The following is a 57,671-nucleotide window of genomic DNA, read 5'->3' on the forward strand; positions in this document are numbered from 1 at the left end:
TGGTCCGACGTGGGTTCGCCGACGATGCAGTAATCAATCAGCTCGCCGCGTGCTTCCAGCGTATCCACTACCTTGACCGAACCATCGGTGGCCACGCCTTCTTCATCCGAGGTCAGCAGCAGCGCGATGCTGCCGCTGTGCTGCGGGTGATCGGCGACAAAGGCTTCGATGGCGGTGATGAAGGCAGCCAGCGAGGCTTTCATGTCGGCCGCACCCCGGCCGTACAACAGGCCATTGCGCTGGCGCGGCTCGAACGGCGGGCTGTCCCACTGTTCGGTCGGGCCGCTCGGCACTACGTCGGTATGGCCGGCAAAGCACAGCAGCGGGCCGCTATTGCCACGGCGCGCCCACAGATTGTCCACATCGCCAAAGCGCATGTTTTCAATGACAAAACCCAGCGCCTGCAGACGCTCGGCCAGCAGCGGCTGGCAGCCGGCATCACGCGGGGTCACCGAGTCGCGGCGGATCAGTTCGCAGGTGAGGTCTAGTGTTTTGCTCATGCGCCGAACTCCGCGGCCCATTGCGCTTCGTTAAAGCCCACGCTGACGGTGCCGGCGCGCTCCAGTACCGGACGCTTGATGATGGAGGGCTGTGCTTGCAGGATGGCGATGGCACCGGCTGCGCTGGCCGCCTGTGCTTTCAGTTCTTCGCTCAGGCCGCGCCAGGTAGTGCCCTGGCGGTTGATCAGCTTGTCCAGGCCGATGGCGTCTATCCAGCCTTGCAGCTGCGCGGCGCTGACGCCCTGTTTCTTGAAGTCGTGAAACACGTAGTCGATCTGGTGTTCGGTCAGCCACTGGCGGGCTTTCTTGACCGTATTGCAATTGGGGATGCCGTAGAGGGTGATCATGTGTGTGTGCTTGTTTTATAAATCCAGGGTGAATCCGTCAAAGCTGGTGGCCGTGTTGTCGCTGTCCTGCCGCTCCTGCTGTTGCTTGCTGGCGGTTTGCGCTTCGGTCTGCTTGTTCTGCGCATGGTTGATCAGCCAGTACAGATTGGTGGGCGAGTCGGCATTTTTCAAGGCGTCGTCCAGCAGGATGCGGTCTTGCTGATAAAGCCGGAACAAGGACTGCTCGAAAGTCTGCGCGCCTTCGCTCATGCTGTTTTCGATGGCTTCCTTGATCTGGTCCACGTCGCCGTTGCGGATCAGCTCGGCGATGTGCGGGGTATTGATCAGGATTTCCAGCGCCGGGATCTGCTTGCCGTCCTTGGTGGGAATCAAGCGCTGCGAAATCACCGCGCGCAAGGAGACCGACAGGTCCATCAGCAAGGCATTGCGACTTTCCGTCGGGAACATGCTGATGACACGGTTCAGCATGTGATAGCTGTTGTTGGCGTGCAGGGTGCTCAGGCACAGGTGACCGGACTGCGCGTAATTGATGGCGTGGGTCATGGTTTCCGCATCGCGGACCTCGCCGATCATCAGTACGTCCGGCGCTTCGCGCATGGCGTTCTTCAGGGCGTTCTGATAGGAGAAGGTGTCCACGCCAATTTCACGCTGGTTGACGATGGATTTTTGATGGCGGTAAACGAATTCGATCGGGTCTTCCACGGTCAGGATGTGGCCGGACTGCGTCTGGTTGCGATGCTCCAGCAAGGAGGCCACGGTCGAGCTTTTACCGCTGCCGGTGGCACCCACCACGATGATCAGGCCACGCTTTTGCAGGACCAGTTCCTGCAGCTTGTCTGGCAGGTTCAGCTCGGCCAGCGACGGAATCCTGGGGCGGATGAAGCGCACCACCATGGCCACCGTGCCGCGTTGCTTGAAGATGTTGACGCGATAGTTGCCCAGGGTGTCGACCAGACGGCCGAAGTTCATTTCCAGTTCGCGCTCGAAGGTGGCGATTTCCACCTCGTTCATCAGGCTGTAGGCCAGCTGGCGCACGATGTCGGCGGACAGCGGCTTGTCGTTGATGGGCAGGGTCACGCCGTCGATCTTGATCTGTGGCGGTGCATCAGCGGTGAAAAAGATGTCGCTGGCCTGTTTGTCGGCCATCAGCTTGAAGAACGGCAGCATCAGCATGGTTGGTATTCCCGATAGACAAGAGATGTGTTGTGGCGGACGGCACACTGTCCTTGTTATAGCCGTATTGTGCCTGCAGTCGGCGACGAGCGACAGCAAGAAAAAAGCCCGCCGGGGCGGGCTTGGCTGGCTCAGGCCTGTTTGCCGACCTCCTGGTCGCGCAGTGCGCGGCGCAGGATCTTGCCGACATTGGTCTTGGGTAGTTCGCTGCGGAACTCCACCATCTTGGGTACCTTGTAGCCGGTCAGGTTTTCCCGGCAATGGTGGATGACATCTTTTTCCGTCAGGGTCGGGTCTTTTTTCACCACGAATACCTTGACCACCTCGCCGGACTTGTCGTCCGGTATGCCAATGCAGGCCACTTCCAGCACGCCGGGGTGGCTGGCGATGATGTCTTCCACTTCATTGGGGTAAACATTGAAGCCGGATACCAGAATCATGTCCTTCTTGCGGTCCACCAGCTTGACGAAGCCTTCCGGTGTCACCATGGCCATGTCGCCGGTGGCCAGGAAGCCGCGCTCGTCGATGACCTTGGCCGTTTCGTCCGGTCGGTTCCAGTAGCCCTTCATCACTTGCGGGCCCTGGATGCACAGCTCACCCTGCTCACCTTGCGGCAGCGCCTGGCCATCCGCACCACGGATTTCAATATCGGTGGAGGGAACGGGCAGGCCGATGGTGCCGTTGTAGGCCTTGATGTCCAGCGGGTTGATGCAGGCAGCGGGGCTGGTTTCGGTCAGGCCATAGGCTTCGGCCAGAGTGACGCCGGTGACCTGTTTCCATTTGTCGGCCACGGCCTTTTGCACCGCCATGCCCCCACCCAGTGCCAAGCGCCAGCTGGAGAAATCGACAGTCAGGAAATCCGGATTATTCAGCAGCGCGTTGAACAGGGTATTCACCCCGGTCATGGCGGTGACGCGGTATTTCTTGATCTCCTTGATAAAGCCGGGGATGTCGCGCGGATTGGTGATCAGGATATTCAGCGCGCCCAATTCGGTGAACACCATCAGGTTGGCCGTCAGCGAAAAGATATGGTACAGCGGCAGGGCGGTGATGATGACTTCCTGCCCCTCGCGCGCCGCCGGCTTCACCCAGCTGCCGGCCTGCAGCATATTGGCAATGATGTTGCGGTGGACCAGCATGGCACCCTTGGAGATGCCGGTGGTGCCGCCGGTGTATTGCAGGAAGGCGATGTCTTCATGGCCGATCTGTACCGGCTTGAAGCTATGCGATGCACCCGCTGCCAGGGCGTCGTTGAAGCCGATGTGGCCGGGCAGTTGCCATGCCGGCACCATCTTCTTGATCTTGCGCACCACGAAGTTCACCAGCAGCCGCTTGGGGAAGCCCAGCATGTCGCCAATCGACGCAATGATGACGTTCTTGACCTTGGTGCGGCCGATCACGTCTTGCAGCACATTGGCGAAGTTCTCCAGGATGACGATGGTTTCGGCACCGGAGTCGTTGAGCTGGTGTTCCAGTTCGCGCGGGGTGTACAGCGGATTGACATTGACCACGGTGCCGCCGGCGCGCAGCGTGCCGAACACGGCCACCGGATACTGCAGCAGATTGGGCATCATCACGGCCACGCGGTCGCCTTTTTGCAGCTTCAGCGTGTTTTGCAGGAAGGACGCAAACTGCACGGTCAGCGTTTGCAGCTCGCCATAGCTCAGCACCTTGTCCATATTGGCCATGGCTGGCCGGTCGCGGAACTTCGTTACGCTGCGATCAAACACCTCAACAATCGACTGGAACTGGTTGATGTCGATCTCGTGTGGTACCCCCGGCTGGTAATTCTTTAGCCAAACCTTTTCCATATCTTAGGGTTTCTCCATCGTGCTGATTCGAGAGTGCCGCGCCGGCAGTTGTCGTGCAGGCGAGCGTCTTCTATATATTTGTTTCTGAATTTTCGACCGGGCATTGCGCCCGTTCTTATATACCCGCACTTCGTCGGGTTGCGGCTAATTTACAGTATGTAAAAAACTCGCGCAAAGCGCAGGACCTGCGCGCTGTGGCGGCGGGTAGGGGCTTGACAGGCTTCGGTTTTCTTTTTCGCGGGAATGGGTTACAATCGCGATGTTTAGGGATGGGCGTTTCGCCCATTTTTTATTTGTGGAAAGAAGCAATGGATGTTCGTTTGCTGCTGGAAAACACCCTGCCAGGTCTAGGCTATGAGCTGGTCGATTTCGAAATGACCCAGGGTGGCGGTTATCGCGTGTTTATGGACAAGCCCGGTGGTATCACGGTGGAAGACTGTGTGCTGGTAAGCAACCACCTTACCCGTCTGTTTACGGTTGAAAACGTTAATTACGAACGGCTCGAGGTTTCCTCCCCGGGGCTGGATCGTCCTCTCAAGAAAGAGGCCGACTTCGTGCGCTTTGCCGGACAGCTTGCCAAGATCAAGACGCGCATGCCGGTCGAGCAGCAAAAGAAGTTTGCCGGTCGTCTTGCTGGGGTTGAAGATGGCGCCGTCAAACTGGAAGTGGACGGCGGCCGCATCGTGGCAATTGCCCTGACCAATATCGACAAAGCCAGGCTAGAGCCTGAGTTTTGAGCGGAGGCGGGCTCTGACGCCACGCATAAGGACAAAAATTCGGAGGAATGCATGAGTCGCGAGATTTTGTTGCTGGTTGATGCCCTGGCAAGCGAGAAGAACGTCAGCAAGGACGTGGTCTTTTCCGCCCTTGAAATGGCGCTTGCTTCGGCAACCAAAAAGAAGTTTACCGATGACGAAATGGATGTGCGTGTCGAAATCGACCGCCATACCGGGCAGTACCAGACTTTCCGCCGCTGGACGGTGGTGCAGAACGAGCTGATCGAAAACGAAAGCCGTGAACTCACCATCACCGACGCGCGTGATGATGATCCGCGCATCGAAGTGGGTGCCGTGATCGAACAGCCGATGGAAGCGGTCGAATTCGGCCGCATCGGTGCGCAGACTGCCAAGCAGGTCATCCTGCAACGCATCCGCGATGCCGAGCGTGAACAGCTGCTGAACGAGTTCCTGCAGCGTCGCGAACATCTGGTCAGTGGCACCATCAAGCGTATCGAACGTGGCAATGCCATCATCGAATGCGGCAAGCTGGAAGCCGTACTGCCTCGCGATCAGATGATTCCGAAGGAAAACCTGCGCGTGGGTGACCGCGTCAAGGCCTTCCTGCTGCGCATCGACCGCATGGGTCGTGGTCCGCAGCTGGTGTTGTCGCGTACTTCCAGCCAGTTCATCATCAAGCTGTTCGAACTGGAAGTGCCGGAAATCGAAGAAGGCCTGCTGGAGATCAAGGAAGCCGTCCGCGATGCCGGTCTGCGTGCCAAGATCGCCGTCAAGGCCAACGATGCCCGCATCGATCCGCAAGGTACCTGCATCGGCATGCGCGGCTCCCGCGTTCAGGCCGTGACCCAGGAACTGGCTGGCGAGCGTATCGATATCGTGTTGTGGGCACCGGAGCCGGCACAGTTCGTGATCAACGCGCTGTCCCCGGCCGAAGTCAACCGCATCATGATCGACGAAGACAACCACAGCATGGATGTGGTGGTCGAGGAAGACCAGCTGGCGCTGGCCATCGGTCGCAGTGGCCAGAACGTGAAGCTTGCTGCCGAGCTGACCGGCTGGTACCTGAACATCATGACGGTTACCGAAGCGGAAGAGAAACACCAGGCGGAAGACGCGCAATTGCGTGATCTGTTCGTCAAGTGCCTGAGCGTGGATGAAGCAACTGCCACTGTTCTGGTGCAAGAGGGTTTCGCCACCCTGGAAGAGGTGGCATATGTGCCGATCGCCGAGATGCTGGAGATCGACGGTTTTGACGAGGAGTTGGTGAATGAGCTGCGTAGCCGTGCACGTGACGCCATCCTCACCCAGGCCATTGCGTCCGAAGAGAAAGTCGAAGGTGTGTCCGAAGACCTGAAGGATATCGAGGGTCTGGATGCCGAACTGGTTCGCAAGTTGGCCGAAAACGGCGTGTCCACGCGAGATGATCTGGCCGATCTGGCCGTCGACGATCTGGTGGACATGACCGGCATTGAAGCTGAAGCTGCACGTGCAATCATCATGAAAGCGCGCGAACACTGGTTCAACCAGTAAGGCTTCTTCGGGAAGTATTTACGGAATTTGGGAAGACGCATGGTATTGACGAATGTAAAACAGTTTGCCGGTGAGCTGAACCTCACGCCTGAACGATTGCTGGAACAGCTTCGTGCAGCGGGTGTGGCCAAGCGCGCGCCGGATGATACGCTCTCTGAGCAGGATAAATCCCAGCTTCTTGACTACCTGAAGCGTTCGCATGGCGCCCGTGATGAGTCGCGTATTACGCTGACCCGCAAGTCCACCAGTGAAATCAAGACCGCAGACGGTAGTACGGTAAAAGTGGAGACGCGCAAGAAGCGTGTCGTGGTTCGCCCGGAAGATGGTCCGGCAGTTGCTCCGGCGGAAGTTGCGCCGGTTGCCGCTGCGGTAGCCAAGGCCGCCGAACCTGTTTCTGCCCCCGCTCCGGCGGCAGAGACCAAGCCGGCTGAAGTCAAGCCGGAAGCAAAGCCGGAACCGCAAGTAAAGGTTGAACCCAAGGTGGAATCCAAGCCCGCCGCACCGGTAGCTCCGGTTGCGGAAGCCCCGGCCAAGGAAGCTGCACCTGCTGCCAAGCCGGCTCCGGCTCCGGTACGCACCGTGGCCTCCATTCTGTCGCCGGAAGAAGTAGCCTCCCGTGAAGCGGAAGAAAAGCGTCAGGCTGCTTTCCGTGCCCGTCAGCAAGAGCTGATGCGCGAAAAGATCGAACGTGAAGAGCGCCGTCAGGCTGCTCGTCTGGCTGCCCAGCAACCGGCACCGGCACCGGCTCCCAAGCCGGTTGAAGCACCGAAGCCGGTTGAAGCGCGCAGCGACGAGCGCCGTGATGAGCGTGGCCCGCGTCCGGCTGGTGCCGACAACCGTGGTCCGCGTCCGGCTGGCGACAACCGTGGCCCGCGCCCGGCTGGCGACAACCGTGGTCCGCGTCCGGCTGGTGACAACCGTGGCCCGCGCCCGGCTGGTGTCGACAATCGTGGTCCGCGTCCGGCTGGTGCTGACAACCGTGGCCCGCGTCCGGCTGCAGCGCCGGGTGCCCCGGTCGTTCCTGCTACGGTAGCCGGTCGTCCGGATGCCAAGAAGGGCGGCGCCAAGAAGGGTAACGAGCGCTGGGAAGAAGGCAAGAAGGGCCGTGGTCTGAAGACCAAGGGCGGCGATGCCGGCAGCGACTGGAAATCCCGCGGTGGCAAGGGCAAGCACAAGCAGAACAATCAGCATGCTTTCCAGGCCCCGACCGAACCCATCATTCATGAAGTGCTGGTGCCGGAAACCATCTCCGTAGCCGATCTGGCTCACCGCATGGCCGTCAAGGCCGTCGAGGTGATCAAGGTCCTGATGAAGATGGGCATGATGGTGACCATCAACCAGGTGCTGGACCAGGAAACCGCCATGATCGTGGTGGAAGAAATGGGCCACAAGCCGCGTGCGGCACAGGCGGATGATCCGGAAGCCTACCTGGAAAAGCCGGAAGGCGAAGAAGTGGAAGTGGCTGTATTGCCGCGTCCGCCGGTAGTAACTGTCATGGGTCACGTCGACCACGGCAAAACCTCGCTGCTGGACTACATTCGTCGCGCCAAAGTGGCTGCGGGCGAAGCCGGTGGCATTACCCAGCACATCGGTGCTTACCACGTGGAAACCCCGCGCGGCATGATCACCTTCCTGGATACCCCGGGTCACGAAGCGTTTACCGCCATGCGTGCTCGTGGTGCCAAGGCGACCGACATCGTGGTGCTGGTCGTGGCTGCCGACGACGGCGTGATGCCGCAGACCATTGAAGCCATTCACCATGCCAAGGCTGCCAAGGTGCCGATGGTGGTGGCGGTCAACAAGATCGACAAGATGGGTGCCAATGTAGAACGCATCCGTCAGGAATTGGTTTCGCACGAAGTGGTGCCGGAAGACTGGGGTGGCGATACCCAGTTCATCGAAGTCTCTGCCAAGCAGGGCACCAATATCGATGCGCTGCTGGAAGCCATCCTGCTGCAGGCTGAAGTACTGGAGCTGAATGCACCGATCGAAGCCCCGGCCAAGGGCATCATCGTGGAAGCCCGTCTGGACAAGGGTCGTGGCCCGGTTGCCACGCTGCTGGTTCAGTCCGGTACCCTGAAGAAGGGCGATGTGGTCCTGGCTGGTACGGCATTTGGTCGCGTTCGCGCCATGATGGACGAAAACGGCAAGGCCATCGACACCGCTGGCCCGGCCATCCCGGTAGAAATTCTGGGTCTGTCCGACGTGCCGCAAGCCGGTGAAGATGCCATGGTGCTGACCGACGAACGCAAGGCGCGTGAAATCGCCCTGTTCCGTGCGGGCAAGTTCCGTGACGTACGTCTGGCCAAGCAGCAGGCCGCCAAGCTGGAAAACATGTTTGCCCAGATGGCCGATGGCGGTGGTGAGGTGCAAACCTTGTCCATCATCATCAAGGCCGATGTGCAGGGTTCCTACGAAGCCCTGGCCGGCAGCCTGCAGAAACTGTCCACCGACGAAGTGCGTGTCAGCATCCTGCACTCCGGCGTGGGTGGTATCTCGGAATCGGACATCAACCTGGCGATTGCCTCCAAGGCCATCGTGATCGGCTTCAACACCCGCTCTGACGCCGCTGCGCGCAAGCTGGCCGAAAACGAAGGCGTGGACATCCGTTACTACAGCATCATCTACGATGCAGTAGACGAGGTGAAAGCAGCCCTGTCCGGCATGCTGGCTCCGGAGAAGAAGGAACAAATCCTGGGTACTGTCGAGATCCGTCAGGTGATCCCGGTGTCGAAGGTAGGCAATATCGCGGGTTGTATGGTGACCGACGGCCTGATCAAGCGCAGCGCTTCGATCCGTCTGATCCGCAACCACGTGGTGGTGCATACCGGCGAACTGGACTCGCTGAAGCGCTTCAAGGACGACGTGAAGGAAGTGAAGCAGGGTTACGAATGTGGCCTGATGCTGAAGAACTTCAACGACATCCAGGAAGGCGACCAACTGGAAGCTTTCGAAATCGTGGAAGTGGCTCGCTCGCTGTAAGCGGCAGCTCCCCGGCGGGCGCGCTTCGGGCTCAGGCTCGAAGGCGCTCGCCTTTTGCATTCAAGGCGGCTGACACAAGGCCGGGTATCTGCCCGGCTGGCTGTTGGCCGCTTTTATACCGACAGGATGGAAATCATGGCCAAAGCCAGAAAAGGTTTCTCCCGCTCCGACCGTATTGCTGAGCAGATTCAGCGCGAGTTGGCCGAACTGGTCCGTACCGGTCTGAAAGACCCGCGCGTGGGCTGGATCACCATTACCGCCGTGCAGGTGACGCGTGACTACTCTCACGCCAAGGTGTTCTACACCGTGATGGATGAAAAAACCCGCGAAGTCAGCCAGGAAGCACTGGATCACTCCGCCGGTTTCTTGCGCTCCGAGCTGGGTCGCAGCATCAAGATGTTCACCACGCCGCAATTGCATTTTGTCTATGACGAATCGGTATCGCGCGGCATGCACATGACCAGCCTGATCAATCAGGTGGCGCGTGAAGATGCCGAGAAATTTAGTGCAGGTGAAGGCGAGAGCGCAACAGCTGCACAAGAGCAGGAAGGTAGCGAGGAATGAGCAAGCCGCGCAGCAACCGCCGCCAGATTGATGGCGTGCTGCTGATCGACAAGCCTTACGATATCTCCAGCAATAATGCGCTGCAAAAGGCGCGCTGGTTGCTCAATGCGGCCAAGGCCGGCCATACCGGCGTGCTGGACCCGCTGGCCACTGGCCTGTTGCCGATGTGCCTGGGGGAGGCGACCAAGTTTTCCTCCTATCTGCTGGATGCGGACAAGGGTTACCGCGCCACGGTGCGCTTTGGTGCGGCCACCACGACCGGTGACATCGAAGGCGATGTCATTCGTGAATGTCCGATTGCCTTTGATGAGGCAGGCCTGCTGCAGGTGATGCAGCAGTTTGTCGGCGAGATCAGCCAGGTGCCGCCGATGTATTCGGCGCTCAAGCACCAGGGCAAACCGCTGTATGAATATGCCCGCGAAGGCATTGAAATCCATCGCGAGCCGCGCCGCATCACCATCCACTCGCTCAAGCTGATCAGCTTTGACGGTGTCGAGGCGGTGATCGATGTTTTGTGCAGCAAGGGCACCTATATACGTACCCTGGCAGAAGACATTGCGCTGGCACTGGGTTGCGCTGCCCACCTGACCGGTTTGCGCCGCACCACCACCGGTGGCTTTCAGCTGTCCGAGGCGCATACCCTGGCGGCAGTCGAGGCACTGGACATGGCCGGGCGCGAGGCTTTGCTGCTGCCTGCTGATGTGTTGGTGCAACATTTTCCCGCCACCACGCTGGATGAAGCCATGGTCGGGCGTTTTATTCATGGACAGGCCGTGCGTTTTGCCAGCAACTGTGAGAAAATGACGCGCTTCCGGGTTTACAGCGATGTAAATGCGGAATTTCTTGGTCTGGCCGAGGTGCGTGATGATGACATGCTGCACCCGATCAGACTGCTGGCTGTCAAACAGGCAGCCTGCTAGCGAAGTGCGGATGGGTTGGGCAACCGGCTCGCTGCACTTGTCGGATCGCAAGATCCTTACCTGATTTGGAGTTACCCAAAATGGCAATGACCGCCACCCAAAAAGCAGAAATCGTTAAAAACTTCCAACACAAGGAAGGCGATACCGGTTCGTCCGAAGTGCAAATCGCACTGCTGACCGCTCGTATCAACGATCTGACCCCGCACTTCAAGGCCAACACCAAGGATCACCACAGCCGTCGTGGTCTGTTGAAAATGGTTAGCCGTCGTCGTCGTCTGCTTGACTACCTCAAGCGCACTGATGCTGACAGCTACCGCGCCGTGATTGCCCGTCTGGGTCTGCGCAAGTAATTGGTTCAGGTTTGAAAAAGTCGCAGCAAGTCTGCGACTTTTTCACGCTGGCCTTCAAGCACGCTGTATTACTGTGACAACGGGGGGAGCCTCTAGAAATTTTGATCGCGGTCGGTCTGAATTTTTAGGGGTTCCCGTTGTGTTTTCAGCTTGAAAAAACATATTTTGACTAAGGGATGCCCTGTGTTCAATAAAATTACCAAATCGTTTCAGTATGGTAACCAGACCGTTACCCTGGAAACCGGCGAAGTAGCGCGTCAGGCTTCCGGCTCCGTTATTGTATCCGTTGATGAAACCGTGGTGCTGGTAGCCGTTGTTGGCGGCAAAAATATCAAGCCGGGCCAGGACTTCTTCCCGCTGACCGTTGACTACCTGGAGCGTACCTACGCTGCCGGCAAGATCCCGGGTGGCTTCTTCAAGCGCGAAGGTAAGCAGTCCGAGAAGGAAGTGCTGACCAGCCGCCTGATCGACCGTCCGATCCGCCCGCTGTTCCCGGAAGGCTTCTATCACGACGTGCAGATCGTGGCCACCGTGCTGTCGCTGAACCCGGAAGTGGATTCCGACATTCCGGCCATGATTGGTGCTTCCGCTGCGCTGGCCATCTCCGGCCTGCCGTTTGCTGGCCCGATCGGTGCCGCCCGCGTGGGTTACGCCAACGGTGAGTACATTCTCAACCCGACCAAGACCGAACTGGCGACTTCCGCCATGGATCTGGTGGTTGCCGGTACCGAACGTGCCGTGCTGATGGTGGAATCCGAAGCCAAGGAACTGTCCGAAGCCGTGATGCTGGGTGCTGTAGTGTTCGGTCACGAACAAATGCAGTCCGCCATCAAGGCCATCAACGAACTGGCTGACGAAGTGAACCCGGTGATGTTTGACTGGGCCGCTCCGGTACAGAACGAAGAGCTGATCGCCCAGGTGCGCGGCATTGCCGGTGCCAAGCTGGCCGAAGCCTTCCGCCTGCGTCAGAAGCAAGCCCGTACCGTGGCCATCAACGAAGCCTGGGGCGACGTCAAGGCTGCGCTGATCAATGAAGAAACCGACACCCTGAAGGCTAACGAGATCAAGGGTATCTTCAAGGGTCTGGAAGCGGAAATCGTACGTGGCCAGATTCTGGCCGGCGAACCGCGCATCGACGGTCGCGACACCCGCACCGTGCGTCCGATCAGCATTCGCAGCAATGTCCTGCCGCGTACCCATGGTTCCGCCCTGTTTACCCGTGGCGAAACCCAGGGTCTGGTGGTGACCACGCTGGGCACCAAGCAAGATGAGCAAATCATCGACGCGTTGGCCGGTGAGTACACCGAACGCTTCATGCTGCATTACAACTTCCCGCCGTACTCCACCGGTGAAGCCGGCCGCATGGGCCCGCCGAAGCGTCGTGAAATCGGCCACGGTCGTCTGGCCAAGCGCGCGCTGATCGCCGTGCTGCCGCCGGAAACCGAATTCGGTTACTCCATGCGCGTGGTATCGGAAATCACCGAGTCCAACGGTTCGTCCTCCATGGCTTCGGTTTGCGGTGGCTGCCTGTCGCTGCTGTCCGCCGGTGTGCCGCTTAAGGCGCACGTGGCTGGTATTGCCATGGGTCTGATCCTGGAAGGCAACCGCTTTGCCGTGCTGACCGATATCCTGGGTGATGAAGATCACCTGGGCGACATGGACTTCAAGGTGGCCGGTACTGCCGAAGGCATCACCGCGCTGCAGATGGACATCAAGATCCAGGGCATCACCAAGGAAATCATGCAGGTTGCCCTGGCTCAGGCCAAGGAAGGCCGTGAGCATATCCTGGGTCTGATGAAGGAAGCCGTGGATGGCCCGCAAGAGTTGTCCGCCCACGCTCCGCGTCTGTACGTGATGAAGATCAACCCGGAGAAAATCCGTGAAGTGATCGGTAAGGGTGGCGAAACCATCCGCTCCATCACCAAGGACACCGGTACCGAGATCAACATCGATGAAGATGGCACCATCACCATCGCCTCCATCTCCGGCGAAGGTGCCGAAGCTGCCAAGAAGCGCATCGAGGAAATCACCGTTGAAGTCGAAGTAGGCAAGATCTACGAAGGCACCGTGGTGAAGATTCTCGACAACAACGTTGGCGCCATCGTTTCCATCCTGCCGGGCAAGGATGGTCTGGTTCACATTTCGCAGATCGCCAACGAGCGCATCAAGAATGTGTCCGACTACCTGAAGGAAGGTCAGATCGTTAAGGTCAAGGCCATCGAAATGGATGATCGCGGTCGTATCCGCCTGTCCATCAAGGCCCTGCTGGAAGATGAATCCAAGGTCGCGCGCGAAACCGCCGACTCCTTTGGTCTGAAAACCCAGCAGTAATTCCGCTTTGCCGGAAACAAGAAAGCCCGCAGCAATGCGGGCTTTTTTACGCCTGTAGCGTACCGGCATGATGGTTTTGCTGCTTGTGTAGCGGAGGTCATGGCGGGGGAGTGCTGGCCGGCAAGCTGTTGTTGCATGTCGCCATTGCAGCAGTGTGGGTCAGATAAATTGACTTATCGGACCGGAATGCCGGGTCGCTAGCGGTGGAATGTGCTGCAAGTGATTGAAAAAAATGTGGATTGTGCTGATTTGTCTGCTTTGAGATAGGTCAAGTAATTTTATAAGCTGATGTCGCAAACCGGATATGGGTTGGCTTGGTGATTCGATTAGAATCATTTCAAGCGTATTAAATCATAACAATGCCGTTTTCTGCCCAGGACCACAGGCAGGAGCGGAGGACTCTGCAGGAAGGGAACTGTAAAGATGAGCAATTCGATCACCCGCGCTGATTTCGACCAGGTCATGGTACCCAACTACGGCCCGGCGGCTTTTATTCCGGTCAAGGGCCTGGGCTCCCGCGTCTGGGATCAGGATGGTCGCGAATTCATTGATCTGGCCGGTGGTATCGCCGTGAATTCGCTGGGCCATTGCCACCCGCAACTGGTGGCTGCGCTGACCGAACAGGCCGGCAAGCTGTGGCATGTGTCCAATGTGTTCACCAACGAGCCGGTGCTGAAACTGGCACAGGCACTGACTGCCGCCACCTTTGCCGACCGTGCCTTCTTCTGTAACTCTGGTGCCGAAGCCAACGAAGCCTGCTTCAAGCTGGCGCGCAAGTACGCCGCCGACCATTTCGGCCCGGAAAAGAATGAAATCATTTCCTGCAAGAACTCCTTCCACGGCCGTACCCTGTTCACGGTAAGCGTGGGTGGCCAGCCCAAGTACACCGAGGGCTTTGCCCCGGTGCCGGCCGGCATCAGCCACTTCGAATTCAATAATATTGATTCGCTCAAGGCAGCCATCAACGACAAGACCTGCGCCGTGGTCATTGAACCGGTGCAGGGCGAGGGTGGCGTATTGCCGGCCGACAAGGCTTTCCTGCAAGCCGCGCGCGAACTGTGCGACCAGCACAATGCCCTGCTGATTTTTGATGAAGTGCAAACCGGCGTCGGCCGCAGTGGCTCGCTGTATGCCTATCAGGAATACGGTGTGACCCCGGACATCCTGTCCAGCGCCAAGTCGCTGGGCGGCGGTTTCCCGGTGGGCGCCATGCTGACTACCGATAAAATTGCCAAGAGCTTCTCCGTGGGCACCCACGGTACGACTTATGGCGGCAACCCGCTGGCCGCTGCCGTTGCGCTCAAGGTCATCGAAATCGTCAACACCCCGCAAGTGCTGGACGGCGTACGCGCCAAGAGCCAGCGTCTGCGTGATGGCCTGAATGCCATCAATGCCAAGTATCAGGTGTTCAAGGAAGTACGTGGCATGGGCCTGCTGCTCGGCTGCGTGCTGACTGATGAATATGCCGGCCGCGCCAAGGACTTTGTCAACGCCGCCAGCAAGCATCAACTGCTGCTGCTGGTTGCTGGTTTGAATGTTGTGCGTCTGGCACCGTCGTTGGTGGTGGAAGAGCGCGATATCGATGAAGCCCTGCAGCGCTTTGATGCTGCTGTGGCTGAACTCGTCGCCGCCAAGTAAGCCCGTTTTCCCCAGCAAGAGACACCGCAGCCCGGGTTTTCCGGGGCTGCGGGTACGGCTGCGCCTGTGCTACGGCGTAGCGGCTTTCCCCCAGAGGGAGGTTCCCATGTTTATCGTGCGCCCCGTCCGCACTGCCGATCTGCCGGCCATCGAACGCCTGGCCGTTGCCAGTGGTATCGGTGTGACCAGCTTGCCCAATAACCGCGACAAGCTGTTCGAACGCATCCAGAAGTCTGCGTCGTCCTTCGAGTTTGAAGCCACCGCCGAAACCGGCAGCGAATATTATATGTTCGTGCTGGAGTCGGCCGGCGAAGTGGTCGGCACCGCCTCCATCAGCGCCTGTGCCGGCTTTGACGAGCCCTTTTACAGCTACCGCAGCGAAACCTTCGTCCATGCCTCGCGCACCTTGAAGGTGAACAACCGCGTGCATGTGCTGAACATCTGCCACGACCTCACCGGCATGGTGCAGCTATGTGGCTTTTATGCCGATGCTGCACTGGAGCCCATTGCGGCCGAATTGCTGTCGCGGGCCCGCCTGCTGTTTGTTGCCACGGCACGGGCGCGCTTTGGCCGGCGCATCATTGCCGAGATGCAGGGCATTCACGACGATGCCGGTCAGTCGCCATTCTGGAACGCCATTGGCCGTCGCTTCTTCAATATGGATTTCCTGCAGGTGGAGCAGGCTTTTGTCGGCCACAGCAAGACCTTCATTGCCGAGCTGATGCCCAGCTACCCCATCTATGTACCCTTGTTGCCGGATGATGCGCAAAACGCCATCGGCCAGATTCATGCCAATTTCGAGCGGCCCTGTCAGTTGCTGACCACGGAGGGTTTCGAGGCCGACAACTACATCGACATCTTCGATGGGGGTGCCGTGCTGACTGCCGAGCTGGATCGCCTGCAGACACTGGAGCGCAATCGCTGCTATCCGGTCGAGGTGGCGGCCAGCCTGCCGGCCCAGGCCAGCGTGCATCTGGTATGCAATCAACAGGTAGGCGACTTTGCCGCCGCAGCCATACGGGTGGCGGTGGTCGATGGCGTGGCCTTCATCAACCCCGACGCGGCCCAGGCCCTGGGTGTGGGCAGTGGTGACACTGTGCGCGTCGTCGGTTTGCAGCAAGGCTGAGGAGAAGCAGCATGATGATTATCCGTCCCATCGCCCATGGCGATCTGGCTGGTCTGATGAATCTGGCGCGCAGCGCCGGTGTGGGTCTGACTTCGCTGCCGGTGAATGAAGAGCGGCTGTCGCGCCGCATCAGCCGTTCGGTGTTGTCCTTTGCTGGCGAGCTGGATCGTGCCGATCAGGGCTATGTGTTCGTACTGGAAGACAGCGAGACCGGCCAGGTTGGCGGCATCTGCGCACTGGAGGCTGCCGTCGGCCTGAAAGAGCCCTGGTACAACTACCGCGTGGGCACCATTGTGCATGCCTCGGACGAGCTGGGGGTGTATTCGCGCCACGAAACCCTGTTCCTGTCCAACGACCACACCGGTTACTCCGAGCTGTGCACCTTGTTCCTGCATCCGGACTTCCGCGCCAACCGCAACGGCGGCCTGCTGTCCAAGAGCCGCTTTCTGTTTCTGGCGCAATTCCCGCAGCTGTTCGGCAAAACCGTGGTGGCGGAGATGCGCGGCGTATCCGACGCCGAAGGCCGTTCGCCCTTCTGGGAAGGGTTGGGGCGGCACTTCTTCTCCATCGATTTTGCCGAAGCGGATTACCTGACCGGTGTTGGCCAGAAAGCCTTTGTCGCCGAACTGATGCCCAAGCATCCGGTGTATGTGGATTTTCTGCCGGCAGATGCCCAGGCCGTCATCGGCAAGACCCACGACAACACCCGTCCGGCGGTCGCCATGCTGGAGTCGGAAGGTTTCCGCTACGAAGGCTATGTCGACATTTTTGATGCCGGTCCTACCGTGCAGGCCTATACCAGTGAAATCCGCGCGGTGAAGGAAAGCCGCACCCTGGCGGTGAAGCTGGCTGACCCGCTGCCGGCGGGCGAGCGTTGTCATTATCTGGTGTCGAATGCATCGCTGACCGGCTTCCGGGTCATTCTGGCCGAAGCTCCGGCACCCACCCATGAATTCTTCCTGACACCGGAACAGGCGCAGGCCCTGAACGTGCAGGAAGGCGAGCATGTGCGCGTAGTGGCGCTGTCGCCCAAGGAGACTGTATGAGCACCCTGTTTATCAATGGACAATGGCTGGCCGGTGCCGGCGAAACCCTGAGCAAGACCAATCCGGCCACCGCCGAAGTGATCTGGCAAGGGCAGGGTGCCAGTGCGGCACAGGTGGAATCTGCAGTCAGTGCGGCGCGTCAGGCATTCAAGGGCTGGGCACGTACTGCACTGGATGAACGTATCGCCATCGCCCGTCGTTTTGGCGAACTGCTGACGGCCAACAAGGATGCGCTGGCCACCATTATTGCCAAGGAAACCGGCAAGCCGCTGTGGGAAGCGCTGACCGAAGTCACCACCATGGTCAACAAGGTGGAAATCTCGGTGAAGTCTTACCAAGAGCGCACCGGCGAGCGCGCCGCCGCCATGGGCGATGCCCAGGCGGTGCTGCGCCACAAGCCGCATGGCGTGGTCGCCGTGTTTGGCCCGTATAATTTCCCCGGCCATCTGCCGAATGGTCACATTGTTCCGGCCTTGCTGGCAGGCAACTGTGTGCTGTTCAAACCATCGGAACTGACGCCGTGGACGGCGCAGGAAACCGTACGCCTGTGGGCTGAGGCAGGGTTGCCGGCCGGCGTGGTTGCGCTGCTGCAGGGCGCACGCGAAACCGGCATCGCACTGGCTGGCCATCCGGGCATTGATGGCCTGTTCTTTACCGGCAGCTCGGCAACTGGCGAGTTGTTGCACCGTAATTTTGGGGGTCAGCCGGACAAGATCGTTGCGCTGGAAATGGGCGGCAACAATCCGCTGATCGTGGAAGACGTGGCCGATGTCGATGCCGCCGTGCACCACATTGTCCAGTCAGCTTTTGTCTCCGCCGGACAGCGCTGTACTTGTGCACGCCGCCTGCTGGTGCCGCAAGGTGCCTGGGGCGATGCACTGCTGGCACGGCTGGTAGAAGTGACGGCCAAGCTCAAGGTGGGCAAGTATGACGAGCAACCGGCTCCCTTCATGGGGGCGGTGATTTCCAATGCCGCTGCCGAAGCCCTGCTCAAGGCCCAGGCCACCATGCTGGCCAGCGGTGGCATCAGCCTGCTGGAAATGCGTCTCCTGACGCCGGATGCCGCCATCCTGTCGCCCGGCATCATCGATACCACGGCCGTGGCACGGCCGGATGAGGAATTCTTCGGCCCGCTGCTGCAAGTTATCCGTTACGCGGATTTTGACCAGGCCATCGCCATCGCCAATGACACCCGTTTTGGTCTGGCCGGCGGTGTGCTGTCTGACAGCCGTGCGCTGTACGAGCGCTATCTGCTGGAAAGCCGTGCCGGTGTAGTCAACTGGAACAAGCCCTTGACCGGTGCTTCCAGTGCCGCGCCGTTCGGTGGTATCGGTGCTTCCGGTAATCATCGTCCCAGCGCCTATTACGCCGCCGATTATTGTGCCTACCCGGTTGCTTCGCTGGAGTGCGACAGCCTGACCGTGCCTGCTCAACTTTCTCCGGGGATTACACTGTGAACGCCTATGAAGTGAATTTTGACGGCCTGGTTGGCCCGACCCACAACTACAGCGGCCTGTCCTTCGGCAATGTAGCCTCCACCAGTAATACCAAGGCGCAGTCCAACCCCCGGCTGGCGGCCAAGCAGGGCCTGGCCAAGATGAAGGCGCTGCATGATCTGGGCTTCAAGCAGGGTGTGCTCGCCCCGCATGAGCGGCCGGATGTGGCCAGCCTGCGCCGGCTGGGTTTCTCCGGTAGCGATGGTGAAGTCGTGGCACGGGCGGCCAAGGAAGCACCGGCCATTCTGGCGGCAGCCTCGTCGGCCTCCTGCATGTGGACGGCCAATGCTGCCACGGTCAGCCCGTCCGGTGATACCGCCGACCGGCGCGTGCACTTTACCCCGGCCAATCTGAACAACAAGTTCCATCGTTCCATCGAGCATCCCACCACCCGTCGTCTGCTGTCGGCCATGTTTGCCGATGAGCAGCACTTCATGGTGCACGAAGCGCTACCCGCGCAAATGCACTTTGGCGACGAAGGCGCAGCCAACCATACCCGCTTCTGTGCGGAATATGATGCTGCCGGGGTGGAGTTCTTCGTGTTCGGCGCGGCAGCCTTTGATGGCCGCTATCCGGCACCGCAGCGCTTCCCGGCGCGGCAGACGCTGGAAGCCTGCCAGGCGGTGGCCCGGCTGCATGGCCTGTCCGAATCCGGCGTGGTATATGCCCAGCAAGACCCGGCCACCATCGATGCCGGCGTCTTCCATAACGATGTGATCTCGGTGGGTAACCGCAATGTGCTGTTCCACCACGAGAAGTCCTTCCTCGACCAGCCGCGCGTGCTGGAAGAGCTGTCGCGCAAGCTGGCTGCCGTGGGGGGGAAGTTTGTCTCGGTGGAAGTGCCGGATGCCGAAGTGAGCGTGACCGAGGCGGTGAAGAGCTATCTGTTCAACAGTCAGCTGCTGTCCAAGGCCGATGGCAGCATGATCATCGTGGTGCCGGAAGAGTGCCGCAATGTCGAGCGCGTATGGAGCTATCTGCAAAAGATGATAGCGAGCGGCGGCCCGATCAATGAAATCCGCGTCTTCGATCTGAAGCAGTCCATGCAGAATGGCGGCGGACCGGCCTGCCTGCGCTTGCGTGTGGCCTTGTCCAGCAGCGAAATTGCGGCCGTCAACCAGGGTGTGATGATGAGCGAGCCGCTGTTCCTGACCTTGAATGACTGGGTAGAACGGCATTATCGTGACCGCCTGAGCGGGGATGACCTGGCTGATCCATCCTTGCTGAACGAGTGCCGCGCTGCGCTGGACGAGCTGACGCAGATTTTGCGTCTGGGTTCGGTCTATCCCTTCCAGCTGGTTTAGCAGGCAGGGTGGCCGACTTGTCGCCAGCTGATTGATGAATAAAGCCACCTGCGGGTGGTTTTATTCATGGTGGCAGAGGCAGCTGTGCTGGGTAGCGGCCAGCTGGCAGTGGCGGTGCCAGCAGGATTCTTTTTGGGGCGTTTGGGAGATTTCTGCCGCATTATGGGGCAGGGCGGGGCTTTTTCAGCGTAAAAATCTGGCCCGACTTTTGCTCTAGGGGGACGTAGAGTGAGTTTTATCGGGTTTGATTCATCAGGATACGTGCGCAGCCATGAGAATTTTCTCGCCAGCTATGCCTTAGTGTAATGCTTTGGATTGTATCCCGAAGATTGTATACATTCGAATGACTGCGAAAATTCTATGTTCACTTTGGAATGTGAATGAACATATCTTTTCGAAAACGAAGAATATCAAGGGGAAACATGTCAAAAATGTGAAAATGCATGCTTGGGCAGGTGTGGCACGGCGTAGCGAAGATATCCAATTTTATCTTGTTGCGGCGCAGCGTTATTGCCTGAAAAAACTAAATAAAATCAATAACATGCAAAGTTTTTAAATGATTTGCTTTTTAGCCGTTTTTTGCCGGTTTTTAAGATTGACAGTCGATTGAATCCACACGCATAATCCGTGCGGCTGTCAGACAGAAACCAGAAAAATGGTTCAATACGACAGGCTATACAACTACAGGTGGCATAAGAAGAGGGTAAGCCCTACAAGCTGCTGGGTCGTTTAATCAAAGGAGATCTCCCACGTGGACATTTTTATCCAACAGATCCTCAATGGTCTGGTACTTGGTAGTATCTATGCGCTGATCGCGCTGGGTTACACCATGGTGTACGGGATCATGGGGCTCATCAACTTCGCCCATGGCGAAGTCGTGATGTTCGGTGCCATGGTATGTATTACCGTTGTCTCTACGCTGACGCATTCCGGTGTAGACCTGCCGGGCTGGGCCATCGTACTGATCGGTACGCTGGTGGCCATTCCGGCATGTGCCCTGCTGGGCTTCGTCATCGAGCGGGTGGCCTACCGTCCGCTGCGTGGCGCACAACGACTGGCCCCGCTGATTACCGCGATCGGCCTGTCCATCACGCTGCAGCAGGTGGCTATCCTGATCTGGGGCCGCAACTACATTCCTTTCCCTGACCTGCTCAATTCCGACACCGTCAGCATCATGGGTGCCAGCATTACCAAGCTGCAGGTCATGATCGTGGTGCTGTGCGTGGTGCTGATGACTGGCTTGCTGGTGATGGTTGAAAAAACCAAGCTGGGCCGTGCCATGCGTGCAACCAGCCAGAACCCGACTGTGGCCGGCCTGATGGGTGTCAATGTCAACACCATCATCTCCGCCACGTTCATGCTGGGTTCCGGCCTGGGCGCGATTGCCGGTGTGATGGTCGCGACCAACTACTCGCAAGCTCACTACTATATGGGCTTCATGATCGGCCTGAAGGCGTTTACCGCTGCAGTGCTGGGTGGTATCGGCAACCTGGGTGGTGCGGTAGCGGGTGGCATTCTGCTGGGCATCATCGAAAGCCTGGGTGCCGGCTATATCGGCCAGCTGACCGGTGGTTTCCTGGGTTCCAACTACCAGGACATCTTTGCCTTCATGGTGCTGATCCTGGTGCTGATTTTCCGTCCGTCCGGCCTGCTGGGCGAAAAGATGGCTGACCGTGCCTGATCTGGGGGAGAAATAATATGACCAAGGCACTCGATTCCAAAAAACTCGGGCTGTTTATTGCCTGCGGTATTGCTCTGTGTGTCCTGCCGTTTGTGGTGGGTGGTGCGCTGGGTAATTCCTGGGTACGTATCGTCGACTTTGCGCTGCTGTACGTGATGCTGGCGCTGGGCCTGAACATCGTGGTGGGCTTTGCCGGCCTGCTCGACCTGGGCTTCATCGCCTTCTACGCAGTGGGTGCTTACACGTATGCCCTGTTGAGTTCGCCGCACTTCGGCATTCACTGGCCCTTCTATGTCACCATCCCGCTGGGGGCGCTGTTTGCCGCCTTCTTCGGTGTTCTGCTCGGTACGCCGGTATTGCGCCTGAAGGGTGACTATCTGGCCATCGTGACGCTGGGTTTTGGTGAAATCGTGCGTATTTTCATGAACAACCTGAATGCGCCGATCAATATCACCAACGGCCCGCAAGGTATCAACCTGATCGATCCCATCCACGTGGCGGGTGTAGATCTGGGTACCCCGATCAGCCTGTTCGGCCTGAACCTGCCGCCGGTTTACCTGTACTACTATCTGTTCCTGGCGCTGACCGTGCTGGTGGTGATCATGGCTTCCCGCCTGCAGCACTCCCGTATCGGCCGAGCCTGGGTGGCGCTGCGTGAAGACCAGGTGGCGGCTTCCGCCATGGGTATCAACATCCGCAACATCAAGCTGCTGGCTTTTGCACTGGGCGCGCTGTCCGGTGGTGTGGCCGGTGGCCTGTTCTCTGCCTTCCAGGGCTTTGTCTCGCCGGAATCCTTCAGCTTGCTGGAGTCCATCATGATCCTGGCCATGATCGTACTGGGCGGCATGGGCAATATCGCCGGTGTGATCCTGGGTGCGGTTGTGCTGACCATTGCGCCGGAAATCCTGCGTGACGTGATTGGCCCGCTGCAGATGAAGACCATGGGTCGCATGCTGATCGACCCGGAAAATGCCCGCATGCTGCTGTTCGGCATTGCCATGGTAGTGATGATGCTGGTTCGTCCGGAAGGCATGCTGCCGTCCAAACGCCGCAAGGCTGAGTTCAAGGACGCCAAAGACGCGGCGGCGCAGAAAGGTTAAGTCATGGCTGAAGTACTGCTGAAAATCGAAGGCATCAACAAGCGTTTTGGTGGCTTGCACGCGCTGAGCGGCGTCGGCCTCACCATCAACAAGGGTGAGATCTACGGCCTGATCGGTCCTAACGGCGCCGGCAAGACTACGTTGTTCAATGTGCTGACCGGGCTGTACGTGCCTGACGAAGGCTCCTTCACCTTCGACGGCAAGAACCTGTTCCAGGCCAAGCCGCACATCGTGGTGGAAGCCGGGATTGCCCGTACCTTCCAGAACATTCGCCTGTTTGCCGAAATGACCGCGCTGGAAAACGTGATGGTGGGTCGCCACATCCGTTCCAAGGCCGGTGCGCTGGGTGCGGTATTGCGTGACCGCCGTACCCGTGCCGAAGAACAGTCGATTACCGACAAGGCCTGGGAACTGCTGGAATACGTCGGTATTGCCGATGTGGCCAACGAGCGTGCCCGCAACCTGTCCTACGGCCACCAGCGCCGTCTGGAAATTGCCCGTGCGCTGGCCACCGAGCCCAAGCTGCTGGCACTGGACGAACCGGCTGCCGGTATGAACCCGCGTGAAACCGAGTCGCTCAAGGATCTGATGAGCAAGATTGCCAAGAGCGGTACCACGGTTTTGCTGATTGAACACGACGTCAAGCTCATGATGGGCCTGTGTGACCGTATCGCGGTGCTGGACTACGGCAAGAAAATTGCCGAAGGCATCCCGGAAGAAGTACGCAGAAACCCGAAAGTGATTGAGGCTTATTTGGGAGCGGCACACGCATGAGTCTCTTAGAAGTTAAAAACCTGCAAGTGGCCTACGGCGGCATTCAGGCTGTCAAAGGGATCGATTTCCATATTGACCAGGGCGAACTGGTGACGCTGATCGGTGCCAACGGCGCTGGCAAGACCACCACCCTGAAAACCCTGATCGGCATGGTCAAGCCGTCCGGTGGCAGCATCAGCTACGATGGCAAGCTGAACGGAACCATTCCGTCCTATGACTATGTGCGTCATGGCCTGGTGATGGTGCCGGAAGGTCGCGGCATCTTCAGCAAGCTGACGGTGGAAGAAAACCTGCAAATGGGTGCCTACTACCGCAATGATACTGCTGCCATCCAGGGCGAAATCGAACGCGTATACGAGCTGTTCCCGCGTCTGAAAGAGCGTTTCAAGCAGCTGGCCGGCACCCTGTCCGGCGGCGAACAGCAAATGGTGGCCATGGGCCGTGCCATGCTGTCCAAGCCCAAGCTCTTGCTGCTGGACGAGCCGTCCATGGGTCTGGCGCCGATCATCGTGGAAAAGATCTTCGAGATCATCCAGATGATTGCCAAGGAAGGCGTCACCATGCTGCTGGTAGAGCAAAACGCCAAGCTGGCACTGGAAGTGTCGCAGCGTGGCTATGTGATGGAAAGCGGCCGTATCACCATGGGTGGCCCGGCGCGCGAATTGCTCGACGACGAACGCGTACGTAACGCCTACCTCGGCGAGTAAGCAAACGAGTCTTCAATGACAGCAACGATTAGCCCCGAAGTACTGGTTCACCAGCTCTTCGGGGCCTTTTTATTACCCCCGCTGCTATTCATCCTGCCGATACTGGCCGGCGCGCTGCTGTTGCGCCTGCGCCCGCTTGCTGGCTGGGTGCTGCTGCTGGGCGGCCTGTTTCTGGCCTATGGCCTGTCCATTCCCCGTACCGCCATGTGGCTGAGTGCCGGGCTGGAACAATATCCACCCATCACTGCGAGCCAATTGCAGCAGGCCCAGGCCATCGTGGTACTGGGTGGCGGCAAGAAGCCGGCCCCCGAGTTTGGCCGTAATGAACCCGCAGCCGATACCCTCAGCCGCCTGCGCTATGCCGCCTGGCTGGCCCGGCGCAGTCAGCTGCCGCTGCTGGTCACCGGTGGTGCTCCCCTGGGGGGCGAGGCGGAGGGCGAAGTCATGGCGCGCACCCTGCAGCAGGACTACGGCCTGCCGGTACGCTGGGTGGAAATACAGTCCAATACCACGCTCGAGAATGCACGCTATAGTGCCGGCCTGCTGAAAAAGGCCGGAGTCACACGTATTGCACTGGTCAGCCAGGGCTGGCATCTGCGCCGTGCCTTGCCGTTTTTTACGGCAGAAGGCTTGCAAGTGCAGCCCGCGCCTACCGGCTTTGTCCGCTATGATGGCGGGGGGCTGGCCTGGTATCTGCCTACTGGCCGGGCCATGCAGGAGTGTCACTCCGCCTTGCGCGAGTGGCTGGGGATTCTTTTCTATACGGCGCGCGGCTGGCTGCATGACAAACCGGCTCAGCCTACTGCGCAGCCCTGATTTAACGAGGTGAGTGCGTGAAAATCGGTGCCATCATCATTGGTGACGAACTGCTGTCCGGCAAGCGTCAGGACAAGCATCTGCAGGCCTTGATCCACATGTTGGCTGCACGCGGCCTGAGCCTGGCGTGGGCTGACTATGTGGGCGATGATCCAGCCCGCATCACCGCCACGCTGCAACGCGCTTTTACCAGCGGTGAACTGGTGTTCAGCTTTGGTGGCATCGGCGCGACGCCGGACGACCACACGCGCGCCTGCGCAGCCCAGGCCTTGGGCCTGGCGCTGGAAGTCCATCCGGTAGCCGGTGCGCTGATCGAGGCGAGATTTGGCGCGGATGCCTATCCGCACCGCATCAATATGGCGAAGTTCCCGCAAGGCAGCCGCATCATCCCTAATCCGGTCAACCAGATTGCCGGTTTCTCGCACGGCCATGTGCATTTCGTGCCGGGCTTCCCGGCCATGGCCTGGCCGATGATCGAATGGGTGCTGGATAGCCAGTACCGCGAGCTGTTCAATGATAGCCCGGATGTCGAGGCCGGGGTGATCGCGCTCAACGCGCGCGAGGGTGACCTGATTACCCTGATGCAGGACTTCAGCCAGCGCTATCCGGCGCTCAAACTGTCCAGCCTGCCCAGCTTTGGCAACGACACCATCCCGCAGATGCATATCGACTTCGGCTTTACCGGCCAGCGCCAGCTGGTGGACATTGCCGTCACGGAATGGCGCAAGGCACTGACGGCGGCAGGGTATGAGTTGCGCGAACGCGTTTGATCCGGTGTCTGGCACAACAGAAAAAGGGGCTTTGGGCCCCTTTTTTCTTGACTAGACCGAGGTGATCAGCGTCCGGTCTTCAGCTGTGTCCACAAGCGGTTTTGCAGGCGCATGATGTCAGCCGGCAGCGGTTCCAGCAGGAATAGTTTGTTGATCATGGCTGGCGGCGGGTAGATGGCCGGGTCGTTGGCAATCTCCGGTTTTACGAACTTGCGCGCTGCCGCATTGGCGGTGGGGTAGAACACGGTGTTGGTGATGCCGGCATTCACTTGTGGGGTTTGCATGTAGTTGATCCACTGCAGTGCCGAGTCCACATTCTTTGCGCCCTTGGGAATCACCATTACGTCAAACCACAGCGGTGCACCGGTTTTGGGAATGGTGTAGGCCAGTTGATAAGGGCGTTTGGCTTCCGCCGCCCGCGCCTTGGCAATCACCACGTCACCGGAATAGCCCAGCACCATGCAGATGTCGCCATTGGCCAGTTCGTTGATATAGCCGGACGAGCTGAAGCGCTTGATATAGGGGCGTATTTTTTGCAGGGTCTGGAAGGCGGCCTGATAGTCGGCCGGGTTGCGGCTGTTGGGGGCCTTGCCCAGGTAGTGCAGGGTGGTGGCGAATACTGCCTTGGCATCGTCCAGCACCGAGATGCCGCAGCCTTTCAGTTTGGCGGCTTTTTGCGGGTTGAACAGCACATCCCACTCGTCCAGCGGGGTGTCCTTGCCCAGTAGCGGCTGCACCTTGGTCAGGTTGTAACCCAGGCCATCGGTGCCATAGGCCCAGGGGATGCCGTACAGGTTGCCGGGGTCGGCCCCGGCTATCTTGGCCATCAGCGCCGGGTCCAGATTGCGCAGATTGGGCAGCTTGCTCTTGTCCAGTTTCTGGAAGGCACCAGCCTGAATCTGCTTGGCCATGAAGTCCGAAGTGGGGGTGACGATGTCGTAGCCCGAGCTGCCGGTCAGCAGCTTGGATTGCAGGGTTTCGTTGCTGTCGTAGTTGTCGTAGCGCACCTTGATGCCGGTCTGCTTTTCAAAACCGGGAATGGTGTCCTTGGCAATGTAGTCGGACCAGTTGTAGACATTCAGCACGCCGGCGGCGCTGGATGCCTGGCTGGCAGCGGCCAGCAGCAGGGCGGTGGTAAGTAGTTTTCTGGTGTTCATGGCTGGTTTCCTGAGCGGTTGAATACGTCGTCATGAAGGCCGTTGGACTGCCTGCCGTTTGCGAGGTTTCCACCATTTTGCTGCAACAGGCCGAATGGCCCTGATGCGTGTAGCGCAGGCATGAAAAAGCCCGGCGCATGGGCCGGGCTGATGTCAGCGTGGGGTGTTTCAATCCTGATGGTAGAAGTGCTGCAGGATGCTGGAAAAATCCAGCTGACCCTTGCCCTCAGCCGCATGGCTTTCATACAGATTGCGCGCCAGAGCGCCCATGGGCGTGGCGGCGTGGCTGTCCAGCGCGGTCGCTTCGGCTAGGCCCAGGTCCTTGAGCATCAGCGCGGTCATGAAGCCGCCGCTATAGCCACGGCTGGCCGGTGCGCTTTCCATCACCCCCGGCCAGGGGTTGTACAGTTCCAGCGCCCAGTTGCGGCCAGAGCTGTTGCGCATGATGTCGGACAGCACGGCCGGGTCCAGCCCGTTTTTCACCCCCAGCGCCAGCGCTTCGGCGGTGCCCGCCATCAGGATGCCCAGCAGCATGTTGTTGCAGATCTTGGCGGTTTGGCCGGCACCGTTGCCACCGGCGTGGAAGATGTTCTTGCCCATGGCCTCCAGCAGTGGTCGGGCTTCTGTCAGATCGGCCTCGGCACCACCGACGATGAAGGTAAGGGTGCCGGCCGCAGCACCTGCCGTGCCGCCGGATACCGGCGCATCCAGCATGCGCAGGCCGGCCGCGCTGGCAGCATCGGCTACTTTGCGCGCATCGCTGGCGGAAATGGTGCTGCAGTCGATCACCAGCGTAGCGGCGGGCAGCTTGGCAAACAGTCCTTGCTCGCCCAGATACAGCGCCTGCACATGCTTGCCGGCCGGCAGCATGGAAATCACCACGCTGGCCCCTTGCACTGCGTCCAGGGCGCTGCTGGCGGCACGGGCACCGGCTGCTTGCAGCCTGGCCAGCGCGTCGGCGGACAAATCAAAAGCGGCGACGCTAAAACCCTTGGCCACCAGATTGAGCGCCATCGGCCCACCCATATTGCCCAGGCCGATGAAGGCGATGTGTGACATGCGGTCTCTCCTCTAGTTGTGCAATCCCTGCTTACTGCAAGCTGGCCAGCGGATGTTCCGCTGCCGGCCACGGTGCCACAAAGTGGCTGTCCACCCAGTCCTGCGGGATGTCGGCTAGCTGGCGGTAATGCCATTGCGGCTGTCTGTCCTTGTCTACCAGCAGGGCGCGCACACCCTCGCGGAAGTCCGGCTTGTGGCAGAAATTGAGCGACAGGATCAGCTCCATGCGCAGTGCTTCGGCCAGCGACAGGTGTCGTGCACGTTGGAAGATTTCCCAGGTGACGGCAGCCGACACCGGGCAGCCGTGGCGGAAGTTTTTGGCTGCGCTCGCCAGCCAGTCGTTGTCGAAGTCCTGATTGCCGAGGGCATCGGCCACTGTGGCCAGATCGCCCTGGGTCATCAGCTGATGGATGGCCAATAGGTTGGGGGCGACATTGGACGCCGGCAGGCTGCTGCGTGCGGCCTGTTCCAGCTGGCTGAGCAGGGCGGAAACCTGGGCGCTGCGGGTGGCGGTGTCGGCATCCCAGTATTGCTGCTGCAGCTGCTCCAGCAGCAGCGGCCAGGCGTCAGTGTCCAGTACGTGGTCGGCCAGATTGCAGATCAGCGCGTCGTGCGCATTCAGCGGTGCGCCAGTCAGGCCGAGGAACAGCCCTACGCGGGCCGGCATGCGTTGCAGAAACCAGCTGCCGGCCACGTCCGGATACAGGCCGATGGTGATTTCCGGCATGGCAATGCGGGTGGCGCTGGTGGCCACGCGGTGGCTGGCCCCGGCCATCAGTCCCAGCCCGCCACCCATCACGATGCCGTGGCCCCAGACGATGAGCGGCTTGGCATAGCAGTGGATGTGGTAGTCCAGCATGTATTCTTCGTGGAAGAAGGCCAGCACCTGCGGCTGTGGGTGGCTGTCGTCGGCCAGCAAGGCCTCGCGCAAGGCGCGCACATCGCCACCGGCACAGAAGGCTTTTTCGCCGGCACCGCGCAGCAGCACGGCGGCGATGTTTGGGTCGGCCTCCCAGGCGGCCAACTGTGGCTGCAGCAGACGAATCATTTCCAGCGTCAGCGCGTTCAGCGATTTTTCGCTGTTGAGGGTGGCAATGCCCAGGCGCTTGCCGTCGGCACAAGGCAGTTGTTCAAACAGTACGGTGTCCATGGCGGCTCCTGTCAGCGGTTGTGCCATTGTGGCGTACGTTTGGCGAGGAAGGCCTGCACGCCTTCCTGCTGGTCGGCAGTGTCGAACAGCTTTATGAACTGCTCGCGTTCGTGAATCAGGTTATAGCCGGGCGGCTCGATGCGCGCGCGCTGTACCAGCTGCTTGCACACCTTGACCGAGGAGGGCGACTGCCGGGCCACTTTTTCCGCCAGCTTGAGCGCGGCTTCCAGCGCCTGGCCCTGGCCAACCACCTCTTCAACCAGGCCGATGCGCTCGGCGGTATCGGCGTCCACCCGCTCGCCACACAGAATCATGCGTTTGGCCCAGCCTTCGCCCACCAGCCATGGCAGTTGCTGGGTGCCCCCGGCGCAGGGCAACAGGCCGACAGCGGCTTCCGGCAGCGCCATTTGTGCCTGTACCTCGGCAATGCGGATATCGCAGGCCAATGCGCATTCCAGTCCGCCGCCCATGGCGTAGCCATTGATGGCGGCAATGCTGACGCCACGGAAAGCCGCCAGCGCCTCGAAAGCCTCGCCAAACAGCATGGTCATTTCGGTGGCCACCAGCTTGTTGCCGTCGGCAAACAGGTTGAGGTCGGCCCCGGCGGAAAAGAACTTGCTGCCACTGCCGGTGATCACCAGCGCGTAGATGTTGTCGTCCGCGTTCAGGTCTGCCACCAGCTGCTTGAGCGCGTTCAGGCTGGCGCGGTTCCAGGTATTGGCTGGCGGGTTGTCGATGGTGACCTGGGCGGTGTGGCTGCGTATTTCCACTTGCAGATGAGCGTAATGTGTCATGGCGTTCCCGATACTTGGTAAGTAGAGCCTACAGTCTGTATACGATCTTTGTTGTCTTGAATCCGCTGCGCGGGTGCGGTTTTGATTGCCGGGGCTGCCCGGCGGCAGGGAGGGGATATTTGCGTGGCCAAATATCCCCTCCACCCCTAAAGGCCACCCCGGTAAGCCTGGCCTGCGGCTGCCTGCCAGGGCCTGTCAGTCCCGAGGCACGGCTGAACTCGCCCTGCGCTAGCGTCGCAGGGCTCAAACATGCAGCCGCTTAGACCCGCTAACAAAACCCCCGCTCCAGCGTTGCGCCGCCTTGCCGTACGCCATGTACTGTCTGCGGCGGCGCGCCTTGGCCCGGGTTCTCTACGAGGTTTTGTTAGCAGCTCTTAATACCTCGGGTCTGCCATCCGGCGGCAGGCTTGATGGGGTCGTGGCTGCGTCGACAACATCAACCCTGTATTTCAACATGCACCACACAAACAGGGTGCATAGGGGTTCTCAACGGAGGTTTTCCAGTGCGCCGTCTTTCAGCAACTGCCGGGCGACGATCATGCGCATCACCTCGTTGGTGCCTTCCAGAATCTGGTGCACGCGGGCATCGCGGACATGGCGCTCCAGCGGGAAGTCCTTCAGATAGCCATAGCCGCCAAACAGCTGCAAGGCATTATTGGCGACATTGAAGGACAGATCGGTGGCAAAGCGTTTGGCCATGGCGCAATAGGTGCTGGCATCCGGGCTGCCGCTATCCAGCTTGAAGGCGGCCAGACGCACCATCTGCCGGGCGGCCACCAGCTCGGTCAGCATGTCGGCCAGGCGAAACTGCACGGTCTGGAATTCGGCCAGCGGCTGGCCAAACTGCTGCCGTTCCTGCACATAGCATTGGGCCGCATTCAGTGCGGCCTGGGCGGTGCCAACGGCACAAGTGGCAATATTGATGCGCCCGCCATCCAGCCCCTTCATGGCATAGGCAAAGCCCATGCCTTCCTCGCCCAGCAGGTTGCCGGCCGGGATGTGCACATTGTCGAAAGTGATGGCGCGGGTGGGCTGGCTGTTCCAGCCCATCTTTTTTTCTTTCTTGCCATATTGCACACCGGGCGCATTGGCCGGCACCACAAAGGCCGACACGCCTTTGGGGCCGGGGCCGCCGGTACGGGCCATCACCACCAGCACATCGGTGCTGCCTGCGCCGGAGATGAACATCTTGCTGCCGTTCAGCACATAGCCATCACCCTGTTTGTCGGCACGGGTCTTGAGCGAGGCGGCATCGGAGCCGGCACCCGGCTCGGTCAGACAGTAACTGCCCAGCAATTCGCCGCTGACCATGCGCGGCACCCATTCCCCGGCCAGTGCGGGGCTGCCGAAGCTGGCAATCATCCAGCTCACCATATTGTGGATGGTGAGATAGGCGGCGGTAGAGGTGCAGCCGGCAGCCAGTTCTTCAAACACGATGGCGGCATCCAGCCGCGACAGCCCCAGCCCGCCGTAGCTTTCCGGCGTGTACAGGCCGAGAAAACCCATGTCGCCGGCTTCGCGGATGGTGGTGAGCGGAAAGGTTTCTTCCAGATCCCATTCGGCAGCAAACGGGGCCAGGCGGCTGCTGGCAAAGTCACGCGCGCTGTCCTGAAACGCCAGTTGCTGTTCGTTGAGTGCAAAGTCCATGTCGGTTTCTCCTCTTGCAGCAGCCGGGCCGGTGGGGGATGGCGGTCTGCTGCTGGTGTTTTATCTTTTTTGTCTTGCTTACCGCCTCAGCTGAGAGCTGCTCAACGTAGCGCAATGGTGGTCTGCACCTTGCCACTGCTGGCCTCGTCGTCGAACCAGCGGCTGGTGACGGTCTTGGTCTGGGTATAAAACAGGATGACCTGCTTGCCGTAAGGCCCCAGATCACCCAGCTTGGAGCCGCGCGAGCCGGTAAAGCTGAACAGCGGCACCGGCACCGGAATCGGCACATTGATGCCTACCTGGCCGACGTCGATGTCTTCCTGGAAGCGTCGTGCGGCCGCGCCACTCTGAGTGAAAATGGCGGTGCCGTTGCCATTGGGGTTGGCATTGATGATGGCAATGGCCTCGTCCAACGTGTCCACCGCCTGCAGGCACAGTACCGGGCCGAAGATTTCCTGCTGGTAGATGGCCATGTCGCTGGTGACGCCGGAGAAAATGGTGGGGCCGACAAAGTTGCCATCCGGGTAGCCATCCACTTGTACTGCCCGGCCATCCAGCTCCAGCACCGCACCTTCGGCCACGCCTTGATTGATCAGGCTAGTCACCCGTTCGCGGGCGGCGCAGGAAATCAGCGGACCCAGGTCGGGGTTGTCCTTGCCTGCGCCCACACGCAGGGACTTGGCCTTGGCCACCAGATCGGGAATCCAGTTGCGCGCTTCACCCACCAGCACTGCCACACTCAGCGCCATGCAGCGCTGGCCGGCTGCGCCAAACGCCGCGCCGGTCAGCTGGTTCAGCGCCTGTTCCTTGTTGGCATCCGGCAGCACGATGGCGTGGTTCTTCGCCCCCATCATGCATTGCACCCGTTTGCCAGCCAGGCTGGCACGGTTGTAAACATGGGTGCCGACGCGGCTGGAGCCGACAAAGGAAATGGCCTTGATGTCCGGGTGGTCGCAGATGGCGTTGACCACCTCTTCGCCGCCATGTACCACGTTCAGCACGCCAGCCGGGATGCCGGCTGCCAGCGCCAGCTCCACCAGCCGCATGGTCACCAGCGGGTCTTGCTCGGACGGCTTCAGCACAAAGGTATTACCGGTGGCAATCGCCATGGGAAACATCCACAGCGGAATCATCGCCGGGAAATTGAAAGGCGTGATGCCAGCACACACGCCCAGTGCCTGCTGCACAGTGTAGGTATCCACGCCACCGGCCACGTTTTCGGCGTATTCGCCCAATTGCAGATTGCCGATGCTGGCGGCGTGTTCCACTACTTCCAGACCACGGAAGATGTCGCCCTCGGCATCGGCCAGGGTCTTGCCCTGTTCGGCGGTGAGCAGGGCGGCCAGCTCTTGCATGTGTTCGCGGATCAGCTGCTGATACTTGAGGAAAATCCGGGCTCGCGCACCAATCGGGGTTTTTCTCCAGCTCTTGAAGGCTGCTTTGGCGCTGGCAACGGCGGCATTCACCTCGTCTGGCGTGGCCATGGGTACCCGCGCCAGCACTTGCTGGGTGGCCGGGTTGATGATGTCGCGCCATTGCTGGCTGTGCGATTCGACAAATTCACCGTTGATCAACAGCTTGACGGTGGGGACAGCCTGGTTCATCTGCAAGTCTCCTGTGCTTGGCGGCGTGCTTGCCGTCTTGGTATGTCAGTCGTAGTGATAAAAGCCCTTGCCGCTCTTGCGGCCCAGCTGGCCGGCGGCGACCAGCTGTACCAGCAGCGGGCAGGCGCGGTATTTGCTGTCACGGAATTCGCTGTGGAGGATGTCCATGATGGACAGGCAGGTATCCAGGCCGATGAGGTCGGCCAGCGCCAAGGGGCCGATGGGGTGGTTCATGCCCAGCTTCATCACGGTGTCGATGTCTTCCGCCGTGGCCAGGTTTTCGAACAGGGCAAAGGCGGCTTCGTTGATCATCGGCATCAGGATGCGGTTGGAGACAAAGCCCGGGCCATCCTTGACCGTGACCGGCGTCTTGCCCAGGTCTACCGCCAGTTCGAATACCTTCTGGTAGGTGTGGTCGCTTGTCTGGATGGCGCGGATGATCTCCACCAGCTGCATCAGCGGCACCGGGTTCATGAAATGCATGCCCACCACTCGCTCCGGTTGTGGCACCCAGGCGGCAATGCGGGTCAGCGAGATGGAGGAGGTGTTGGAGGCCAGGATGGCATCCGCGCGCACGATATTGCCCAGCTCGCGGAAGATGGATTCCTTGATGGCCGGATTTTCCGTCGCGGCTTCTACCACCAGGTCGCGGTCGGCCAGATCGGCAAGCAGGGTAGTGGGGTGAATGTGTGACAGCACCGTGGCGATGTCGGCTTCGGCAATGCTGCCTTTCTTCGCCATGCGCGCCAGGCTGTTGCGAATGGCGGCCAGCCCCTTGTGCAGGGCAGGTTCACTGACATCCGCCAGTTTCACGTCAAAGCCGTGCATGGCGAAAACCTGGGCAATGCCGTTGCCCATGGTGCCGGCGCCGACGACTGCGATGTTGCGAAGGCTCATCTGCTGTTCTCCTGCGTTGTTTTTATCACAATAACTTGACGTTTACGTCAACGTCAATCAACAATCAGTCATCAGGGAAGAGAAAGCAGGGCAGGGGTGCAATCCGCCCTTGCCAGCGGCTTTATGCAGGGCCAAAACAACAACAGGGAGCCGGCCGATGGCCGAACAGACTTTTACCATCAGCGAGCTGGCGCGCGAATTCGATGTCACCACGCGCACCATCCGCTTTTACGAAGACCAGGGTTTGCTGGAGCCGCAGCGGGCGGGGCAGCGCCGCATCTACAGCCGGCGCGACCGGGTAAGGCTGATGCTGATCCTGCGAGGCAAGCGCATCGGCTTGTCCCTGCTGGAGATCCGCGAACTGTTCGAGCTGTACGACGCCGCCAGCAACGACGAACCGCAATTGCGCGAGTTCATCCGCATTCTCAGCCGCAAGGAACAGCAATTGCAGGAGCAAATGGACGATATCCGCGTGGTGATGGGCGAGATCAGCCAGATCCGCAGCCAGTGCGAGAAGGCACTGGGCAAACAGACAACATCAACACCATAGCAGGGCAAGCAAGCCATTCAGGAAGGAACAGACAGATGCAACAGCAAGAATCGATTGTCATCGTGGGCATGGCCCGTACCGCCATGGGCGGCTTTCAGGGCATGTTTGCCGGTCAGAGCGCCAGCCAGTTGGGCGCTGCTGCCATCCGCGCGGCAGTGGAGCGCTCAGGCGTTCCTGCCACCGAGGTCGATGAGGTGATCATGGGCTGCGTGCTGCCCGCTGGCCAGGGGCAGGCTCCGGCCCGCCAGGCAGCGCTGGGCGCCGGGCTGCCGCTGGCGGCTGGCTGCACCACCATCAACAAGATGTGCGGCTCCGGCATGAAGGCAGCCATGCTGGCACACGACCTGCTGCTGGCGGGTTCGGCCAGCGTGATGGTGGCCGGTGGCATGGAAAGCATGAGCAATTCGCCCTATCTGATTCCCAAGGCGCGTGGCGGCCTGCGGCTGGGGCATGGCGAGATCAAGGACCACATGTTTCTGGACGGGCTGGAAGATGCCTACGACAAGGGCAAGCTGATGGGGGTCTTCGCCGAAAACTGTGCCGGTGAGTACGGTTTCAGCCGCGAGGCGCAGGATGCGTTTGCCATCGCCTCGCTCACCCGCGCACAGGAGGCCATTGCCGCCGGGCGCTTCCGCGAGGAAATCACCCCGGTGCTGGTAGCGGGCAAGAATGGCGAACAGGCACTGGATATCGACGAGCAGCCGCTCAAGGCCAGGCTGGACAAGATTGCCAGCCTCAAGCCGGCGTTTCGCGAGGATGGCACGGTGACCGCTGCCAATTCCAGCTCCATTTCCGATGGTGCAGCCGCGCTGGTGTTGATGACGGCCAGCGAAGCGGCGCGCCGTGGGCTCAAACCGCTGGCACGGCTGCTGGCCCACGCCACCCATGCGCAGGAGCCGGGGCTGTTTACTACCGCGCCGGTGGGGGCCATTCGCAAACTGCTGGCCAAGACCGGCTGGACGGTGGGTGATGTCGACCTGTTCGAAATCAACGAAGCCTTTGCCGTGGTCACCATGGCGGCCATGCATGATCTGGCCTTGCCGCACGACAAGGTGAATGTGCATGGTGGTGCCTGTGCGCTGGGTCACCCCATCGGCGCTTCCGGCGCACGGGTGATGGTGACGCTGCTATCGGCCCTGCGCCAGCATGGTGGCAAGCGCGGTGTGGCCAGTCTGTGCATAGGTGGTGGCGAGGCCACGGCGGTGGCGCTGGAGTTGCTGTAAACCATCGGTGCTGGAGAAAATGAAAAAGCGCCGTCAAGGCGCTTTTTCATTGCAGGCAGAGTGGGCCGGGTAGATCAGGCCTGCCGTTCTGGCTCAACGCAAGGCTGGCTATCGGTTTCATCGTCCACCGGATAGTTTTCCGGCTTCAGCCAGTGCTGGAACAGGGTAAAGCCCACCGCCAGCAGGGTGGGGCCGATGAACAAGCCCAGCAAACCCCAGGCCAGCAAACCGCCGATCACCCCCATGAAAATGATGGACAGCGGCATTTGCGCACCCTGGCTGATCAGCAACGGCTTGAGCACGTTGTCGATGGTGTTGACCAGCAAAAAGCCCCATACCAGCAGGAAAATACCCAGCCCGGTCTGGCCGGTGTAGAACACCCACAGCGCCGCCGGCAGCCAGATCAGCAGCGTGGGCAGCTGGGCCACGGCCACGATGAAGCAGAGAAAGCCCAGTACCAGCGCGCCGGGCACCCCGGCAATCAACAGGCCGATCACACACAGCACGGTCTGCGCCAGGGCCGTGCCCACCACGCCGGTGGTGACGCTGCGGATGGTGCGGGCGATGACTTCCGGCAGTTCGTCGGCGGTGGCTCCTCCCAGTTTGCTGATAGCCAGCTCGGCCCCGTCCCACAGCTTGTCGCCATTGATCAGCAGCAGGCCGGCGATGACGATGGCCAGCACGATTTCCAGCATGCTGAGGCTGGCCGAAGCTCCACTTTCCAGCGCCCATAATGCAGCCTTGTTGATGGCCGGGCGGATTTTTTCGATGAAACCGGGCAGGTCAAGCTGCACACTTACCCAGAACTTGTGCAGTGAATCCCCGGCCAGCGGCAGGGTGCTTACCCAGTTCGGTGCATCCGGCAGATGAAAGCTGGTGAGGTCGCGCGACATATTGGTGAGCTGCGGTATGGTATCGGCCAGCGTCAGTGCCATCAGCCCGATGGGAATGGCCAGGGTCAGTGACAGTCCGCCGACAATCAACATGGCGGCCAGTTTGGCACGACCATTCAGGCGCAGACGCAGGCGGGTAAACAGCGGCCAGGCCGAGATGGCGATGATGGCGGCCCAGGTCAGCGCACCCAGAAAAGGCTGGATCACCTTGATGCAGGACAGGATGAGCAGGCCCATCACGGCGATGCGCAATACTGCCATCACACTGATGCTGGGGAAGGGCTTTTGGGTCATGGAAGTGTCCGTTTGACAATGAGTGCAGCGTCTTTGGCTGCGCGAGCCAGATTGTAGCGGGAAAATCATGCAGCCGGTATGACAGGCCGCCCGCTGTCAGTCAGCAGGCAGCCGCGGTGACAGGGATTACAGGCGGGCGGCGAAGTCCGCGGCCGGGGTAAAGCCGATTACCCGGCTGCGCTCCTGGCCCTTGCTGTCAAACAGGATGATGCCGGGCGGGCCATACAGGCCAAAGCGTTTGAGCAGGGCCTGATGCGCCGGCAGGTTGGCGGTGACGTCGGCGCGCAACAGCACATAGCCTTGCAGTTTGGCTACCACGGCAGGGGCCGGGAAGGTGTCGCTTTCCATTTCCTTGCACGACACACACCAGTCGGCGTAGAAGTCCAGCAAGAGCGGCTTGCCCTGGGCGCGGGCCTCGGCCAGGGCGGCATCCAGCCCGGCGTTGTCGTTGACCGGGCCAAAATGCATGGACTGGCTGACGCCGGCCTGGGCCTTGTTGCCGGCCAGCCATTTCAGCGGATAGCGCGGGTCGGATTCACCTGCCAGCGCACCGGCCAGCTGGGCGGCTCCCACCAGAAACAGCAGCAGCCCCAGCCCCTTGCCCAGCTTGTGGCTGATATGGGCATTGCCGGGCAGGGTTTCGAAGGCCTTGAGAAATACCGCGCAGCCCACGCACAGCGCGGCCCACAGCAGCAGTGCCAGGCTGGCCGGCAGGAAGGGGGTGGCCATCCAGATGGCGAGGCCCAGCATCAGCACGCCGAAACTGGCCTTGACCGCCTTCATCCAGCCGCCGGCGCGCGGCAGCACATGGCCGCCGAAGGTGCCGATCAGCAGCAAGGGCAGGCCCAGCCCCAGTGCCATGGCGTACAGCGCCGCGCCGCCCAGCACGGCGTCGCCGGTGCTGCCGATATAGCCCAGCGCCAGCGCCAGCGGCGGGGCGACACAGGGGCCGATGATCAGCGCGGACAGCACACCCATGCCGAAGACCGTGGCCAGCTTGCCACCGGACAGACGGTTGGAGGCATCCGCCAGCCGCGACTGCAGTGCCGACGGCAACTGGATGGTGTAGAGATCAAACATCGATAGCGCAAACACCACCATCAGCACGCTGGCCGACAGGATGACCGCCGGCTGTTGCAGCCAGACGGTGAGCAGCGAGCCGGTGAGCCCGGCAATCACGCCGATGACGGTATAGCTGAGCGCCAGGCCCTGCACATAGGTCAGCGATAGCCAGAAGCCGCGCCGGCGGGTGATGTGCTGGCCTTCGCCGGCAATCAGCGAGGACACAATGGGTAGCAGCGGATACATGCAGGCGGTGAAAGCCATGCCCAGCCCGGCCAGCAGAAAACTGCCCAGCGTGGCCAGCCAACCTTTGGCTGCCAGATTGCCGCTACTACCCGCCGGCTTTCCCGGCGTGGCATCCGTCAGCCAGTTGCCACCGTTCTGGGCGCTGCCATAGCTGTCGATATTCAGGTGATGGGTATAGGGCGGGTAGCACACGCCGGCGGTGGAGCAGCCTTGCAGTTTGACATTCAGCTGAAAGCGCGCCGGGGCGCCGGCAGTCAGCGGCAGCTTGATCAACTGCTTGCCCAGGTAGATCACCTGCTTGCCAAAAAAGGGATCGTGCTTTTCCTTGCCGGCCGGCAGTTGCGGCTGGCCGGTAAGGCCGGCGGGCTCCGTGCTGAAGGAGAGCCGGTCACGGTAGACATAATAGTTGTCGGCCACGGTCAGTTGCAGCAGCAAGTGGTCGGCCTGGCGCTCCACACTGACGGCGAAGGCCTTTTCCGGTGGCAGCAGGTCTTCCTGGTTGACTGCCAGCGCCGGGAGGCTGGTGCCAAGCAGGCTTAGCAGGGCCAGCAGGCGCAACAGGGGAGAAAACAGGCGGAGCAGAGGCTGGGGCATGGCGTAGTTCAGTTTGGTAGAGCAAGGGTTGACCAGCAGGCAGCTGCCGGGTTCCTGCCGCCCTGCGGCAAGATGCGCACGCGGGCGGGACAGCCGCCATTTTACGGTAGTATCGACCCACAACAACACAATATGGGCGAAACATCACATCATGCGGGACATCATTCATTTTGCACATGCCAACAGTTTTCCGGCCACGGTATACGGCAAGCTGCTGGGCGCGCTGGCCACCGACTACGAACTGGGCTGGCAGGATACCATCGGCCATGATCCGCGCTTTCCGGTAAGCGACTGCTGGCCGCAGCTGGTGGAGGAACTCATCCAGTATGTCGGGCAGCATTATGCCACGCCGATTCTCGGTGTCGGCCATTCGCTGGGCGGCTTTTTGCTGTTTTACGCGGCGCTCAGACGGCCGGAACTGTTCAAGGCCATCGTGATTCTGGATTCGCCGCTGATGGGGCCGCGCCGTTCGCTGGGTATCTGGCTGGCCAAGAAGCTGGGCTTCATCGACCGCGTCACGCCAGGTGGCAATACCCTGCGCCGGCGCGATAACTGGGCCAGCGTGGAGATGGTGCAGGACTACTTTGCCCGCAAGCCGGCTTTTGCCCGTTTCGACCCGGACTGCCTGGCCGATTATGCCCGGCATGGCACGGTGGACAATGGCCAGGGTGGCCGCCAGCTGAAGTTTCGCCCACAGATCGAGCATCAGATCTACTGCGGCCTGCCGCATGATTTTCCGCGCCATCGTGGTCAGCTCACCGTGCCGACGGCCTTTATCGCCGGCACACAGTCCGATGTGGTGCGGGCGGCGGACATCCGCTTCATGCAGCAGCATTTCGCCATGCAGATGCACCAGCAGCAAGGCAGCCACCTGTTTCCGCTGGAATACCCACTGCAAACCGCCGCCACCATCCGCCGCGCACTGATGCAGCTGTTGCCGGCGGGCTAAGCCTGGCTGCCGCATTGTTGCAGCACACAAAAATGAGCAGGCGGGCAGGGCAGATGTTACCCTGAACACGGTTTCAGCCGCGCAGCCACGACGGGTTCGCGGTGTCCGACTGCCTTTTCGTCCCCGCATGCCCCTTGCCTGAGTGATTCTGGAAGCGACTGCCCGTTCGATCAGAACGTTTCCTGCAGTGCAATCCAGTTTCCTTCCTGTAAAGGCTACCCGGCATGCCCGGCTATCAGACCAAGCAGCAAACGGTGTCCGTTGGCGGCACCGATTATCACATTCGTTCCCTGCTGGACTCCCAGCAATATGCCGACCCGCTGGGCGAGGCCGAACAACGCGGCATTTCGCCGGCCAGCTGGTCCTTGTTCGGCCTGTTGTGGCCGTCGGCCCGCGTACTGGCCCTGCTGATGAGCAGCGAGCCGCTGGCCGGCTTGCGCGTGCTGGAAATCGGTGCCGGGCTGGCGCTGGCCAGCATGGTGGTACACCGCCGCGACGGCGATGTCACCGTTACCGACTGGCATCCGCGGAGCCCGGACTTCCTGCGGGAAAACCTGTTGCTCAACCATTTGTCACCGCTGGAATACCAGGCGGGCGACTGGAGTGGCAGCAATCCGGAGCTGGGGCGTTTTGACCTGATCATTGGCAGCGATGTGCTGTACGAACGCCAGCAGCCGGGCCAGCTGGCACACTTCATCGACAGCCACGCCAGCAGCGCGGCCGAGGTGATCATCGTTGACCCCGACCGTGGCAACCGTGCCGGCTTCTGCCGTGAAATGGCCACGCTGGGTTATGGCTTTGACAGTCAGCGGGCTCCGGGCAGGATGGAAAGTGGAGAGGTTTACAAGGGGTGCATCGTGCGCCTGTCGCGCCAGCGCAGGGCGGCCTAGCTGCCCCAACCCAGTGCCAGCAGCCCGGTCAGCATGCCGGCGCTGGCGGCCAGCAGGGTGGGCAGGCAGCGCCGGGCCAGTGTGGCACCGCCCAGGCTGGCGATCAGGCCGAACTTGAAGGTGTTGTTGGCGGTAATGGCCAGCACCAGCGTGGTGGCCACCTGCTGGCCATCCAGGCGGTTTTCACCGAACAGGTTGAAGGCGGTTAGCGTGATGGCATCGACGTCATTCAGGCCGGAAATCAGTGCCACCACATACACGCCCTTGCTGCCAAATTCGGCATTCAGCCAGGCGGCGCAGAACATCACCAGTGCAAACATGGCACCAAAGCCCAGCGCCAGCTTCATTTCGGACGGATTGCTCAGCTTGAGGTCGGGCTGTTGCTGCTCGCTCTGGCCACGCTTCAATTGCAGCAGGGCGCAGGCCAGCCCGCACAGCAAGCCGGGCAGCAGCACCCAGGCCACCGCTGGCAACACGCTGGTTTGCACCACGGCCGCCAGCACCATCAGCCGCACGAACAGTACCAGATTGGCCAGCAGGATGACGGCAGTGGCCAACTGGATGGATTGCGGATTGGCACGCGCCTCGCGGGCGTAGATCAGGCTGGTGGCAGTAGAAGACACCAGGCCGCCCAGAATGCCCAGCAGTGGGCCGCCCACTTTTTGTCCCAGTAGCTTTACCGCCAGATAGCCGGACAGGCTGATGCCGACGATCAGCGTCACCATCAGCCATACCTGATGGGGGTTCACTGCCTGATAGGGGCCGAAGGTCCGGTTGGGCAGCAGCGGCAGCACGATGAAGGACAGGGCGGCAAACTGCAGCAGCGACAGCAGGTCGCGCCGTTCCAGCTTGTGGGTGATGCCGGACAGTTCGGGTTTCAGATAGAGTAGGCTGGTGGTGACGATGCCGACCGCCACGGCCACGCCGCCAAAGCCATGCCACACCAGTGCACCCAGACAATACATCACCAGCAGCGAGGCCACCGTGGTGGTGCGCGGCTCGGTTTTGTCGGGGTCGCTGCTGCGTTCGGGCAGGAAGCCGAAGGACGCCACCGCCAGCAGGCCTACGGTTTGCAGCAGCACACCGTGGCTGGGTGCATCCAGCATGGCGGTCAAGGTGCCGAGGATGGAAGTCAGCGGAAAGGTGCGGATGCCGGCCAGGGTGCGGTGCTTGCGTTCGCGCTCCACTCCCATCAGCAGGCCGATGGCCAGGCTGGTGACAAACAGCGGCAGCGCCTCGAACGGGCTGCCTTTCAGGTTCAGCCATGTTGCTAGATCAAAACCACCCATGACTTCCCCTTGTTCTGTTTGGCGCGGCTAAGAAAAACCCTGTTGCAGCGTTGCGCCTCCTTGCCGTACAGCTTGTACTGTCTGCGTCGGCGCGCCTTGCCCCAGGGGCGCTACGCTATTTTTCTTAGCCGCTCTGGCTACTATTGAGGCAACCAGTTGCGGATGCTGGCCTCGATGCCGGCAGCGTTCAGGCCGCAGTCAGCCAGCAGCACGGCCGGGTCGCCATGTTCGACGTAGTCGTCCGGCAGGCCCAGGTGCAGTATAGGTCGCTGCAGGCCCATGGCGTGCAGCGCTTCGCCACAGGCTGAACCGGCACCGCCCATGATGACGTTTTCTTCCACGGTGACCAGATAGTCGTGCAGCTCGGCCAGTTGGCGGATCAGCGCGCTATCCAGCGGCTTGACGAAGCGCATGTCGGCCACCGAGGCATCCAGTGCTTCGGCGGCAGCCAGTGCCGGGGCCACCATGCTGCCGAAGGCCAGTATCGCCACCTTGCCCTGGCCGTTGCGGCGCAGCACGCCCTTGCCCAGCGGCAGGGCGGCCATGTCGGCCTGGATTTCCACGCCGGGACCAACGCCGCGCGGGTAGCGCACGGCGCTGGGGCTGTCCAGTTGGAAGGCGGTATACAGCAACTGGCGGCATTCGTTTTCGTCGGACGGGGTGATCACCGTCATATTGGGAATGCAGCGCAGGAAGGAAATGTCGAAGGCCCCGGCGTGGGTGGGGCCATCCGCCCCCACCAGGCCGGCACGGTCGATGGCAAACAGCACCGGCAGGTTTTGCAGTGCCACATCGTGAATCAGCTGATCGTAGCCGCGTTGCAGGAAGGTGGAGTAGATCGCCACCACCGGCTTGGCACCGTCACAGGCAAGGCCGGCGGCAAATGTCACGGCATGCTGCTCGGCAATGGCCACGTCGAAGTAGCGGTCCGGGTGTTCCTTCTCGAAACGCACCAGGCCGGAACCCTCGCGCATGGCCGGGGTGATGCCTACCAGACGCTGGTCCAGCTTGGCCATGTCGCAAATCCAGTCGCCAAACACCTGGGTGTATTGCGGCTTGCCGCCACTCTTGCTGCCGGCCAGGCCGTTGGCCGGGTCGAACTTGGTGACACCGTGGTATTTTACCGGGTCGTTCTCGGCCAGCTTGTAGCCGTGGCCCTTCTTGGTGACGATGTGCAGGAACTGCGGCCCTTTCAGGCTGCGGATGTTCTTGAGGGTGTCCACCAGTACATCGATATCGTGGCCGTCGATGGGGCCGATATAGTTGAAGCCGAATTCCTCGAACAACGTGCCGGGGGTGAAGAAGCCCTTGACGTGCTCTTCCACCTTGCTGGCAATTTCCTTCAGCGGCGGGGCAATGCCCAGCACCTTGCTGGAGCCTTCGCGCATGGCCGCATAAAAGCGGCCGGACATCAGCTTGGCCAGATAATTGTTCAGTGCGCCGACATTGGGCGAGATCGACATATCGTTGTCGTTCAGCACCACCAGCAGGTCGGTATCCATTGCGCCGGCGTTGTTGAGCGCCTCGAAAGCCTGACCGGCAGTCATGGCCCCGTCGCCGATGATGGCCACGCACTTGCGTTCCAGCCCCTGCAGCTTGGAGGCCACCGCCATGCCGAGTGCCGCACCGATGGAGGTGGAGGAATGGCCGACGCCAAAGGTGTCGTAGGGCGATTCCTCGCGCTTGGGGAAACCGGCCAGTCCGCCTTGCTGACGCATGCTGCCCATGCGTTCGCGGCGGCCGGTGAGGATCTTGTGCGGATAGGTCTGGTGGCCCACGTCCCACACCAGCCGGTCGTCCGGGGTGTTGAACACATAGTGCAGGGCGATGGTCAGCTCGATGCTGCCCAGGTTGGAGGCAAAGTGGCCACCGGTCTTGCTGACCGTGTCGACCAGGAATTCGCGCAGCTCCGTGGCCAGTTGCGGCAATTGCTGGCGGCTGAGGGCGCGCAAGTCGGAGGGCAGGTGGATGGTGTCGAGCAGCGGGGTCATTGTTGTTCTTCTGCGGTTAAAACGAGCGGGCTACGATATAGTCGGCCAGTTGTTTCAGTCGGTCGGCATCCGGGCCAAAGCCTTCCAGTGCGGCAAAAGCTTCGGCACACAGTTCCTGGGCGAACTGCTTGGCTTCGGCCAGTCCCATCAGGCTGACATAGGTCGGCTTGTCATTGGCGGCATCCTTGCCAGCGGTCTTGCCCAGCGTGGCGGTATCGGCTTCGCAATCCAGCACGTCGTCCACCACCTGAAAAGCCAGGCCAATGCGTTTGGCGAAGATGTCCAGCTGTTCGATCTGGACTGCAGACAGCGGCTGGCCGGCTTGCGCACCCAGCATCACCGCCGCGCGGATCAGCGCGCCGGTTTTCAGCATGTGCATGAACTCCAGCTCTGGCAGGTTCAGGCTATGGCCAACGCTGGCCAGATCGATGGCCTGGCCACCAGCCATGCCGGCATGACCGGACGCACGTGCCAGCGTCTGGCACAGGCTGAGCTGGGTCGCCGGGCGAACACCTTCCATCGGGGTGGCGATCAGTTCGAAAGCCAGCGTCTGCAGCGCATCACCCACCAGCAGGGCGGTGGCTTCGTCAAATGCCACATGACAGGTGGGCTTGCCACGGCGCAGCACATCGTCGTCCATGCAGGGCAGGTCGTCGTGCACCAGCGAATAGGCGTGGATCATTTCTACCGCCGCAGCGGCGCGGGCCAGGTTCTCGGTACTGGCACCACTCAGTTCGCCAGCGGCAAATACCAGCAGCGGGCGCACCCGCTTGCCGCCCTGCAGCGTGACATAGCGCATGGCTTCATGCAGGCGTTGCGGCAGGCTGTCGGCGGAGGGCAGAAAACGCTCCAGCGCGGTTTCCATGGTTTGCTGGATCTGCGTCATCCAGCCGATGAAGGATTCATTGGCCATTGCTGAGGTCCAGCGGTTTGAGTTCGTCGTTTTCCAGAATTTTCAGTTGCTGCTCGGCGTCGGACAATTTGCCCTGGCAGAACTTGATCAGCTCGATGCCTTGCTTGTACGAGGTGAGCGCAGACTCCAGCGGCAGGTCGCCGCCTTCCATCGCCTGGATGATGTCCTCCAGCTGGGCCAGCGCGGTTTCAAAGCTGGCCGGGGCTTTGGCGGATTTCGCCATGGCGTTTTCCTTGTTGCAAAATCGGTAGTCGGCCATTTTATTCCATTTCTCCGGCGATACGATAACTTTGTCGGCAACGGGCGCGGCGGTGAAAGCGCTTTAGCAATGCCGGGTGGATGGTGTAGGGTTCCGCCTGTTTCCGTGATTTCGACGAGGTTGTCCCGTGTCCCACTCCCCCTGCATTCTGATTACCGGCTGCTCCAGCGGTATTGGTTACCACACGGCAAAGCTGTTGCAGCAGCGTGGCTGGCGCGTGTTTGCCAGCTGCCGCAGTGCCGACGATGTGGCCCGGCTACAGGCGGAAGGGCTGGAAAGCCTGCAACTGGATGTGACCGACAGCGCCTCCATTCATGCCGCGTTGCAGCAGCTGCTGGGCCAGACCGGTGGCCGGCTGGATGCCCTGTTCAACAATGCCGGCTTTGGCCAGCCGGGTGCGGTGGAAGACATCAGCCGCCAGGCCATGCGCGAACAGTTCGAGACCAATCTGTTCGGGCCGTGGGAGCTGACCAATGCCGTGCTGCCGGTCATGCGTGCCCAGGGTCATGGCCGCATCATCTATAACAGCTCCATTCTGGGCTTTGCCGCCATGCGCTGGCGCGGTGCTTACAACGCCAGCAAGTTCGCCATGGAAGGCCTGTGCGACACCCTGCGCCAGGAGCTGCACGGCAGCGGCATCTTTGTGTCACTGGTGGAGCCGGGGCCGATTGAAAGCCGCTTCCGCCCCAATGCCCTGCAACGTTTCCTGAAAAATGTCGATGTGGCGGGCAGCGTGCACCGCGAGGAGTACGAAGGCCAGCTGGTGCGGCTGAAAAAAGAAGGCCACGCCGCGCCGTTCACTCTGCCGGCCACGGCGGTAGCCGAAGAGGTGTGGCGTGCCATTACCGTGCCGCGCCCTGCCGCGCGTTACCGCGTGACCACGCCGACCAAGGTGTTCTGGTTTTTGCGCCGGGTGTTGTCGACGCGGGCTTTTGACTGGGCGCTACGCAAGGCGGTGTAGTAGGTGTCGGCATAGCGGATACCCGATGTTTAAACGGTTTGATCCTTGCTGTGCGACAAACGATGGTGCATCGCTGCGTTTAACTTCGCGGGTCTCGCCCTGCTGTTGAGCTTCTTTCTTTTGCTTCGCCCGTATTGCACTAAATGGGTCGGTGCCTACTGTTCTTAATTATTTTTGTTCTGATTGGTTATGCACTGCATGGGTTTTTCATTGCATTTAAGTAACTTTTCAAAAAAATAGTTGTAAGAATTTGTTGTGATTTATGTGTATTTTCCTAGGTGAATTATGCTTTATGCCATTGTTTTTTTACTGTAGAGTGTCGAGCTCTATGATTAAAAATATGGACTGATCGATGAAAGCCTCGCTTGCTATTGCTATGACTATATCCCTACTGTTTACCGGCTGTGCATCAGTAAACATGGCACCTAAGGAAGCTTCAGCCAAAGCCAAGGAGTTCAATCCCCCCAGTGCTGGTAATGCTGGTGTTTATATCTATCGTAATAGCTTTGTCGGTAAGGCACTTAGGAAAGACTTGTTTATTGACGGCAAGTGTGTGGGTGAGAGCGCCCCGGACGTTTTTTTTCATACTGAAGTTTCTGGCGGTAAGGTTCATAAAATTGATACCGAATCAGAGTTTTCGGCAAATTCAATTGATGTAATGTTTGATGCAGGTAAGAATTATTTTATTCGTCAATATATCAAGCTAGGTATGTTTGTGGGTGGTGCTGGCTTGGAGCAAGTTTCTGAAGAAAAGGGAAAAGCTGATATTGCGGATCTGGATATGGCTACACCAGGAAATTGCAGTTCGTCCAAATAATATTGGATATTCATTTGTGGTTGTGGGGGATGGTGTGGGGCGGGCCGTTGTTGTCACGTGGCGAGGCGTCCTACTGGGAAGTAGGCTGGGCGCTGGCAACGCAAAGCTGATTGCATACGCCTTGGCGACTTGTTAGTTGATTCCGGCTGGGATGAAGCCGGCCTGCTATCCCCCCGTCCCCATCAGCTGCGCCAGCACCCATGCCGCTGCCCGCCCGGGCTGGCGGGCTTGCGACCACACCAGATCCACCCTGACTGACTTGGGCCAGCCGGCCACATTCAGTGCCTGCAGTTCATCGCCGCCAAAGTTGACCGCCAGCCAGCAGGGCAGTTCGGCCCAGCCAAAACCCAGCCGTGTCATTTCCAGTAGCAGCAGATAGCTGGGGGCGGACCAGCAGCGTGCGCTCAGGGTGGCACTGGGCGGGCCGTAATAGGTGTTCAGCCGCAACTCGCGCTCGGCGGCCAGCTGTTCGCGGCTGACTTCCGGCAGTGTCGCCAGCGGGTGGCCACTGGCGACATACAGATTGCTCTGGCTGGCATCCGCCATGGGGTAATGGCCGATGTCGGCCGGATAGCGCGCCAGGCCCGAGACAAAACCCAGCTGGGCACGGCCGCTTTCCACCAGATCGATCACGTCTTCTTTTTCTGCCACCAGCGTTTCCAGTTCCAGCGCGGGAAACTGCTGCTCGAAACGGCGCAGCATCTGTTCCAGCGCCTGCGACTGGAAGGTGTCGGATAGCACGATGGTCAGCCGTGGCTCCAGCCCGCCACCCAACAGGCCGGCCACCCGGCCCAGCGTGTCGCTGGCATCCAGCAGTTGGCGGGCATGGCTGAGCAATTGCTGGCCGGCAGGGGTGAGCACGGGCTGGCGGCCGCTGCGCTCGAACAGGCTGACGCCCAGGTCGATTTCCAGATTGGCAATGGCTTCGCTGATGGTGGACTGGCTCTTGCCCAGCCGACGGGCGGCAGCGGAAAAGGAGCCCAGCTCGGCGGCGGTGCTGAAGGCGGCGATGGCGTCTAGCGACAGTGACATATCGGACTTTCCGATGGGTTTTATTTTTTAACTATCCGTCAAACCAATCACAATGTCACCCGATCAGAACCAGTCAGCAGCATTAGCCGGAGGAAACACCATGCAGACGCAACACGACAAGCCTATCAGCGAACGGATTTTTCATGCCGTGCTGTACGAGCTGTGCGCCATGATCCTGCTGGTGCCGCTGGCTTCGCTGGTGATGGACACCGGGCTGGGGCATATGGGCTTGCTGGCGCTGATGATGTCCAGTGTGGCCATGTTGTGGAACATGCTGTTCAACGCGCTGTTCGAGCGAGCGGAAAGGCGCTGGGGGCTGACACGCACGGTGTGGGTCCGCAGCGCGCATGCCTTGCTGTTTGAAGGAGGGCTGGTGGTGATGCTGGTGCCGTTGGCGGCGTGGTGGCTGGCGGTATCGTTTTGGCAGGCATTTTTGCTCGATCTGGGCTTTTTTGCCTTCTTCCTGCCTTATACCTATGTGTTCAATCTGGCTTACGACCGGATTCGCCTGCGTGTCATACAGCGCAGGCATACTGCCCGGCTTCGCGCCGAGGGCGCTGCAGGAGAGTGAATATGAATAATGCCTGGATTTTCCTGTCGGTAGCCATTCTGTCCGAGGTGGTGGCCACCTCGTCGATGAAGCTGACCGAGGGCTTTACCCGGCTGGGGCCGTCGCTGGTGACGGCCATCGGCTACATGATTTCCTTTTACATGCTGTCGCTGACTTTGCGCCATGTGCCGGTGGGGGTGGTGTATGCCATTTGGTCTGGCGTGGGCATCGTGCTGGTGTCGCTGGTGGCCTGGCAGCTCTACGGGCAAAAGCTGGATGTGCCAGCCATGATAGGCATTGGCATGATCATGTCCGGCGTGCTGGTGTTGAACCTGTTTTCCAAATCGGCCAGTCATTGAACGATGTGCGGCGTGGCGGGTGAGTCCGCCATGCTGATACTTACAAAAAAAGGGGGGCTTCCCCCTTTTTTCATGCCGATGCGACAGACGCTTCGTCGCTGGGCTGGTCGGTCATGCCGCCGCATACCTGATTGCGGCCGTTGTGCTTGGCTTGATACAGATAGTTGTCGGCCTGTTTCAGCAGGGGGCTGATGTCGGCTTCTACCGCAGCGGCCATGCCGATGCTCACGGTAAAGCGCAAGTCGCCCAGCGGTGTGCTGATGATGAGGTTCGCCAGCGCCCGGCGCAGTTTGTCCAGCTGACGCAGCATGCCGGGAGCGTCCATCGGCTGCGCCAGGATGACAAACTCCTCGCCGCCAAAGCGGGCGATGATGTCGTCCGGGAAAAATGACTCCAGCAGGCGCGCGGTCTGGCAGATCACCTGGTCGCCGATGTCGTGGCCATAGCCGTCGTTGATGCGCTTGAACAGGTCGATGTCCAGTACGGCCACGCTGTAGTTGTGGCGCAAGCCGGCAACCTGCGCAAAGAAGTGGCGGCGGTTGGACAGGCCGGATAGCGGGTCCTTGTTGGCGGACTCCTGCAGTGCCTGCAGGTTTTCCACAAATTCCACGTTGCGGGTGACGCGGCAGAAAAATTCTTCGTAATTGAAGGGCTTTTGCAGATAGTCATCCGCCCCGGCCTTGATGAAGCGCGCGGTCATGGTGGGGTCCTGGCTGCCGGAAATGCCGATGATGGCCAGGCGGGTGTGGTCGAGGAAGCGGCGCACGGTGCTGGTCATGCGTACCCCGTCCATGCCCGGCATGTCGTGATCGGTCAGCACCAGCTTGATGCCGGTTTCGCGCCGCAGGATGCCCAGCGCCTCTTCGGCGTCGGCAGCTTCCAGTACCTGATACAGATGGCGTTCCAGCTGCATGCGCAAGAACTGGCGCACCGCCTGGGAGTCGTCCACCACCAGCACCTTGATGCCGGGATTGATGCGGATGCGGCGCAGCATCTTCATTACGTACTCAAAGGCGGACGGGCTTTCCTTGGGGATGTAGTCCACCACCGGCATGGACAGCACGCGTTCGCGCGTCTGCATATCGTTATGTGCGGTCAGCACCACGGTGGGAATGCGGTTTTCCAGCAAAAGCGGCAGTACCTCGCCACTGGGGGCGTCCGGCAGGCAGTAATCAGCCACGGCAGCCATGAAGCGTGGGTCGTCGGCCAGCGCCTGCTGTACTTCGGCCATGCTGGTGACGGGAACCGCGACAAAGCCTTGCTTGTTGACCATCCGGCAGAGCGGGCGGATCAGCATCAGGCTGTCTTCGATCACGAGAATGCGCGGGGCGGCCGTGCTCATGGATATTTTGCTGTCGGTCAAGAGAAGTGTGCCCATTATTGTCGAAACCGGCCTATCTGTCAGTAAACCTTGTATGACAAATGCCACTGCGACGACGGGCTGCCGGCTCGGAGAACACCGTAAAAAAGGGTATAATCGACCCATTTTTTCAGCATAAGACACACCATTCACCACCATGGAACTTGCCAAGAGCTTTGAACCGGGCGATATCGAACGTCGCTGGTACCAACAATGGGAACAGGCCGGCTACTTCAAGCCGAGCATGGACACCACCAAGCCGTCCTTCGCCATCCAGCTGCCGCCGCCCAATGTCACCGGCACCCTGCACATGGGCCACGCCTTCAACCAGACCATCATGGATGGCCTGACCCGCTACTACCGCATGAAGGGCGACAACACGGTGTGGATTCCCGGCACGGACCACGCCGGCATCGCCACCCAGATCGTGGTGGAGCGCCAGCTGGCCGAGCAGGGCATCAACCGCCATGACATGGGCCGCGAAGCGTTTACCGCCAAGGTGTGGGAATGGAAGGAAAAATCCGGTGGCACCATCACCAGCCAGATGCGCCGTGTCGGCTGTTCGGTGGACTGGAGCCGTGAATACTTCACCATGGACGACACCCGCGCCGAAGTGGTAACCGAAGTCTTCGTCCGCCTGTTTGAGCAAGGCCTGATCTACCGTGGCAAGCGCCTGTCCAACTGGGACCCGAAACTGGGCACCGCCATCTCCGACCTCGAAGTGGTTTCCGAGGAAGAAGACGGCCACATGTGGCACATCAAGTATCCGGTAGTTGGGAGTAACGAGTTTGTCACCGTTGCCACCACCCGCCCGGAAACCCTGCTGGGCGACGTGGCCGTGGCCATCAACCCCACTGACGAACGCTACCAGCACCTGCTGGGCCAACAGCTGCAACTGCCGCTGACCGGCCGCACCATCCCGGTGATTGCCGACGACTACGTGGATGCCGCCTTTGGCACCGGCTTCGTCAAGATCACCCCGGCGCACGACTTCAACGACTATCAGGTGGGCAAGCGTCACGGCACCCAGCTGATCAACGTGATGAGCCTGGAAGCCACCATGCTGGCCCGCGCCCAGGTGTTCGGCTTTGACGGCTCGGTACAAGGCACTATCGACCTGCCGGCCGCCTATGCCGGCCTCAGCACCAGCGCCGCCCGTAAAGCCATGCTGGCCGATCTGGAAGCGCAGGGCCTGCTGCTGGAAACCAAGCCGCACAAGCTGATGGTGCCGCGTGGCGACCGTACCGGCTCCGTCATCGAACCCTTACTGACCGACCAGTGGTTTGTCGCCATGGACAAGGTCGCCGTAGATAAAGACGGCCAGCCCGACCCCACCGGCCAGTCCATCGCCGCCAAGGCCATCGACGCGGTACAGTCCGGCGAAGTACGCTTCATCCCGGAAAACTGGGTCAACACCTACAACCAGTGGATGAACAACATCCAGGACTGGTGCATCAGCCGCCAGCTGTGGTGGGGCCACCAGATCCCGGCCTGGTACGACGAAGACGGCAACATCATCGTCGCCCGCAGCGAAGCCGAAGCCCAGGCACAAGCCCCGGGCAAGACCCTGCGCCGCGAACAGGACGTGCTGGACACCTGGTTCTCCTCCGCCCTGGTGCCGTTCTCCACCCTGGGCTGGCCGGAAGAAACCCCGGAACTGAACGCCTTTGTCACCTCCAATGTGCTGGTGACCGGTTACGAAATCATCTTCTTCTGGGTTGCCCGGATGATCATGATGACCAAGCACTTCACCGGCAAGGTACCGTTCCGTGACGTCTACATCCACGGCATGGTGCGCGACCACGAAGGCAAGAAGATGTCCAAGTCCGAGGGCAATGTGATTGACCCGGTGGACCTGATCGACGGCATCGCGCTGGAACCGCTGGTAGAAAAACGCACCACCGGCCTGCGCCGCCCGGAAAAAGCCCCGCAGATTGCCAAGGCTACCGAAAAGCTGTTCCCGGAAGGCATCCCGGCCTACGGCACCGACGCCCTGCGTTTCACCATGGCCAGCTACGCCACCCTGGGCCGCAGCGTCAACTTCGACTTCAAGCGCGCCGAAGGCTACCGCAACTTCTGCAACAAACTGTGGAACGCCACCCGCTTCGTGATGATGAACGTGGAAGGCAAGGACTGCGGCCAGGACGAAAGCCTGCCGCTGGAATTCAGCTTTGTCGACCAGTGGATCATCGGCCGTCTGCAGCAGGCCGAAGCCGACGTCACCAATGCGCTGGAAACCTACCGCTTCGACCTGGCCGCCCAGATCATTTACGAATTCATCTGGAACGAGTACTGCGACTGGTATGTGGAACTGGCCAAGGTACAGCTGCAAAACGGCAACGAAGCCCAGCAACGCGCCACCCGTCGCACCATCGTGCGCGTGCTGGAAGTGGCCCTGCGCCTGACCCACCCGCTGATGCCCTTCATCACCGAAGAGCTGTGGCAAACCGTTGCCCCGCTGGCCAACGCCAAGCACACCGACTCCATCATGCTGGCGCAATGGCCGGTGGCGGTGCCGGAGAAGATCAATGCCGAGGCCAACGCCCGCATGGATGCCTTCAAGGACATGGTCAACGCCGTGCGCAACCTGCGTGGCGAAATGGGCATCGGCCCGGCCGTCAAGGCCCCGCTGTTCATTGAAACCAGCGATGCCTCGGTAGCGGACTTCATTCCCTACCTGAAGCTGCTGGCCCGCCTGACCGAGGGCAGCATCGTTGCCACCCTGCCGGCAGACGACGCCCCGGTTGCCATGTCCGGCAACGCCCGCCTGATGTTGAAGGTGGAAGTGGACAAGGCCGCCGAAACCGCTCGCCTGACCAAGGAGCTGGGCAAGCTGGAAGCCGAGCTGGCCAAGCTGACCGCCAAGCTGGAAAAACCGGGCTATGTAGACAAGGCCCCGGCGCATCTGGTGGAGCGCGACAAGGCGCAACTGGCGGAGCTGAATGACAAGATGGAGAAGGTGAAGGGGCAGTTGGCGAAGCTGGCTTGATTAGAAGTTGATTTTTATTAAATTACTTGCTAAATTTTCTCAACTTTCTTATGGAAAGAACGGGTCCCCTTTTTGATGGGATGTGTCTCCACTTTTGAGTGTAGTCATGTGCCAGATGGGACTTTGGCATCAAAACCAACTTAACCAAGTGGTAACTTATTTTTGACAGGTTGGACCCGTGGAAAGCCCAAGCTAATCGCTTGGGCTTTTTGTTTAAAAAACTGGAGAGCAATATGTTCAAATTGGAGTATAGGCTAGAACTATTAATACAAGAAGAATGTAAGAAATTAATTAGACGCTATCATCAATATCACAACTACTTGCATCTTGAGCACAAAAGGAATGAAGAACGACTTATCATAAATTCTGATAAAATCATTCACAAACCTGATTATTGGAATATTGATAGTAAATTTAATCCATTTTATGTAAAAAGAAAATCAAAAAGCATAGCAAAATCCATAGCAAAAGCGATTGAAACTAGGATATACAAGCCCCATCCTCCCTTTGTAAGGAAGATTCAAAAATCTGACGGTGGTTGCCGAGAAGTATCTATTTACACCATTCCAGATTCTGTTGTGTCGAAATTATTTTACAATAGATTGCTTCAAAAAAATAAGCATCGATTTAGTTCGTTCTCATACGCCTACAGAAATGATAGAAATGTACATTTTGCAATTCAAGACGTATCGGTATCGCTAAAAGAAAATTCAAGAGCATTTATTTCAGAGTTTGATTTTTCTGATTTTTTCGGGTCAATTTCTCATCAATACTTGCATGATCAGTACGATAAAAATGGATTTCTTATTGGTGAAGAGGATAAGTATGTAATCAATGCATTTTTGGAAACGCGAGAGCGTGGAATACCGCAAGGCACTTCCATCTCGCTATTTTTAGCAAATATGGTTTGCTGGAAATTGGATAGAAGTTTTGAAAAGGCTGGTTTGAAATTTGCCAGATACGCTGACGATACTATTGTCTGGAGCGATAGTTATTCAAGCATTTGCAGATCGTTTGAATTAATTTCTGATTTTTCGAATGAGGCCGGAGTAAAGGTCAATACTAAGAAGTCCGATGGCATAAGTCTGCTTATTAAGGGAGATATGCCGGCCGAAATTCACTCAAAAAGCGCATTTAATTTTCTTGGCTATTCAATTGCGGTCGACAAAGTGTCGATAAAACCCAACTCGGTCAATAAAATTAAAAAACAGATATCATACCTTCTTTACAAGAATTTAATTCAACCACTAAAGCAAACACCAGTAAATGCTAGATTATTACCAAAACCTCATGGGGATAAGGCATTGCTAATTGCGTTGGCGCAAATTAGACGATACATGTACGGTGGGCTCAGTACTCAAGATTTAATTGATTTTTTAAATGGAGGAAGTGGGAGAATATATTTCAAGGGCATTATGAGTTTTTACCCGCTGATTGATGATGAGAAACAATTAAAGGAGCTTGATGGCTGGCTTGTTTCAACAGTTTATAGGGTAATTGAGTGTAGGGCAAAGCTCGTAGCATCAAAGACATTGGTAACGTACTCGTGTTTCCCGCGCGGCATACCCAAAAATCGTTTCGCCATCCGGATGAGAAGAAAACGAATTATGGGGCTAACACTATTGGAGATACCTAGTTTTACATTAGTATATAAAGTAATAAAAAGGGGAGTGACTGAAATTGGCATTGAAAAAGTAATGCATCCAAGATCATTGGATTATGACTATTCATCATAATATGTTTCTAAACTTCCCAATGTCATTGTCAAAGTGTAATGTTACATCTCTTGCACGCTACATGGTTTAACTTCGCGGGTCTCGCCCCGCCGTCGAGCTTCTTTCTTTTTTTGCCAAAAGACAGAAGCCAAAGAAAAGGCAACCCGCAGCGCGTCGAATTCCCGCCCCTGCCATGCTGCCCAGGGCGCGGCCGGAACTTGCGGCGCGCTAACCGTGTCGCTGCGGACAGCCGACCGCTTAACATCCTGAGCGGCACGTCCGTGTCGGCTTGCGCTGACGGGGCCCGGTCTAGTTGGTTTTGTTTTGGCCTACGGAATAAATGGGGCTGCTTCTATAGCGTCTGCTGGGAGAGGACTGGGCTGGGTGCAGCACAGTCGGGCGTCATTGCAGCTATCCACCACAAACTCCCCACCGCACCGACGCCACCCCATCCCCCGTCAAGCATGCCGAGGGGTGGCGCTGCTGCGGGTTTAAGCGGCTGGCTGTTTGAGCGATTGGACGTTAGCCAATCGCGAGTTCCAGCCGTGCCGCAGCAGTGACGGGACCCGGAGGGGAGCCGCAGGCCATGCTTGCCCGGGGTGGCCTGGGAGGTGAAGGAGGGATTGGCCACACAATCCCTCCTTCCCGTTTGCCGCGCGGCAGCGGCGTGAAAAACATCATCCGCGTAGCGGATTCCCACTTGGTGTTCACCAGTTTAAAGCAACAGCAAAAGCTACTTCGCGGGTCTCGCCCCGGTCGGGTCCCGGCGGGCCGCCGCAGGCCATTCAATGCGGCCAGCTATTCAAGTGTGGGAATCGTTGGTCAAGCAAAGATCCCTTTCCCGTCCGCCGCGCGGAAGCGGCAGGCAAACCATTTTCCGCGCAGCGGATTCCAACCCACTAATCACCACAGACCCACCCCCCACACATTCCCGAACACAGCGTTCAGCAAGCCGCCCCCCACGCCGGCAGCATTCCCGCTACTATCACTCTCCAGATCACATCCCGACCACTGCCGGCGCAGTAGCCCGGCAGCCCATTAGCAAAGGCCTCGCCATGACCGACCTTTCCGCCTATCCGATTACCCGCAAATGGCCAGCCCGCCACCCGGAGCGGCTGCAACTGTATTCGCTGCCCACCCCCAATGGCGTGAAAGTATCCATCATGCTGGAGGAGTGCGGCCTGCCTTACGAGGCGCATCTGGTCAGCTTCGACAGTCAGGACCAGTTCAGCCCGGAATTCCTGTCACTCAATCCCAATAACAAGATTCCAGCCATCCTTGACCCGAATGGTCCGGGTGGTCAGCCGCTGGCCTTGTTCGAGTCCGGTGCCATCCTGCTGTATCTGGCCGAGAAGACCGGGCAGTTCCTGCCGGCTGATCCGGCAGGGTGTTATGAAACCATCCAGTGGCTGATGTTCCAGATGGGCGGGATTGGCCCGATGTTTGGCCAGCTGGGCTTTTTCCACAAATTTGCCGGCAAGGACTATGAGGACAAGCGTCCGCGCGACCGTTACGTGGCTGAGTCGCGCCGCTTGCTGGGCGTGCTGGATGCGCGCTTGCAGGGACGCAATTGGGTGATGGGTGATGATTACACCATTGCCGACATCGCCATCCTGCCCTGGGTACGTAATCTGGTTGGCTTCTATGGCGCGGGTGATCTGGTGGGCTATGACGATTTTGCCGAAGTGCAGCGTGTGCTGGCGGCTTTTGTTGCCCGTCCGGCAGTTGGGCGCGGGCTGCTGGTGCCGCAGCGGGGCTGAGTTCTGACTCAGGGTTTATTGCTTGCACTATTGCATTGTCATTTCTGGTCGGGCAGCTTATTGTCTGCTTTTGTTCAATTTGCCGGGAGTGATCGATGAAACACTTGCTATCCCGCCTGCTGGCCAGCGTGGTGCTGGCCTGGGCTTGCTTGTCCACTGCGGGGGCGGCAGAGCTGGATGAGGCCACGCTGGCTGGCCATTACTGGCTGAAAAATATGCGAGAGGTGGGCGGCGAGTTGCTGTTGCGGCCGGATGCCAGCTTTGAATGGTCGCTGACTTATGGCGCGGTCGATCAGTTTGCCCAGGGCAAGTGGCGGGTGGAGGGGGGCAAAGTGCTGTTGCAGGCGGCGTCTCCGCAGGGCTCGCCGCGCTTCCGGCTGTTTGAGGAGGACGAGCTGAATATCCGCAAGCCGGCAGAGGCTGGCAGCTGGGTGGCGATTGTCGGCATGCCACGGGTTGGCCCGGCGGCGGGGATGGCTGTGATGTTTGAAAGCGCCAGCGGCAAGCAGTGGCAGGCCGTGAGCGATCGTAATGGCGATGCCATCGTCCAGGTGCCGGCGAGTGAAGCCTGGGCGCGTGCGGGTTTGCGGCGACAGGGGGATAACGGTGAATGGCAGTGGTTTGTCATTCCGCCCGCCCGGGCCGAGGCCAGGCTGGCGGCATTCGCCATCGATGACATCAGCCAGATTGCACCGCAGCCATTCCAGCGCATGACGCTGCTGCCGGTGGTGGGCACATTGCAGAGCGAGGACGGCGGGCTGGTGTATTCGCGCTGAATCCCGGCGCTTGCCGGATTGCGACTGGACAGGCTCTCGCCTTGCTTCATGTACAAAACGAAAATGGCCCGAGAGGGCCATTTCCATTTGATACGTAGCGGGAAGCTAGCTGCGCTTGACCAGCCTTACCATCAGCAGCAGCACCACCGCACCGATAGTCGCCACGATGATGCTGCCTACCATGCCGT

Annotated in this window: 50 protein-coding genes (2 of these 50 running past the window's edge); 30 read left to right on the forward strand and 20 right to left on the reverse strand. The window is 59.8% G+C overall.

What is annotated here, in order from left to right; genetic code table 11:
* The 4 genes from dapE to DBR44_RS08410 all read right to left on the reverse strand — a co-directional run.
* Positions 1–500, reverse strand: partial view of a succinyl-diaminopimelate desuccinylase gene (gene dapE / locus DBR44_RS08395; RefSeq protein ID WP_124643631.1) — the 5' end (the start) only. 631 nt of this gene lie to the left of the window's left edge; only the first 500 of its 1,131 coding nucleotides appear in the window; it begins with the start codon at positions 498–500; the stop codon falls past the left edge of the window.
* Positions 497–847, reverse strand: a complete 351-nt coding sequence (locus tag DBR44_RS08400) for an ArsC family reductase (RefSeq protein ID WP_124643632.1) — start codon at positions 845–847, stop codon at positions 497–499. Before DBR44_RS08400 ends, dapE begins: the two co-directional genes overlap by 4 nt.
* Before the next feature lie 15 nt (positions 848–862).
* Positions 863–2,020 (reverse strand): PilT/PilU family type 4a pilus ATPase, encoded by a 1,158-nt coding sequence (locus tag DBR44_RS08405; protein ID WP_124643633.1) that lies wholly within the window; start codon positions 2,018–2,020, stop codon positions 863–865.
* A 131-nt stretch (positions 2,021–2,151) separates the two neighbouring features.
* Positions 2,152–3,831, reverse strand: a complete 1,680-nt coding sequence (locus DBR44_RS08410; RefSeq protein WP_124643634.1) for a long-chain-fatty-acid--CoA ligase — start codon at positions 3,829–3,831, stop codon at positions 2,152–2,154.
* A gap of 308 nt (positions 3,832–4,139) precedes the next feature.
* Here DBR44_RS08410 and rimP point away from each other — a divergent pair, with 308 nt between their 5' ends.
* The 18 genes from rimP to DBR44_RS08500 all read left to right on the forward strand — a co-directional run bounded on the left by rimP (position 4,140) and on the right by DBR44_RS08500 (position 25,703).
* Positions 4,140–4,568 carry a ribosome maturation factor RimP gene (gene rimP / locus DBR44_RS08415; protein WP_059286748.1) on the forward strand — a complete coding sequence of 143 codons (429 nt, stop codon included), beginning with the start codon at positions 4,140–4,142 and terminating at the stop codon, positions 4,566–4,568.
* 51 nt (positions 4,569–4,619) lie between these two features.
* Positions 4,620–6,098: a transcription termination factor NusA gene (gene nusA / locus DBR44_RS08420; RefSeq protein ID WP_103523458.1), complete on the forward strand. Its 1,479-nt coding sequence runs from the start codon at positions 4,620–4,622 to the stop codon at positions 6,096–6,098.
* A 39-nt stretch (positions 6,099–6,137) separates the two neighbouring features.
* Positions 6,138–9,080 carry a translation initiation factor IF-2 gene (gene infB / locus DBR44_RS08425; RefSeq protein WP_124643635.1) on the forward strand — a complete coding sequence of 981 codons (2,943 nt, stop codon included), beginning with the start codon at positions 6,138–6,140 and terminating at the stop codon, positions 9,078–9,080.
* A 135-nt stretch (positions 9,081–9,215) separates the two neighbouring features.
* The gene (gene rbfA, locus DBR44_RS08430) at positions 9,216–9,644 is read left to right on the forward strand and encodes a 30S ribosome-binding factor RbfA (protein ID WP_124643636.1); all 429 of its coding nucleotides are present in this window, start codon (positions 9,216–9,218) and stop codon (positions 9,642–9,644) included.
* Positions 9,641–10,564 carry a tRNA pseudouridine(55) synthase TruB gene (gene truB, locus DBR44_RS08435; protein ID WP_124643637.1) on the forward strand — a complete coding sequence of 308 codons (924 nt, stop codon included), beginning with the start codon at positions 9,641–9,643 and terminating at the stop codon, positions 10,562–10,564. Before rbfA ends, truB begins: the two co-directional genes overlap by 4 nt.
* 80 nt (positions 10,565–10,644) lie before the next feature.
* Positions 10,645–10,914 (forward strand): 30S ribosomal protein S15, encoded by a 270-nt coding sequence (rpsO, locus tag DBR44_RS08440; RefSeq protein WP_103523461.1) that lies wholly within the window; start codon positions 10,645–10,647, stop codon positions 10,912–10,914.
* A 183-nt stretch (positions 10,915–11,097) separates the two neighbouring features.
* Positions 11,098–13,245: a polyribonucleotide nucleotidyltransferase gene (gene pnp, locus DBR44_RS08445; protein WP_124643638.1), complete on the forward strand. Its 2,148-nt coding sequence runs from the start codon at positions 11,098–11,100 to the stop codon at positions 13,243–13,245.
* Positions 13,246–13,668: 423 nt separating this feature from the next.
* Positions 13,669–14,883, forward strand: a complete 1,215-nt coding sequence (locus DBR44_RS08450; RefSeq protein ID WP_124643639.1) for an aspartate aminotransferase family protein — start codon at positions 13,669–13,671, stop codon at positions 14,881–14,883.
* 106 nt (positions 14,884–14,989) lie between these two features.
* Entirely contained in the window at positions 14,990–16,009 is a 1,020-nt protein-coding gene (gene aruF / locus DBR44_RS08455; protein WP_124643640.1) for an arginine/ornithine succinyltransferase subunit alpha, read from the forward strand.
* A gap of 11 nt (positions 16,010–16,020) precedes the next feature.
* On the forward strand, positions 16,021–17,055 hold the full coding sequence (astA, locus tag DBR44_RS08460) for an arginine N-succinyltransferase (RefSeq protein WP_124643641.1): 1,035 nt from the start codon (positions 16,021–16,023) through the stop codon (positions 17,053–17,055).
* Positions 17,052–18,512, forward strand: coding sequence for a succinylglutamate-semialdehyde dehydrogenase (gene astD, locus DBR44_RS08465; protein WP_124643642.1), 1,461 nt, complete (start codon positions 17,052–17,054; stop codon positions 18,510–18,512). Before astA ends, astD begins: the two co-directional genes overlap by 4 nt.
* Positions 18,509–19,855 (forward strand): N-succinylarginine dihydrolase, encoded by a 1,347-nt coding sequence (astB, locus tag DBR44_RS08470; protein ID WP_124643643.1) that lies wholly within the window; start codon positions 18,509–18,511, stop codon positions 19,853–19,855. The genes astD and astB overlap by 4 nt, the downstream gene beginning before the upstream one ends.
* Positions 19,856–20,606: 751 nt before the next feature.
* The gene (locus tag DBR44_RS08475) at positions 20,607–21,536 is read left to right on the forward strand and encodes a branched-chain amino acid ABC transporter permease (RefSeq protein WP_124643644.1); all 930 of its coding nucleotides are present in this window, start codon (positions 20,607–20,609) and stop codon (positions 21,534–21,536) included.
* A gap of 17 nt (positions 21,537–21,553) precedes the next feature.
* Positions 21,554–22,636: an ABC transporter ATP-binding protein gene (locus DBR44_RS08480; protein ID WP_124643645.1), complete on the forward strand. Its 1,083-nt coding sequence runs from the start codon at positions 21,554–21,556 to the stop codon at positions 22,634–22,636.
* 3 nt (positions 22,637–22,639) lie between these two features.
* Entirely contained in the window at positions 22,640–23,410 is a 771-nt protein-coding gene (locus DBR44_RS08485; RefSeq protein WP_124643646.1) for an ABC transporter ATP-binding protein, read from the forward strand.
* Entirely contained in the window at positions 23,407–24,117 is a 711-nt protein-coding gene (locus DBR44_RS08490; RefSeq protein WP_124643647.1) for an ABC transporter ATP-binding protein, read from the forward strand. Before DBR44_RS08485 ends, DBR44_RS08490 begins: the two co-directional genes overlap by 4 nt.
* 15 nt (positions 24,118–24,132) lie before the next feature.
* Positions 24,133–24,933: a YdcF family protein gene (locus DBR44_RS08495; RefSeq protein ID WP_124643648.1), complete on the forward strand. Its 801-nt coding sequence runs from the start codon at positions 24,133–24,135 to the stop codon at positions 24,931–24,933.
* Positions 24,934–24,950: 17 nt separating this feature from the next.
* A complete protein-coding gene (locus DBR44_RS08500; RefSeq protein ID WP_124643649.1) occupies positions 24,951–25,703 on the forward strand; it encodes a molybdopterin-binding protein in 753 nt (250 codons plus the stop codon).
* A 65-nt stretch (positions 25,704–25,768) separates the two neighbouring features.
* Here the strand turns inward: DBR44_RS08500 and DBR44_RS08505 are convergent, their stop codons facing one another.
* The 7 genes from DBR44_RS08505 to DBR44_RS08535 form a co-directional block, all read right to left on the reverse strand.
* Positions 25,769–26,860, reverse strand: a complete 1,092-nt coding sequence (locus DBR44_RS08505) for a polyamine ABC transporter substrate-binding protein (protein WP_124643650.1) — start codon at positions 26,858–26,860, stop codon at positions 25,769–25,771.
* Positions 26,861–27,028: 168 nt separating this feature from the next.
* A complete protein-coding gene (gene mmsB, locus DBR44_RS08510; RefSeq protein WP_124643651.1) occupies positions 27,029–27,919 on the reverse strand; it encodes a 3-hydroxyisobutyrate dehydrogenase in 891 nt (296 codons plus the stop codon).
* Positions 27,920–27,950: 31 nt separating this feature from the next.
* Positions 27,951–29,069, reverse strand: a complete 1,119-nt coding sequence (locus DBR44_RS08515; RefSeq protein ID WP_124643652.1) for an enoyl-CoA hydratase/isomerase family protein — start codon at positions 29,067–29,069, stop codon at positions 27,951–27,953.
* Positions 29,070–29,080: 11 nt separating this feature from the next.
* Positions 29,081–29,863, reverse strand: a complete 783-nt coding sequence (locus tag DBR44_RS08520) for an enoyl-CoA hydratase (RefSeq protein WP_124643653.1) — start codon at positions 29,861–29,863, stop codon at positions 29,081–29,083.
* A gap of 486 nt (positions 29,864–30,349) precedes the next feature.
* Positions 30,350–31,510 carry an acyl-CoA dehydrogenase family protein gene (locus DBR44_RS08525; protein WP_124643654.1) on the reverse strand — a complete coding sequence of 387 codons (1,161 nt, stop codon included), beginning with the start codon at positions 31,508–31,510 and terminating at the stop codon, positions 30,350–30,352.
* A 101-nt stretch (positions 31,511–31,611) separates the two neighbouring features.
* On the reverse strand, positions 31,612–33,114 hold the full coding sequence (locus DBR44_RS08530; RefSeq protein ID WP_124643655.1) for a CoA-acylating methylmalonate-semialdehyde dehydrogenase: 1,503 nt from the start codon (positions 33,112–33,114) through the stop codon (positions 31,612–31,614).
* A gap of 45 nt (positions 33,115–33,159) precedes the next feature.
* The gene (locus DBR44_RS08535) at positions 33,160–34,011 is read right to left on the reverse strand and encodes a 3-hydroxybutyryl-CoA dehydrogenase (protein WP_124643656.1); all 852 of its coding nucleotides are present in this window, start codon (positions 34,009–34,011) and stop codon (positions 33,160–33,162) included.
* Between the two features lie 157 nt (positions 34,012–34,168).
* On the opposite strand from DBR44_RS08535, the gene DBR44_RS08540 reads away from it, so the two are divergent.
* Entirely contained in the window at positions 34,169–34,561 is a 393-nt protein-coding gene (locus DBR44_RS08540; protein WP_124643657.1) for a MerR family DNA-binding transcriptional regulator, read from the forward strand.
* Between the two features lie 35 nt (positions 34,562–34,596).
* Positions 34,597–35,784: an acetyl-CoA C-acyltransferase gene (locus DBR44_RS08545; protein ID WP_124643658.1), complete on the forward strand. Its 1,188-nt coding sequence runs from the start codon at positions 34,597–34,599 to the stop codon at positions 35,782–35,784.
* Positions 35,785–35,858: 74 nt separating this feature from the next.
* Here DBR44_RS08545 and DBR44_RS08550 read toward each other — a convergent pair whose 3' ends face one another.
* Both DBR44_RS08550 and dsbD read right to left on the reverse strand, forming a co-directional pair.
* A complete protein-coding gene (locus tag DBR44_RS08550; protein WP_124643659.1) occupies positions 35,859–36,971 on the reverse strand; it encodes an AI-2E family transporter in 1,113 nt (370 codons plus the stop codon).
* A gap of 126 nt (positions 36,972–37,097) precedes the next feature.
* The gene (gene dsbD, locus DBR44_RS08555; RefSeq protein WP_124643660.1) at positions 37,098–38,873 is read right to left on the reverse strand and encodes a protein-disulfide reductase DsbD; all 1,776 of its coding nucleotides are present in this window, start codon (positions 38,871–38,873) and stop codon (positions 37,098–37,100) included.
* A gap of 151 nt (positions 38,874–39,024) precedes the next feature.
* Here dsbD and DBR44_RS08560 point away from each other — a divergent pair, with 151 nt between their 5' ends.
* Both DBR44_RS08560 and DBR44_RS08565 read left to right on the forward strand, forming a co-directional pair.
* Positions 39,025–39,822, forward strand: a complete 798-nt coding sequence (locus DBR44_RS08560) for an alpha/beta fold hydrolase (RefSeq protein ID WP_124643661.1) — start codon at positions 39,025–39,027, stop codon at positions 39,820–39,822.
* A 224-nt stretch (positions 39,823–40,046) separates the two neighbouring features.
* The gene (locus DBR44_RS08565; protein ID WP_124643662.1) at positions 40,047–40,712 is read left to right on the forward strand and encodes a methyltransferase; all 666 of its coding nucleotides are present in this window, start codon (positions 40,047–40,049) and stop codon (positions 40,710–40,712) included.
* Here the strand turns inward: DBR44_RS08565 and DBR44_RS08570 are convergent.
* From DBR44_RS08570 to DBR44_RS08585, 4 genes are all read right to left on the reverse strand, one after another.
* Positions 40,709–42,001: an MgtC/SapB family protein gene (locus DBR44_RS08570; RefSeq protein WP_124643663.1), complete on the reverse strand. Its 1,293-nt coding sequence runs from the start codon at positions 41,999–42,001 to the stop codon at positions 40,709–40,711. The genes DBR44_RS08565 and DBR44_RS08570 overlap by 4 nt on opposite strands.
* Positions 42,002–42,141: 140 nt before the next feature.
* Positions 42,142–43,992, reverse strand: coding sequence for a 1-deoxy-D-xylulose-5-phosphate synthase (gene dxs, locus DBR44_RS08575; RefSeq protein ID WP_124643664.1), 1,851 nt, complete (start codon positions 43,990–43,992; stop codon positions 42,142–42,144).
* Between the two features lie 16 nt (positions 43,993–44,008).
* The gene (locus tag DBR44_RS08580; protein ID WP_124643665.1) at positions 44,009–44,905 is read right to left on the reverse strand and encodes a polyprenyl synthetase family protein; all 897 of its coding nucleotides are present in this window, start codon (positions 44,903–44,905) and stop codon (positions 44,009–44,011) included.
* The gene (locus tag DBR44_RS08585) at positions 44,895–45,128 is read right to left on the reverse strand and encodes an exodeoxyribonuclease VII small subunit (RefSeq protein WP_059284794.1); all 234 of its coding nucleotides are present in this window, start codon (positions 45,126–45,128) and stop codon (positions 44,895–44,897) included. The genes DBR44_RS08580 and DBR44_RS08585 overlap by 11 nt, the downstream gene beginning before the upstream one ends.
* A gap of 163 nt (positions 45,129–45,291) precedes the next feature.
* Between DBR44_RS08585 and DBR44_RS08590 the strand changes: the two genes are divergently transcribed.
* Together DBR44_RS08590 and DBR44_RS08595 are read left to right on the forward strand one after the other, a co-directional pair.
* Positions 45,292–46,125: an SDR family oxidoreductase gene (locus DBR44_RS08590; protein ID WP_124643666.1), complete on the forward strand. Its 834-nt coding sequence runs from the start codon at positions 45,292–45,294 to the stop codon at positions 46,123–46,125.
* Positions 46,126–46,477: 352 nt separating this feature from the next.
* Positions 46,478–46,942, forward strand: a complete 465-nt coding sequence (locus DBR44_RS08595; RefSeq protein ID WP_124643667.1) for a DUF2846 domain-containing protein — start codon at positions 46,478–46,480, stop codon at positions 46,940–46,942.
* A 165-nt stretch (positions 46,943–47,107) separates the two neighbouring features.
* Here DBR44_RS08595 and DBR44_RS08600 read toward each other — a convergent pair whose 3' ends face one another.
* The gene (locus DBR44_RS08600) at positions 47,108–47,974 is read right to left on the reverse strand and encodes a LysR family transcriptional regulator (protein WP_124643668.1); all 867 of its coding nucleotides are present in this window, start codon (positions 47,972–47,974) and stop codon (positions 47,108–47,110) included.
* Between the two features lie 100 nt (positions 47,975–48,074).
* Here DBR44_RS08600 and DBR44_RS08605 point away from each other — a divergent pair, with 100 nt between their 5' ends.
* Together DBR44_RS08605 and DBR44_RS08610 are read left to right on the forward strand one after the other, a co-directional pair.
* Positions 48,075–48,545: a multidrug/biocide efflux PACE transporter gene (locus DBR44_RS08605; RefSeq protein ID WP_124643669.1), complete on the forward strand. Its 471-nt coding sequence runs from the start codon at positions 48,075–48,077 to the stop codon at positions 48,543–48,545.
* 2 nt (positions 48,546–48,547) lie between these two features.
* Positions 48,548–48,883 carry a multidrug efflux SMR transporter gene (locus DBR44_RS08610; protein WP_124643670.1) on the forward strand — a complete coding sequence of 112 codons (336 nt, stop codon included), beginning with the start codon at positions 48,548–48,550 and terminating at the stop codon, positions 48,881–48,883.
* 70 nt (positions 48,884–48,953) lie between these two features.
* On the opposite strand, the gene DBR44_RS08615 is transcribed toward DBR44_RS08610, so the two are convergent.
* A complete protein-coding gene (locus DBR44_RS08615) occupies positions 48,954–50,225 on the reverse strand; it encodes a diguanylate cyclase (protein ID WP_124643671.1) in 1,272 nt (423 codons plus the stop codon).
* Between the two features lie 175 nt (positions 50,226–50,400).
* On the opposite strand from DBR44_RS08615, the gene DBR44_RS08620 reads away from it, so the two are divergent.
* The 4 genes from DBR44_RS08620 (at position 50,401) to DBR44_RS08635 (ending at position 57,483) form a co-directional block, all read left to right on the forward strand.
* On the forward strand, positions 50,401–53,232 hold the full coding sequence (locus DBR44_RS08620; protein ID WP_124643672.1) for a valine--tRNA ligase: 2,832 nt from the start codon (positions 50,401–50,403) through the stop codon (positions 53,230–53,232).
* 233 nt (positions 53,233–53,465) lie between these two features.
* Positions 53,466–54,968, forward strand: a complete 1,503-nt coding sequence (locus DBR44_RS08625) for a reverse transcriptase domain-containing protein (RefSeq protein WP_124643673.1) — start codon at positions 53,466–53,468, stop codon at positions 54,966–54,968.
* Between the two features lie 1,034 nt (positions 54,969–56,002).
* The gene (locus DBR44_RS08630) at positions 56,003–56,707 is read left to right on the forward strand and encodes a glutathione S-transferase N-terminal domain-containing protein (RefSeq protein WP_124643674.1); all 705 of its coding nucleotides are present in this window, start codon (positions 56,003–56,005) and stop codon (positions 56,705–56,707) included.
* A gap of 95 nt (positions 56,708–56,802) precedes the next feature.
* Entirely contained in the window at positions 56,803–57,483 is a 681-nt protein-coding gene (locus DBR44_RS08635; RefSeq protein ID WP_124643675.1) for a hypothetical protein, read from the forward strand.
* Between the two features lie 105 nt (positions 57,484–57,588).
* Here DBR44_RS08635 and DBR44_RS08640 read toward each other — a convergent pair whose 3' ends face one another.
* A protein-coding gene (locus DBR44_RS08640) for a GlsB/YeaQ/YmgE family stress response membrane protein (protein ID WP_124643676.1) crosses the window boundary here: on the reverse strand, positions 57,589–57,671 show its end. It continues 163 nt past the right edge of the window; the window shows 83 of its 246 coding nt (coding positions 164–246); its start codon lies off the right edge, out of view — the gene reads right to left on this strand; the stop codon is at positions 57,589–57,591.

This window comes from Aquitalea sp. FJL05 (assembly GCF_003852595.1).
GTDB classification, from domain to species: Bacteria; Pseudomonadota; Gammaproteobacteria; order Burkholderiales; family Chromobacteriaceae; genus Aquitalea; species Aquitalea aquatilis.

Coding starts and splice junctions, on each gene's coding strand:
- infB (WP_124643635.1), top strand. CDS start 6,138: ATGGTATTGACGAATGTAAAACAGTTTGCCGGTGAGCTGAACCTCACG.
- DBR44_RS08505 (WP_124643650.1), bottom strand. CDS start 26,860: ATGAACACCAGAAAACTACTTACCACCGCCCTGCTGCTGGCCGCTGCC.
- nusA (WP_103523458.1), top strand. CDS start 4,620: ATGAGTCGCGAGATTTTGTTGCTGGTTGATGCCCTGGCAAGCGAGAAG.
- DBR44_RS08585 (WP_059284794.1), bottom strand. CDS start 45,128: ATGGCGAAATCCGCCAAAGCCCCGGCCAGCTTTGAAACCGCGCTGGCC.
- DBR44_RS08620 (WP_124643672.1), top strand. CDS start 50,401: ATGGAACTTGCCAAGAGCTTTGAACCGGGCGATATCGAACGTCGCTGG.
- DBR44_RS08605 (WP_124643669.1), top strand. CDS start 48,075: ATGCAGACGCAACACGACAAGCCTATCAGCGAACGGATTTTTCATGCC.
- DBR44_RS08615 (WP_124643671.1), bottom strand. CDS start 50,225: ATGAGCACGGCCGCCCCGCGCATTCTCGTGATCGAAGACAGCCTGATG.
- mmsB (WP_124643651.1), bottom strand. CDS start 27,919: ATGTCACACATCGCCTTCATCGGCCTGGGCAATATGGGTGGGCCGATG.
- DBR44_RS08535 (WP_124643656.1), bottom strand. CDS start 34,011: ATGAGCCTTCGCAACATCGCAGTCGTCGGCGCCGGCACCATGGGCAAC.
- DBR44_RS08525 (WP_124643654.1), bottom strand. CDS start 31,510: ATGGACTTTGCACTCAACGAACAGCAACTGGCGTTTCAGGACAGCGCG.
- DBR44_RS08565 (WP_124643662.1), top strand. CDS start 40,047: ATGCCCGGCTATCAGACCAAGCAGCAAACGGTGTCCGTTGGCGGCACC.
- dsbD (WP_124643660.1), bottom strand. CDS start 38,873: ATGCCCCAGCCTCTGCTCCGCCTGTTTTCTCCCCTGTTGCGCCTGCTG.
- DBR44_RS08610 (WP_124643670.1), top strand. CDS start 48,548: ATGAATAATGCCTGGATTTTCCTGTCGGTAGCCATTCTGTCCGAGGTG.
- astA (WP_124643641.1), top strand. CDS start 16,021: ATGATGATTATCCGTCCCATCGCCCATGGCGATCTGGCTGGTCTGATG.
- DBR44_RS08580 (WP_124643665.1), bottom strand. CDS start 44,905: ATGGCCAATGAATCCTTCATCGGCTGGATGACGCAGATCCAGCAAACC.
- DBR44_RS08530 (WP_124643655.1), bottom strand. CDS start 33,114: ATGAACCAGGCTGTCCCCACCGTCAAGCTGTTGATCAACGGTGAATTT.
- astD (WP_124643642.1), top strand. CDS start 17,052: ATGAGCACCCTGTTTATCAATGGACAATGGCTGGCCGGTGCCGGCGAA.
- DBR44_RS08540 (WP_124643657.1), top strand. CDS start 34,169: ATGGCCGAACAGACTTTTACCATCAGCGAGCTGGCGCGCGAATTCGAT.
- DBR44_RS08400 (WP_124643632.1), bottom strand. CDS start 847: ATGATCACCCTCTACGGCATCCCCAATTGCAATACGGTCAAGAAAGCC.
- DBR44_RS08625 (WP_124643673.1), top strand. CDS start 53,466: ATGTTCAAATTGGAGTATAGGCTAGAACTATTAATACAAGAAGAATGT.
- DBR44_RS08495 (WP_124643648.1), top strand. CDS start 24,133: ATGACAGCAACGATTAGCCCCGAAGTACTGGTTCACCAGCTCTTCGGG.
- aruF (WP_124643640.1), top strand. CDS start 14,990: ATGTTTATCGTGCGCCCCGTCCGCACTGCCGATCTGCCGGCCATCGAA.
- DBR44_RS08560 (WP_124643661.1), top strand. CDS start 39,025: ATGCGGGACATCATTCATTTTGCACATGCCAACAGTTTTCCGGCCACG.
- rimP (WP_059286748.1), top strand. CDS start 4,140: ATGGATGTTCGTTTGCTGCTGGAAAACACCCTGCCAGGTCTAGGCTAT.
- DBR44_RS08410 (WP_124643634.1), bottom strand. CDS start 3,831: ATGGAAAAGGTTTGGCTAAAGAATTACCAGCCGGGGGTACCACACGAG.
- DBR44_RS08600 (WP_124643668.1), bottom strand. CDS start 47,974: ATGTCACTGTCGCTAGACGCCATCGCCGCCTTCAGCACCGCCGCCGAG.
- DBR44_RS08595 (WP_124643667.1), top strand. CDS start 46,478: ATGAAAGCCTCGCTTGCTATTGCTATGACTATATCCCTACTGTTTACC.
- DBR44_RS08490 (WP_124643647.1), top strand. CDS start 23,407: ATGAGTCTCTTAGAAGTTAAAAACCTGCAAGTGGCCTACGGCGGCATT.
- DBR44_RS08480 (WP_124643645.1), top strand. CDS start 21,554: ATGACCAAGGCACTCGATTCCAAAAAACTCGGGCTGTTTATTGCCTGC.
- dxs (WP_124643664.1), bottom strand. CDS start 43,992: ATGACCCCGCTGCTCGACACCATCCACCTGCCCTCCGACTTGCGCGCC.
- DBR44_RS08520 (WP_124643653.1), bottom strand. CDS start 29,863: ATGACACATTACGCTCATCTGCAAGTGGAAATACGCAGCCACACCGCC.
- DBR44_RS08450 (WP_124643639.1), top strand. CDS start 13,669: ATGAGCAATTCGATCACCCGCGCTGATTTCGACCAGGTCATGGTACCC.
- rpsO (WP_103523461.1), top strand. CDS start 10,645: ATGGCAATGACCGCCACCCAAAAAGCAGAAATCGTTAAAAACTTCCAA.
- DBR44_RS08515 (WP_124643652.1), bottom strand. CDS start 29,069: ATGGACACCGTACTGTTTGAACAACTGCCTTGTGCCGACGGCAAGCGC.
- rbfA (WP_124643636.1), top strand. CDS start 9,216: ATGGCCAAAGCCAGAAAAGGTTTCTCCCGCTCCGACCGTATTGCTGAG.
- DBR44_RS08550 (WP_124643659.1), bottom strand. CDS start 36,971: ATGACCCAAAAGCCCTTCCCCAGCATCAGTGTGATGGCAGTATTGCGC.
- DBR44_RS08630 (WP_124643674.1), top strand. CDS start 56,003: ATGACCGACCTTTCCGCCTATCCGATTACCCGCAAATGGCCAGCCCGC.
- DBR44_RS08635 (WP_124643675.1), top strand. CDS start 56,803: ATGAAACACTTGCTATCCCGCCTGCTGGCCAGCGTGGTGCTGGCCTGG.
- DBR44_RS08485 (WP_124643646.1), top strand. CDS start 22,640: ATGGCTGAAGTACTGCTGAAAATCGAAGGCATCAACAAGCGTTTTGGT.
- truB (WP_124643637.1), top strand. CDS start 9,641: ATGAGCAAGCCGCGCAGCAACCGCCGCCAGATTGATGGCGTGCTGCTG.
- DBR44_RS08405 (WP_124643633.1), bottom strand. CDS start 2,020: ATGCTGATGCTGCCGTTCTTCAAGCTGATGGCCGACAAACAGGCCAGC.
- DBR44_RS08570 (WP_124643663.1), bottom strand. CDS start 42,001: ATGGGTGGTTTTGATCTAGCAACATGGCTGAACCTGAAAGGCAGCCCG.
- DBR44_RS08545 (WP_124643658.1), top strand. CDS start 34,597: ATGCAACAGCAAGAATCGATTGTCATCGTGGGCATGGCCCGTACCGCC.